General features: G+C 65.0%; 52 protein-coding genes and 1 pseudogene. 32 read left to right on the plus strand and 21 right to left on the minus strand.

Translation table 11 applies throughout. The features are described 5' to 3' along the window. Positions 1-65: 65 nt before the first annotated feature. The 6 genes and pseudogenes from KHN96_RS21210 to KHN96_RS21235 form a co-directional block, all read right to left on the minus strand. Positions 66-206: pseudogene (locus KHN96_RS21210) on the minus strand (IS3 family transposase); the annotation flags it as partial. Between the two features lie 116 nt (positions 207-322). After that, positions 323-3,028 carry an aconitate hydratase AcnA gene (acnA, locus tag KHN96_RS21215; RefSeq protein WP_062738396.1) on the minus strand — a complete coding sequence of 902 codons (2,706 nt, stop codon included), beginning with the start codon at positions 3,026-3,028 and terminating at the stop codon, positions 323-325. Between the two features lie 394 nt (positions 3,029-3,422). Beyond that, positions 3,423-3,980: a hypothetical protein gene (locus KHN96_RS21220; RefSeq protein ID WP_062738397.1), complete on the minus strand. Its 558-nt coding sequence runs from the start codon at positions 3,978-3,980 to the stop codon at positions 3,423-3,425. Between the two features lie 209 nt (positions 3,981-4,189). Further along, the gene (gene prpB / locus KHN96_RS21225; protein WP_062738398.1) at positions 4,190-5,086 is read right to left on the minus strand and encodes a methylisocitrate lyase; all 897 of its coding nucleotides are present in this window, start codon (positions 5,084-5,086) and stop codon (positions 4,190-4,192) included. Between the two features lie 16 nt (positions 5,087-5,102). Further along, entirely contained in the window at positions 5,103-6,083 is a 981-nt protein-coding gene (locus tag KHN96_RS21230) for an HpcH/HpaI aldolase/citrate lyase family protein (protein WP_045787894.1), read from the minus strand. Between the two features lie 109 nt (positions 6,084-6,192). Continuing rightward, positions 6,193-7,182, minus strand: a complete 990-nt coding sequence (locus tag KHN96_RS21235) for a malate dehydrogenase (RefSeq protein WP_062738399.1) — start codon at positions 7,180-7,182, stop codon at positions 6,193-6,195. Positions 7,183-7,534: 352 nt separating this feature from the next. Here KHN96_RS21235 and KHN96_RS21240 point away from each other — a divergent pair, with 352 nt between their 5' ends. The 23 genes from KHN96_RS21240 to purF all read left to right on the plus strand — a co-directional run bounded on the left by KHN96_RS21240 (position 7,535) and on the right by purF (position 31,769). After that, on the plus strand, positions 7,535-8,347 hold the full coding sequence (locus KHN96_RS21240) for a GntR family transcriptional regulator (protein ID WP_045787181.1): 813 nt from the start codon (positions 7,535-7,537) through the stop codon (positions 8,345-8,347). A 264-nt stretch (positions 8,348-8,611) separates the two neighbouring features. Then, on the plus strand, positions 8,612-9,022 hold the full coding sequence (gene sdhC / locus KHN96_RS21245) for a succinate dehydrogenase, cytochrome b556 subunit (RefSeq protein WP_045787180.1): 411 nt from the start codon (positions 8,612-8,614) through the stop codon (positions 9,020-9,022). A 10-nt stretch (positions 9,023-9,032) separates the two neighbouring features. Beyond that, positions 9,033-9,398, plus strand: coding sequence for a succinate dehydrogenase, hydrophobic membrane anchor protein (sdhD, locus tag KHN96_RS21250; protein ID WP_045787179.1), 366 nt, complete (start codon positions 9,033-9,035; stop codon positions 9,396-9,398). A 3-nt stretch (positions 9,399-9,401) separates the two neighbouring features. Continuing rightward, positions 9,402-11,180: a succinate dehydrogenase flavoprotein subunit gene (gene sdhA, locus KHN96_RS21255; RefSeq protein WP_045787178.1), complete on the plus strand. Its 1,779-nt coding sequence runs from the start codon at positions 9,402-9,404 to the stop codon at positions 11,178-11,180. 30 nt (positions 11,181-11,210) lie between these two features. Then, positions 11,211-11,912 carry a succinate dehydrogenase iron-sulfur subunit gene (locus KHN96_RS21260; protein ID WP_009241007.1) on the plus strand — a complete coding sequence of 234 codons (702 nt, stop codon included), beginning with the start codon at positions 11,211-11,213 and terminating at the stop codon, positions 11,910-11,912. 70 nt (positions 11,913-11,982) lie between these two features. Then, positions 11,983-12,270 (plus strand): FAD assembly factor SdhE, encoded by a 288-nt coding sequence (locus KHN96_RS21265; protein ID WP_045787177.1) that lies wholly within the window; start codon positions 11,983-11,985, stop codon positions 12,268-12,270. Positions 12,271-12,392: 122 nt separating this feature from the next. Further along, entirely contained in the window at positions 12,393-13,694 is a 1,302-nt protein-coding gene (gene gltA / locus KHN96_RS21270) for a citrate synthase (RefSeq protein WP_045787176.1), read from the plus strand. 204 nt (positions 13,695-13,898) lie between these two features. Continuing rightward, entirely contained in the window at positions 13,899-15,308 is a 1,410-nt protein-coding gene (gene leuC, locus KHN96_RS21275) for a 3-isopropylmalate dehydratase large subunit (RefSeq protein ID WP_062738527.1), read from the plus strand. Between the two features lie 33 nt (positions 15,309-15,341). Next, a complete protein-coding gene (gene leuD, locus KHN96_RS21280; RefSeq protein WP_062738400.1) occupies positions 15,342-15,992 on the plus strand; it encodes a 3-isopropylmalate dehydratase small subunit in 651 nt (216 codons plus the stop codon). 29 nt (positions 15,993-16,021) lie between these two features. After that, the gene (gene leuB, locus KHN96_RS21285) at positions 16,022-17,092 is read left to right on the plus strand and encodes a 3-isopropylmalate dehydrogenase (protein ID WP_045787174.1); all 1,071 of its coding nucleotides are present in this window, start codon (positions 16,022-16,024) and stop codon (positions 17,090-17,092) included. Between the two features lie 80 nt (positions 17,093-17,172). Continuing rightward, on the plus strand, positions 17,173-17,349 hold the full coding sequence (locus tag KHN96_RS21290) for a hypothetical protein (RefSeq protein ID WP_158656377.1): 177 nt from the start codon (positions 17,173-17,175) through the stop codon (positions 17,347-17,349). A gap of 81 nt (positions 17,350-17,430) precedes the next feature. After that, positions 17,431-18,534 carry an aspartate-semialdehyde dehydrogenase gene (gene asd, locus KHN96_RS21295; RefSeq protein WP_062738401.1) on the plus strand — a complete coding sequence of 368 codons (1,104 nt, stop codon included), beginning with the start codon at positions 17,431-17,433 and terminating at the stop codon, positions 18,532-18,534. A 401-nt stretch (positions 18,535-18,935) separates the two neighbouring features. Beyond that, entirely contained in the window at positions 18,936-21,830 is a 2,895-nt protein-coding gene (gene tapV, locus KHN96_RS21300) for a FimV/HubP family polar landmark-like protein TapV (RefSeq protein ID WP_115043888.1), read from the plus strand. Positions 21,831-21,912: 82 nt separating this feature from the next. Continuing rightward, positions 21,913-22,737 carry a tRNA pseudouridine(38-40) synthase TruA gene (truA, locus tag KHN96_RS21305; protein ID WP_045787172.1) on the plus strand — a complete coding sequence of 275 codons (825 nt, stop codon included), beginning with the start codon at positions 21,913-21,915 and terminating at the stop codon, positions 22,735-22,737. Between the two features lie 7 nt (positions 22,738-22,744). Next, positions 22,745-23,437, plus strand: coding sequence for a phosphoribosylanthranilate isomerase (locus KHN96_RS21310; RefSeq protein ID WP_062738403.1), 693 nt, complete (start codon positions 22,745-22,747; stop codon positions 23,435-23,437). A 96-nt stretch (positions 23,438-23,533) separates the two neighbouring features. Continuing rightward, positions 23,534-24,727: a tryptophan synthase subunit beta gene (gene trpB / locus KHN96_RS21315; protein WP_062738404.1), complete on the plus strand. Its 1,194-nt coding sequence runs from the start codon at positions 23,534-23,536 to the stop codon at positions 24,725-24,727. A 22-nt stretch (positions 24,728-24,749) separates the two neighbouring features. Then, positions 24,750-25,568, plus strand: a complete 819-nt coding sequence (locus tag KHN96_RS21320; protein ID WP_045787169.1) for a DNA-methyltransferase — start codon at positions 24,750-24,752, stop codon at positions 25,566-25,568. 15 nt (positions 25,569-25,583) lie between these two features. Further along, positions 25,584-26,381, plus strand: coding sequence for a tryptophan synthase subunit alpha (trpA, locus tag KHN96_RS21325; protein ID WP_045787168.1), 798 nt, complete (start codon positions 25,584-25,586; stop codon positions 26,379-26,381). 42 nt (positions 26,382-26,423) lie between these two features. Continuing rightward, positions 26,424-27,296: an acetyl-CoA carboxylase, carboxyltransferase subunit beta gene (accD, locus tag KHN96_RS21330; protein ID WP_045787167.1), complete on the plus strand. Its 873-nt coding sequence runs from the start codon at positions 26,424-26,426 to the stop codon at positions 27,294-27,296. A gap of 83 nt (positions 27,297-27,379) precedes the next feature. Beyond that, complete coding sequence (folC, locus tag KHN96_RS21335) at positions 27,380-28,678, plus strand: bifunctional tetrahydrofolate synthase/dihydrofolate synthase (RefSeq protein ID WP_062738405.1); 1,299 nt, start codon at positions 27,380-27,382, stop codon at positions 28,676-28,678. Between the two features lie 13 nt (positions 28,679-28,691). Then, positions 28,692-29,549, plus strand: coding sequence for an SPOR domain-containing protein (locus tag KHN96_RS21340; RefSeq protein WP_062738406.1), 858 nt, complete (start codon positions 28,692-28,694; stop codon positions 29,547-29,549). Positions 29,550-29,642: 93 nt separating this feature from the next. After that, positions 29,643-30,140: a CvpA family protein gene (locus KHN96_RS21345; protein WP_045787164.1), complete on the plus strand. Its 498-nt coding sequence runs from the start codon at positions 29,643-29,645 to the stop codon at positions 30,138-30,140. Positions 30,141-30,236: 96 nt separating this feature from the next. Next, positions 30,237-31,769, plus strand: coding sequence for an amidophosphoribosyltransferase (purF, locus tag KHN96_RS21350; protein WP_062738528.1), 1,533 nt, complete (start codon positions 30,237-30,239; stop codon positions 31,767-31,769). A gap of 70 nt (positions 31,770-31,839) precedes the next feature. Here the strand turns inward: purF and KHN96_RS21355 are convergent, their stop codons facing one another. From KHN96_RS21355 to KHN96_RS21370, 4 genes are all read right to left on the minus strand, one after another. Beyond that, complete coding sequence (locus tag KHN96_RS21355; protein ID WP_045787163.1) at positions 31,840-32,661, minus strand: ABC transporter permease; 822 nt, start codon at positions 32,659-32,661, stop codon at positions 31,840-31,842. A 23-nt stretch (positions 32,662-32,684) separates the two neighbouring features. Continuing rightward, positions 32,685-33,647, minus strand: a complete 963-nt coding sequence (gene nodI / locus KHN96_RS21360) for a nodulation factor ABC transporter ATP-binding protein NodI (RefSeq protein ID WP_045787162.1) — start codon at positions 33,645-33,647, stop codon at positions 32,685-32,687. 156 nt (positions 33,648-33,803) lie between these two features. Continuing rightward, on the minus strand, positions 33,804-34,004 hold the full coding sequence (locus tag KHN96_RS21365; protein WP_045787161.1) for a glycine zipper 2TM domain-containing protein: 201 nt from the start codon (positions 34,002-34,004) through the stop codon (positions 33,804-33,806). 137 nt (positions 34,005-34,141) lie between these two features. Beyond that, positions 34,142-34,555, minus strand: coding sequence for a PRC-barrel domain-containing protein (locus tag KHN96_RS21370; protein ID WP_062738407.1), 414 nt, complete (start codon positions 34,553-34,555; stop codon positions 34,142-34,144). Between the two features lie 190 nt (positions 34,556-34,745). Between KHN96_RS21370 and KHN96_RS21375 the strand changes: the two genes are divergently transcribed. From KHN96_RS21375 to KHN96_RS21395, 5 genes are all read left to right on the plus strand, one after another. Beyond that, entirely contained in the window at positions 34,746-35,246 is a 501-nt protein-coding gene (locus tag KHN96_RS21375) for a phasin family protein (protein WP_045787159.1), read from the plus strand. 254 nt (positions 35,247-35,500) lie between these two features. Next, on the plus strand, positions 35,501-35,740 hold the full coding sequence (locus KHN96_RS21380; protein ID WP_045787158.1) for a hypothetical protein: 240 nt from the start codon (positions 35,501-35,503) through the stop codon (positions 35,738-35,740). Between the two features lie 148 nt (positions 35,741-35,888). Further along, positions 35,889-36,218 (plus strand): hypothetical protein, encoded by a 330-nt coding sequence (locus KHN96_RS21385; protein WP_045787157.1) that lies wholly within the window; start codon positions 35,889-35,891, stop codon positions 36,216-36,218. Positions 36,219-36,462: 244 nt separating this feature from the next. Then, positions 36,463-36,732 carry a hypothetical protein gene (locus tag KHN96_RS21390; RefSeq protein ID WP_062738529.1) on the plus strand — a complete coding sequence of 90 codons (270 nt, stop codon included), beginning with the start codon at positions 36,463-36,465 and terminating at the stop codon, positions 36,730-36,732. Between the two features lie 265 nt (positions 36,733-36,997). Then, positions 36,998-37,411, plus strand: a complete 414-nt coding sequence (locus tag KHN96_RS21395; RefSeq protein WP_045787155.1) for a GlcG/HbpS family heme-binding protein — start codon at positions 36,998-37,000, stop codon at positions 37,409-37,411. Between the two features lie 207 nt (positions 37,412-37,618). Here the strand turns inward: KHN96_RS21395 and hemP are convergent, their stop codons facing one another. From hemP to KHN96_RS21420, 5 genes are all read right to left on the minus strand, one after another. Further along, complete coding sequence (gene hemP / locus KHN96_RS21400) at positions 37,619-37,879, minus strand: hemin uptake protein HemP (RefSeq protein WP_045787154.1); 261 nt, start codon at positions 37,877-37,879, stop codon at positions 37,619-37,621. A 153-nt stretch (positions 37,880-38,032) separates the two neighbouring features. Further along, positions 38,033-40,045 (minus strand): BCCT family transporter, encoded by a 2,013-nt coding sequence (locus KHN96_RS21405; protein WP_062738409.1) that lies wholly within the window; start codon positions 40,043-40,045, stop codon positions 38,033-38,035. Between the two features lie 149 nt (positions 40,046-40,194). Beyond that, the gene (locus KHN96_RS21410) at positions 40,195-40,608 is read right to left on the minus strand and encodes an ExbD/TolR family protein (RefSeq protein ID WP_062738410.1); all 414 of its coding nucleotides are present in this window, start codon (positions 40,606-40,608) and stop codon (positions 40,195-40,197) included. 9 nt (positions 40,609-40,617) lie between these two features. After that, a complete protein-coding gene (locus tag KHN96_RS21415; RefSeq protein WP_045787151.1) occupies positions 40,618-41,346 on the minus strand; it encodes a MotA/TolQ/ExbB proton channel family protein in 729 nt (242 codons plus the stop codon). 45 nt (positions 41,347-41,391) lie between these two features. Then, positions 41,392-42,051 carry an energy transducer TonB gene (locus KHN96_RS21420; protein WP_062738411.1) on the minus strand — a complete coding sequence of 220 codons (660 nt, stop codon included), beginning with the start codon at positions 42,049-42,051 and terminating at the stop codon, positions 41,392-41,394. Positions 42,052-42,576: 525 nt separating this feature from the next. Between KHN96_RS21420 and KHN96_RS21425 the strand changes: the two genes are divergently transcribed. After that, the gene (locus tag KHN96_RS21425; protein WP_062738412.1) at positions 42,577-44,892 is read left to right on the plus strand and encodes an AAA family ATPase; all 2,316 of its coding nucleotides are present in this window, start codon (positions 42,577-42,579) and stop codon (positions 44,890-44,892) included. Here the strand turns inward: KHN96_RS21425 and KHN96_RS21430 are convergent, their stop codons facing one another. Continuing rightward, entirely contained in the window at positions 44,893-45,234 is a 342-nt protein-coding gene (locus KHN96_RS21430; RefSeq protein ID WP_045787148.1) for a DHCW motif cupin fold protein, read from the minus strand. Positions 45,235-45,611: 377 nt separating this feature from the next. On the opposite strand from KHN96_RS21430, the gene KHN96_RS21435 reads away from it, so the two are divergent. Further along, entirely contained in the window at positions 45,612-46,880 is a 1,269-nt protein-coding gene (locus KHN96_RS21435) for a dicarboxylate/amino acid:cation symporter (protein WP_062738413.1), read from the plus strand. 40 nt (positions 46,881-46,920) lie between these two features. Here the strand turns inward: KHN96_RS21435 and murI are convergent, their stop codons facing one another. The 4 genes from murI to KHN96_RS21455 form a co-directional block, all read right to left on the minus strand. Continuing rightward, positions 46,921-47,769: a glutamate racemase gene (gene murI, locus KHN96_RS21440; protein WP_062738414.1), complete on the minus strand. Its 849-nt coding sequence runs from the start codon at positions 47,767-47,769 to the stop codon at positions 46,921-46,923. A 10-nt stretch (positions 47,770-47,779) separates the two neighbouring features. Further along, positions 47,780-49,303 carry a fumarate hydratase gene (locus KHN96_RS21445; protein ID WP_062738415.1) on the minus strand — a complete coding sequence of 508 codons (1,524 nt, stop codon included), beginning with the start codon at positions 49,301-49,303 and terminating at the stop codon, positions 47,780-47,782. A 189-nt stretch (positions 49,304-49,492) separates the two neighbouring features. Then, positions 49,493-50,032 (minus strand): TIGR00645 family protein, encoded by a 540-nt coding sequence (locus KHN96_RS21450; protein ID WP_045787144.1) that lies wholly within the window; start codon positions 50,030-50,032, stop codon positions 49,493-49,495. A gap of 89 nt (positions 50,033-50,121) precedes the next feature. Further along, complete coding sequence (locus KHN96_RS21455) at positions 50,122-51,078, minus strand: DMT family transporter (protein ID WP_099050676.1); 957 nt, start codon at positions 51,076-51,078, stop codon at positions 50,122-50,124. Between the two features lie 203 nt (positions 51,079-51,281). Here KHN96_RS21455 and acs point away from each other — a divergent pair, with 203 nt between their 5' ends. Together acs and KHN96_RS21465 are read left to right on the plus strand one after the other, a co-directional pair. Further along, positions 51,282-53,264, plus strand: a complete 1,983-nt coding sequence (gene acs / locus KHN96_RS21460) for an acetate--CoA ligase (RefSeq protein ID WP_045787143.1) — start codon at positions 51,282-51,284, stop codon at positions 53,262-53,264. A 20-nt stretch (positions 53,265-53,284) separates the two neighbouring features. Then, positions 53,285-55,348: a sodium:solute symporter family protein gene (locus KHN96_RS21465; protein WP_373994652.1), complete on the plus strand. Its 2,064-nt coding sequence runs from the start codon at positions 53,285-53,287 to the stop codon at positions 55,346-55,348. Between the two features lie 68 nt (positions 55,349-55,416). On the opposite strand, the gene KHN96_RS21470 is transcribed toward KHN96_RS21465, so the two are convergent. Then, positions 55,417-56,961, minus strand: a complete 1,545-nt coding sequence (locus KHN96_RS21470; RefSeq protein ID WP_045787142.1) for a methyl-accepting chemotaxis protein — start codon at positions 56,959-56,961, stop codon at positions 55,417-55,419. Positions 56,962-57,407 lie beyond the last annotated feature (446 nt).

The raw sequence follows: 57,407 nt of genomic DNA on the forward strand, positions 1-57,407 counted from the left end.
CTTGTAGTACGCCTGGCGGCTGATGCCGATGTATCGGCAGGCCCGCTCGACACTCAGCCCTTGGACAGCACCGTCGAGCGACCCTGGATTGCGTACCGCTGCTGCGCCTGCCTGTAGCGCAGTTCGCCTCTTTCGACCTGCTCCACGACCGACAGCGTAAAAGCCAGACTGTAGTCCCGCTGCGTTCGCTTCTTTGCCCCTTGCATCTTGACTCTCCTTGCTCCACCAGGAAAAAGTGTCAACCTTATTCAGGACGGGTCACAAGCAATAAAAAAGCCGGCTCCGAAGAGCCGGCTTCGATCTGCGGCAGCGCAGCGTTGGCTCAGGCGGCCAGCAACTGGCGCAGCACGAACGGCAGGATGCCGCCGTGCTTGTAGTAGTCGACCTCGATCGGCGTGTCGATGCGCAGCAGCAGCGGCACACGCTGCGTCTCGCCGTTGGCGCGATGGATCACCAGGGTAACGTCCTGTTGCGGCCTGATTTCGCCTTCCAGGCCTTCGATGTCGAAGGTCTCGTTGCCCACGATGCCCAGCGACTGCGCCGAGTCATTGCCCTTGAACTGCAGCGGCAGCACGCCCATGCCGACCAGGTTGGAGCGGTGGATGCGCTCGAAGCTGCGCGCGATCACGGCCTTCACGCCCAGCAGCTGCGTGCCTTTGGCGGCCCAGTCGCGCGAGCTGCCCGTGCCGTACTCTTCGCCGCCAAACACGACCGTTGGCGTGCCTTCGGCGATGTACTTCATGGCTGCGTCGTAGATCGACATCTGCTCGCCGCTCGGCTGGAACAGCGTCTCGCCGCCTTCCACACGCGAGCCGTCGGCCTTCGGGGGGATCATCAGGTTCTTGATGCGCACGTTGGCAAACGTGCCGCGCATCATCACCTCATGGTTGCCGCGGCGCGAGCCGTAGCTGTTGAAGTCGGCCTTGAGCACGCCGTTGGCCAGCAGGTACTTGCCGGCGGGCGACGTTTCCTTTATCGAACCGGCCGGGGAGATGTGGTCGGTCGTCACCGAGTCGCCGAACACGCCCAGCGCACGTGCGCCCTTGACCGATGCCGATGCGGCGGCCGGCGTCATGTCGAAGCCTTCGAAGAACGGCGGCTCGGCAATGTACGTCGACTTCGGCCAGTCGTAGACCTGGCCCTTCGTGCCCTTGACGTTGGCCCACAGCTTGGACGGCTTCTTGACCTGCTCGTAGTTGGTGCGGAACGTGTCGGCGTTCATCGCGAACTTCATCAGCTTGGCGATCTCGTCCGAGCTCGGCCAGATGTCGCCCAGGTAGACGTCCTGCCCCTTCTTGCCCTTGCCGACCGGCTCGGTCATCAGGTCGCGCGTCACGTTGCCGGCGATCGCGTATGCCACGACCAGCGGCGGCGAAGCGAGGAAGTTGGCGCGGATGTTCGGGTGAATGCGCGCCTCAAAGTTGCGGTTGCCCGACAGCACGGCGGCGGCCACGATGTCGTTCTTCACGATGGCTTCGTTCAGCTCGGGCGTCAGGTCGCCGGCGTTGCCGATGCAGGTGGTGCAGCCGTAGGCCGTCACGCCGAAGCCCAGCTTTTCGAGGTACGGCAGCAGGCCGGCAGCCTCCAGGTACTTCGTCACCACGCGGCTGCCCGGGGCGAGCGAGGTCTTGATGTGCGGCGCGACTTCCAGGCCGGCTTCCACGGCCTTCTTGGCCAGCAGACCGGCTGCCAGCAGCACGCTCGGGTTGGAGGTGTTCGTGCACGACGTGATGGCGGCGATCAGCACGTCGCCGTTCTTCACGTTCACGCCGTTGCTCGTCGTGTAGGTCTTGTCGAGGTCGGCTGCGTCCTTGTTGAAGCCGTTCTCGGCCACCGGCCTCGAGAACAGCGACGAGAACGTCGACTTCACGTTCCCGATTTCGATGCGGTCTTGCGGGCGCTTCGGGCCGGCCAGCGACGGGGCCACCGTGCCGAGGTCCAGCGTGAGCGTCTTGGTATAGTCGATCTCGCCGGCCTTCGGGATGCCGAACAGCTTCTGGGCCTTGAAGTAGGCCTCGAACGCGGCGATTTCTTCTTCAGTGCGGCCGGTGCCCTTGAAGTACTCGACCGTCTTTTCGTCCACCGGGAAGAAGCCCATCGTCGCGCCGTATTCCGGCGCCATGTTGCCGATGGTCGCGCGGTCCGGCAGCGACAGGCTGGCCGTGCCTTCGCCGAAGAACTCGACGAACTTGCCGACGACCTTTTCCTTGCGCAGCATTTCGGTGATGGTGAGCACCAGGTCGGTGGCTGTCACGCCTTCGCGCAGGCGGCCCTTGAGCTCCACGCCGACCACGTCGGGCGTCAGGAAGTACACCGGCTGGCCGAGCATGCCGGCTTCGGCTTCGATGCCGCCCACGCCCCAGCCGACCACGCCGATGCCGTTGATCATGGTGGTGTGGCTGTCGGTGCCGACCAGCGTATCCGGGTAGTACACGCCGTCCTTTTTATGGACGCCGCGCGCCAGGTATTCCAGGTTGACCTGGTGGACGATGCCGAAGCCCGGCTGCACCACGCCGAACGTATCAAACGCCTGCATGCCCCACTTCATGAACTGGTAGCGCTCGTTGTTGCGCTGGAATTCCAGCTGCATGTTCAGGTCGAGCGCCTTCTTCTCGCGGAAGTGGTCGATCTGCACCGAGTGGTCGACCACCAGGTCGACCGGCACGAGCGGCTCGATCTTCTTGGGGTCCTTGCCCATGCGCGAGGCCACGTTGCGCATGGCGGCGAGGTCCGCCAGCAGCGGCACGCCGGTAAAGTCCTGCAGCACCACGCGGGCGACCACGAACGGGATTTCGTCGACGCGCTCGGCGTTCGGCTTCCAGTTCGCCAGTTGTTCGACGTGCTCCTCGGTCACCTTCTTGCCGTCGCAGTTGCGCAGCACGGATTCCAGCACGATCCGGATCGACACCGGCAGGCGCTCGATCGCCACGCCCAGTTCCTTGCCCAGTTGCGGCAGGGAATGGAACTTGCCGGTCTGGCCGCCGTTGATCTTGAATTCCTTGAGTGTTTTATTCAGGTTGTGGGGCATGGCATGACTCCAAGGCTTAGGGATGCGCGGGGCGCTTGAGGGCGTCCGTTGCAGAGACGTCAAATCAACCAGTCAAATCACGTACAAACCAACTCCAGCACGACTGCCGCGAGCGCCTTGCCGTCGTCGGTCGGACGGCGATCGCGCTGGCGATCGGCGCGTGCGGGCGGTCGTGATGTTCGTTGCACTGCATGTCCTCCACGCATGGTCCTCGGCGACACCTCCATGCGTGGGTGACGGCATCTTTGTCATCTCCGGCCGGCTGGCAGCCGAAGATGGGCCGCGGCGGGATTCCGGCCGCGATGTTCCATGCGTCAGAGCCTGGGCGGCAGGTGCGGGACCGACACGGTCGCGCACTGGCCCGTCGCCCATAGCCACTGGCGCAATCCTGCGCTTACTGCTTGGCCGGCTGGGCGCCTTCCGGAGCGGGCGCCGGGGCGGGTGCCGGAGCAGCGCTGTCCTGCATCATCAGCGGCAGGCCCGCCGGAGCGCGCAGGGCGCCGGCTTGCGTCGGTGCCGGAGCACCGGCCGCCATTTCGGCGGTCTGGCACTCGTCCGCCAGGCGGTGGCCTTCATTGCGGTCGAACAGCATCGCCTTGGACGGAATGACCACCAAGTCCATCCCCGTCTTCTGGTCGAAGTAGCGGTCGGCGCCGGTGCGGGTCATCTGGCGCGGCAGCTGGTAGTTCTTGCCCTTCCAGTGCAACGTGATGATCTGGTCGCGGGCCATGTCGCCCTTGATGTACAGGTCATTGCCGAGCTCGCACTTCCACTGCACGCCTTCGGGCTGCTCTGCAGCGGCGACCGGAGCCGCTTTCTTGGCAGCCTTCTTCTTGGTCGGAGCCTTCTTCTTGGCGGCCGGCTTGGCGGTGGTCGAAGTCTGGGCGGTTGCATACTGCGATGCGGCCAGCGACAGAACGCCGGCGCAAGCGCCCACGATGAATTTGTTCATAGGGTTTCCTTCGGTAAGACTGGATCAGGGAGGCGGCTGTCCTGGCCGGGATGGCCCAGGCGTGGCGCGCACCGGCCGGTATTTTGACCGATTTGGACGCCGCGCCCAACGTTCTGTTGCATGCGCGTGCCACGCACCGTTTCCGTCCAGCCTGCCTCGCTGTTTCGTCTTCCGTTCTCCTTGTCTGAGGGGTGGATAGGCTGCCCGGCTCAACCGCGGTTCTGTGCGAACAGCGCGTCGAGCCTGGCCTCGTAATCGTGGTAACCGATGCTTTCGTACAGTTCCATGCGCGTCTGCATGGTGTCGACGACGTTCTTCTGCGTGCCGTCGCGCCGGATGGCGGCGTAGACGTTCTCCGCCGCCTTGTTCATCGCGCGGAAGGCGGACAGCGGGTACAGGATCATCGACACGCCCGCCGAGGCCAGTTCCTCGCGCGTAAACAGCGGCGTCTGGCCAAACTCGGTGATGTTGGCCAGCACCGGCACCTTTACCGCATCGACGAACTTGCGATACATCGACAGTTCCGTCATCGCTTCGGGAAAGATGGCGTCCGCGCCGGCCTCGACGCAAGCCACGGCGCGCTCCAGGGCGCGGTCCAGGCCTTCGACGGCCAGCGCATCGGTGCGGGCCATGACGACGAAGCTGGCGTCCGTGCGCGCGTCGACGGCGGCCTTGATGCGGTCCACCATCTCGTCTTTCGAGACAATCTCCTTGTTCGGGCGATGGCCGCAGCGCTTCGCGCCGACCTGGTCTTCGATATGCATGGCCGCCGCACCGAACTTGATGAGCGACTTGGTCGTGCGGGCGACGTTGAATGCGGAAGCGCCAAAGCCGGTATCGACATCCACGAGCAGCGGCACATCGCACACGTCCGTGATGCGGCGCACGTCGGTCAGCACGTCGTCCAGGCCCGAGATGCCCAGGTCGGGCAAGCCCAGCGAGCCGGCCGCCACGCCGCCGCCCGACAGGTAGATCGCGCGGTAGCCGGCGCGCTTGGCGAGCAGGGCGTGGTTGGCATTGATCGCGCCGACGATCTGCAACGGCGATTCTTCCGCCAGGGCCTGGCGGAAACGCGCGCCTGCGCTGGTTTGCGGGGTGGCAGTCATGTCGGGTCTCCTTTTTCTATCCGAAGAAACGCGCGGCAGCTTCGGCCGGCATGTCGACGCCCGTCGCGTGAGCGCGTTGCAGCACGGCCCACCAGTACCGATAGCTTGCGCGGTCGTGCAGGCGGCCGTCATGCTGGATCGGTCCCCACGACGCGTCCTGCGCTGCGGCAAGAATGGCGGCCGCGTGTGTCACTTCTTCGTGCGACGGGCGGAATGCGGACACGATCGGCGCAATCTGGTCCGGATGGATACTCCATTTGCGCAGGTAGCCGAATTCGCTGCGGGCGCGCGCAGCGTCGCTGCCGGCGCGTTCCGGATGCTTGATGTCGGTGCTGACGTTGTGCGATGGCACCTTGCCGTGCGCGTGGCACGCGGCGGAAATCTCGGCCAGCGCGCGGCGGATCAGCGGATGCTCGAACTGTTCCGGCGAGCCCATCGCCGCGCCCGGGATCGCGCCGTTGTGCGCCGAGACGAAATCCATCAGCCCGAAGCTCAGGCATTCCACCTGCACCAGCGACGCAATGTCGAACACCTGCGCGAGCGCGCCATGCGTTTCGATCAGCACGTGGATGGGCAGGTGCCGCGCAATGCCGGCTGCCCTGGCGGCCTGGTTCACGCGATCGGTCACGCGCGCGACTTCCACCACGTCGCGCACCTTCGGCACGGTCACGTAAGCAAGACGGCTGCCTGCCTGGCCCACGAGGATGTCGACGTCCTGCGTCCACGCGTCGTGGTTCGGGTCGTGAATGCGGACGCCGACGCGGTTGAAGTGGTTGTCGTCGCTGTTGATGAGCGCGGCGGCGAGTTCGGCATGCGCGCGCTCCTGGCCGACGGCGGCGCCGTCCTCGCAATCGAACGTGATGTCGAACACCGGGCCAAGGGCTTGTTGCAGGGCGAGCGACTTGCGCATCAGCCTTTCCGCGCCCGCGTAGTGGTCGCAGACAGGCAGTTGCGCCGGCATGGCATCGTCCTGGAACAAAACCTCGGTGGGATGCACTGCGTTGTAAGGGTTGGGTGGCATGTCCTGCGTGGCGCCAGGGTTCGGATGTGAAAAAACCGGAGGGTTCGCTGGCGACCGCCTCCGGTTTCTTCGTCAGATCATGCGATCAGCCCAGCAGGTGCTTCACGCCATCCTGCTCTTCCTGCAGTTCCTTGAGCGTGATGTTGATCTTGCCTTGGCTGTACTCGTCGATCTCCAGGCCTTCGACGATCTTGTATTTGCCGTTCTCGGTCGTGACCGGGAAGCCGAACATCACGTCCTTCGGAATGCCGTATTCGCCGTTGGACGGCACGCCCATCGTCACGATCCTGCCGTTGGAGCCGAGCACCCAGTCGCGCACGTGGTCGATGGCGGCGTTGGCAGCCGATGCAGCCGAGGACAGGCCGCGCGCCTCGATGATGGCGGCGCCGCGCTTGCCGACGGTCGGCAGGAACACGTCGTTGTTCCATACCGGGTCGTTGATCATGTCCTTGACGCTCTTGCCCTCGATGGTGGCGTAGCGGTAGTCGGCGTACATGGTCGGGCTGTGGTTGCCCCACACGAACAGCTTTTCGATCGAGGACACCGGCTTGCCGGTCTTGGCGGCGATCTGCGACAGGGCGCGGTTGTGGTCCAGGCGCAGCATGGCGGTGAAGTTCTCGCGCGGCAGGTCCGGCGCCGACTTCATGGCGATGTAGGCGTTCGTGTTGGCCGGGTTGCCGACCACCAGCACCTTGACGTCGCGCTTGGCAACGGCGTTCAGGGCCTTGCCCTGTGCCGTGAAGATCTGCGCGTTGGCGGAGAGCAGGTCCTTGCGCTCCATGCCCGGGCCGCGGGGGCGGGCGCCCACCAGCAGGGCCACGTCGACGTCCTTGAACGCGGTCATCGGGTCGGAGTGGGCTTCCATACCGGCCAGCAGCGGGAAGGCGCAGTCTTCGATCTCCATCATCACGCCCTTGAGTGCCTTCTGGGCCTTCTCATCGGGGATTTCCAGCAGTTGCAGGATGACGGGCTGATCCTTGCCCAGCATTTCGCCGGCGGCGATGCGGAACAGCAGGGCGTAACCGATCTGTCCAGCAGCGCCGGTCACTGCGACGCGCATGGGTGCTTTTGCCATGAGAACTCTCCAAACGGTAGTGAAAGCGGATCGCACTGCGCGCGGCGGGCATCCTGGCGGGATGCGAGTGCAGCCTCGCAGGCATTGCCGGCAACGGTCGGCGCCTCATGGGCGGACGGCTCGGAATCGGCAAGAGCCTCGCAGTTTACTGCGTCCGCATGGCGATGTGGAAACACACTTGCGATTGACCTTGGGGCCGTCGTGGCATGGGTGCGCCTCGTCGCCCGGAACAGGCGCGAGTGTAGGCCCGGCCTCAATTCAAAGTCAATCAATCTTCTGTCTTATATAAGACATAAGACATTCTATAAACGGGCTGGACGCCTTTGTCGCTTTTGTGGTGAAATCGGCGGTTATGTCGAGCACATCAAGCCCTCAATCCGCTGCCATGCCGCCGTCTTCGGGCGGTGAGGCGGGCGCGTCGCCTGCACCTGCGGGCACAGGGGGCGGCTCACCCACGTTCAGTCCGCTGTACCAGCAGATCAAGACGCTGATCCTGCAAAGCCTGCAAGCCGGCGAGTGGAAGCCCGGCGAGATGATCCCCAGCGAAATGGAATTGGCGGCCCGCTACAAGGTCAGCCAGGGGACGGTGCGCAAGGCGATCGACGAGTTGGCAGCCGAAAACCTGGTGGCACGGCGGCAGGGCAAGGGCACGTTCGTCACCACGCATTACGAAGAGGGCGTCCAGTTCCGATTCTTGCGCCTGATGCCGGAGCAGGGCGAGCAGCACTATCCGAGCAGTCGTGTGCTCGAGTGCAAGCGCCTGCGCGCACCGGCCGAGATCGCGCGCCTGCTCGAGCTCAAGGCCGGCGACAGCGTCGTGCAGATCCGTCGCGTGCTGTTCTTTTCCGGCGAGCCCACCGTGTTTGAAGAGATCTGGCTGCCCGGCGCGAGCTTCAAGGGACTGACGGCCGAGAAGCTGACCGAGTGGAAGGGCCCGATGTACGCGTTCTTCGAGGCGGAATTCGGCGTGCGCATGCTGCGTGCCACGGAGCGGATCCGCGCGGTCGCGGCCGATGCGGCCACCGCCGAGCTGCTGTCGGTGACAGCCGGCTCGCCGTTGCTGTCGGTGGAGCGCGTCTCGCACACGTTCGGCGACAAACCGGTGGAATTGCGCCGTGGTCTCTACGTCACGACGCGGCATTACTACCAGAACGAATTGAATTGACGACGCGGTGGAGTCGGGGCCGGCTTCCGCGGCCCCGACAGCGTCGTGATTTGTGTGGCGCGCAACAGCGCATTGCGCGTCGTGAAGGCGGTGTAGAGAGGACAATCGCCCCCGTGTCACGCCACTGGCAGGCGAGGGCAGGAAGCACAAAAGTGGAGCGCGGCGGATGGAATTATTGGTGCGCTGCGCAACAAAAGCGCGCTAGAATCTCGCGGATTTGTGCAAAGCAGTTTTGTTTGTTGATTAGCCAATTGGGGTCTGACCATGGCAGAAGCCATCAAGAAAGCCAGGCCGGAATTCAGGAACATCGGTTTGGGCGACATCGCCCGCTACCGCTTGCCCTGGGCCGGTAAGGTGTCCATCCTGCATCGTGCCAGCGGTGCGCTGATGTTCCTTCTTCTTCCGTTCGTGCTGTATCTGTTCGAGCAGAGCATCACCTCGGAAATCAGTTTCGCCAAGTTCTCGGCGCTTCTGTCCAACGGCTTCGCCAAGGTCGTCGTCCTCGCACTCATCTGGGCGTATCTGCACCATTTCTGCGCCGGCATCCGCTACCTGATCCTTGATCTGCATATCGGCATCGACAAGACGTCGGCTTCCAAGTCGGCTGTCAGCGTGCTCATCGTGAGCCTGCTGCTGACCGTCGTGTTCGGCGCCAAGCTGTTCGGCCTGTTCTGAGGAGCGTCTGATGGCAAATAACAATATCGGTCCCAAGCGCCTCGTCGTCGGCGCGCACTACGGCCTGAAGGATTTCCTCGCGCAGCGTGTCACCGCCGTGATCATGGCGGTCTACACCATCGTGCTGCTGGCCGCCTTCCTGCTCTCGAAAGACACGTCCTATCAAAGCTGGGCTGGGCTCTTCGCCAACCAGTGGATGAAGCTGCTGACGTTCCTGGCGCTCCTGTCGCTTGCGTATCACGCCTGGATCGGTGTGCGCGATATCTGGATGGACTACGTGAAGCCCGTGGCAGTGCGTTTGACGCTGCAAGTGTTGACGATTCTGTGGCTCGTCGGTTGTGCGGGCTACGCAGCTCAGATTCTCTGGAGGGTTTAAGACATGGTCGCAGTCAAGACTGGGCTGCCGCGCCGCAAATTCGACGTCGTGATCGTCGGTGCGGGCGGTTCGGGCATGCGTGCATCGCTGCAGCTGGCAGAAGCCGGCCTTTCCGTGGCCGTGCTGTCCAAGGTGTTCCCCACCCGCTCGCACACCGTGGCGGCGCAGGGTGGCATCGGGGCGTCGCTCGGCAACATGAGCGAAGACAACTGGCACTATCACTTCTACGACACCGTCAAAGGTTCCGACTGGCTCGGCGACCAGGACGCGATCGAATTCATGTGCCGCCAGGCACCGAACGTGGTCTATGAGCTGGAACACTTCGGCATGCCGTTCGACCGCAACGCCGACGGCACCATCTACCAGCGTCCGTTCGGCGGCCACACGTCGAACTACGGCGAGAAGCCCGTGCAGCGTGCCTGCGCTGCGGCTGACCGCACCGGCCACGCGCTGCTGCACACGCTGTATCAGCGCAACGTGCGCGCCAAGACCCACTTCTTCGTCGAATGGATGGCGCTGGATCTGATCCGCGACCAGGAAGGCGATGTGCTGGGCGTGACCGCGCTCGAAATGGAAACCGGCGAGGTCTACATCCTCGAAGCCAAGGCGACGCTGTTCGCCACGGGCGGTGCCGGCCGTATCTACGCGGCCTCCACCAACGCCTTCATCAACACGGGCGATGGCCTGGGCATGGCCGCGCGCGCCGGCATCCCGCTGGAAGACATGGAGTTCTGGCAGTTCCACCCGACCGGCGTGGCCGGCGCGGGTGTGCTGATCACGGAAGGCGTGCGCGGGGAAGGCGGCATCCTGCGCAACAAGGACGGCGAGCGCTTCATGGAGCGCTATGCCCCGACGCTGAAGGATCTGGCGCCGCGTGACTTCGTGTCGCGCTCGATGGACCAGGAAATCAAGGAAGGCCGCGGCTGCGGCCCGAACGGCGACTACGTGCTGCTCGACCTGACCCACGTCGGCGCCGAGACCATCATGAAGCGTCTGCCGTCCATCCGGGAGATCGGCCTCAAGTTCGCCAACGTGGACGCGATCAAGGAGCCGATTCCGGTGGTGCCGACCATCCACTACCAGATGGGCGGTATTCCGACGAACTATCACGGCCAGGTCGTGGTGCCGAAGAACGGCAACCCGAACGAAGTCGTCAACGGTTTCTACGCCATCGGCGAATGCTCGTGCGTGTCGGTGCACGGCGCCAACCGCCTGGGCACGAACTCGCTGCTGGACCTTGTGGTCTTCGGCCGTTCGGCGGGCAACCACATCATTGCGCAGAACCTGAAGAACCGCGAGCACAAGCCGCTGCCGGCCGACGCTGCCGACCGTGCGCTGGAGCGTCTGGCGAAGCTGGATTCGTCCACGTCGGGCGAGTACGCGCAGGACGTGGCCAACGATATCCGCCGCAACATGCAGTCGCACGCGGGCGTGTTCCGCACGCAGGCGCTCATGGACGAAGGCGTGCAGCGCATCATGGAAGTGGCCGAGCGCGGCGCCAACATCCACCTAAAGGACAAGTCCAAGGTGTTCAACACCGCGCGCGTCGAAGCGCTGGAAGTCGCCAACCTGGTGGAAGTGGCCAAGGCGACGATGGTGTCGGCGGCTGCCCGCAAGGAATCGCGCGGTGCGCACGCCCACAGCGACTTCCCGAACCGCGACGATGACAACTGGCTCAAGCACACGCTGTGGTACAGCGAAGGCAATCGTCTCGATTACAAGCCCGTGCAGATGAAGCCGCTGACGGTGGAAACCGTGCCGCCGAAGGCGCGTACGTTCTAACCGGCCGGCTCAGATAAGGGACCCGCAAAAATGAAGCGAATTTTTGAAGTCTATCGCTACGATCCGGACAAGGACGCAGCCCCCCGCATGCAGACCTACGAGGTAGAACTCGACGGCCACGAGCGCATGCTGCTCGACGCGCTGGTCAAGCTGAAGAAGCTGGACGAGTCGATCGCGTTCCGTCGCTCGTGCCGCGAAGGCGTGTGCGGCTCCGACGCCATGAACATCAACGGCAAGAATGGTCTCGCCTGCCTCACCAACATGCGGGAGCTGCCGGAGAAGATCGTGCTGCGTCCGCTGCCGGGCCTGCCCGTGGTGCGCGACCTGATCGTCGACATGACGCAGTTCTTCAACCAGTACCACTCGATCAAGCCGTACCTGATCAACGACGAGCCGCCGCCCGAGAAAGAGCGTCTGCAGTCGCCGGAGGAGCGTGAAGAACTGGACGGCCTGTACGAGTGCATTCTGTGCGCGAGCTGCTCGACGTCATGCCCGTCGTTCTGGTGGAACCCGGACAAGTTCGTCGGCCCGGCCGGTCTGCTGCAGGCGTATCGATTCATCGCCGACAGCCGCGACCAGGCGACCAGCGAGCGTCTGGACAACCTGGAAGATCCGTACCGCCTGTTCCGCTGCCACACCATCATGAACTGCGTCGATGTGTGCCCGAAGGGCCTGAACCCGACCAAGGCCATCGGCAAGATCAAGGAATTGATGGTGCGCCGCGCGGTGTAAGCCGCGAGTCAGCGCCGTTTGGCATCGTGTGTCGCCGGAGCCGGTTTCCGGCGACACACTCTTCAGAAGCATGATTGCTGTGAATACTCCGACGTTCTCGCACCAGTCCGATCCGCACAAGCGCGCGCGTCTGCGCTGGCGTGCCCGGCGCGGTCTGCTGGAGAACGATATCATCGTCGAGCGCTTCTTCAACCGCTACGAGACGGAACTGTCGGATGACGACGTTGCCGCACTTTCGCAGTTGTTCGACCTGCCCGACAACGACCTGATGGATCTCCTGCTTGCACGCAAGGAGCCTGAAGGTGCACTCGACGTGCCGCAGGTTCAGCACGTCCTGACCTTGCTGCGCTCGGTCTGAGTCCGGCGCGCGAGAGGTTGCCGCAAGACGAATCGGTTGTGCCGCCCCCTGCAGGCATCCGTGATCCGTCTGGCGGGAGTCTCCCGACTTCATTTTCATAAACAGCAGAGAAGGAAACCGACATGACGCCGTCCGATGTGAAAGCCACCCTATCGTTTTCCGATGGCTCGCCCAGCGTTGAGCTGCCGATCTACAAGGGCACGGTTGGCCCGGACGTGATCGACATCCGCAAGCTGTATGGCCAGACCGGGAAGTTTACGTACGACCCCGGCTTCATGTCGACCGCGTCGTGCAACTCCAAGATCACCTACATCGATGGCGACAAGGGCGAACTGCTCTATCGCGGCTATGCCATCGACGATCTGGCCAGCAAGTGCGACTTTTTGGAAATCTGCTACCTGCTGCTCAAGGGCGAACTGCCGAACGCCAAGCAGAAGCAGGAGTTCAATGACACCGTCATGCATCACACCATGGTGCATGAACAGATGCAGTACTTCATGCGCGGTTTCCGCCGCGACGCGCACCCGATGGCTGTCCTGACCGGTCTGGTGGGCGCGATGAGCGCGTTCTACCCGGATGCCGCCAACATCAACGATCCGCGCGAGCGCGAGATCTCGCAGATCCGCCTGATCGCCAAGCTGCCGACGCTGGTGGCCATGGCATACAAGTACAACATCGGGCAGCCGAACATCTACCCGCAGAACGACCTCTCCTACACGGGCAACTTCATGCGCATGATGTTCGCCACGCCGTGCGAGGAGTACAAGGTCAATCCGGTGCTGGAGCGTGCGCTGGACCGCATCTTCATCCTCCACGCAGACCACGAGCAGAACGCCTCCACGTCGACCGTGCGTCTGGCAGGTTCCTCGGGCACGAACCCGATCGCCGCGATCGCTGCCGGCATTGCCTGCCTGTGGGGCCCGGCGCACGGCGGTGCGAACGAAGCCGCACTGAACATGCTGGAAGAGATCGGCACCGTCGACAAGGTTCCGGAGTTCATCAAGCAGGTCAAGGACAAGAACAGCGGCGTGCGCCTGATGGGCTTCGGTCACCGGGTGTACAAGAATTATGATCCGCGCGCCAAGCTGATGCGCGAGACGTGCCACGAAGTGCTGCAAGAACTGGGTCTGCAGAACGACCCGCTGTTCAAGCTCGCCATGGAACTGGAAAAGATCGCGCTGGAAGACGAGTACTTCGTCAGCCGCAAGCTGTATCCGAACGTCGACTTCTACTCCGGGATCGTGCAGCGCGCCCTGGGCATCCCGACCTCGATGTTCACGTGTATCTTCGCGCTGGCCCGCTCGGTGGGCTGGATTGCGCAGTGGGAAGAGATGATCACCGATCCGGAGTACAAGATCGGCCGCCCGCGCCAGCTGTTCAACGGCGCCGCTCTGCGCGAAGTCCCGGCGCTGGACAAGCGCTAAGCCAGCGTGTCCTGGCAAAAACCCCGCCCGGGAAACCGGCGGGGTTTTTTGTTGTCTGCGCGCAGCCAGGGCTTTCGCGAAATGGCGAAACCCCCTTTCGCCAGTCACGTCCTGCGCCCGATGCACCGGGTGGCATAATCGGTCACTCCCCACGAAACTGCTCGCGCAGCCGCCAGGCATGGCGCGTTGTGCACGGATCGCATCATGGCCAAGACGCTCTACGACAAACTCTGGGACGATCACGTCGTTCATACCGAGGAAGACGGCACGACCGTCCTCTACATCGATCGCCAACTGCTGCACGAAGTGACGAGCCCGCAGGCGTTCGAGGGCCTGAAGCTGGCGAACCGCCCCGTATGGCGCATCAGTGCCAATCTGGCCGTGTCGGATCACAACGTGCCGACCACCGACCGCTCGCACGGCATCGCCGATCCGGTCTCGAAGCTGCAGGTCGATACGCTTGATGCGAACTGCGACGCCTACGGCATCACGCAGTTCAAGATGAACGACAAGCGCCAGGGCATCGTGCACGTGATCGGGCCGGAGCAGGGCGCGACGCTGCCGGGCATGACGGTGGTCTGCGGCGATTCGCACACCAGCACGCACGGCGCATTCGGCGCGCTGGCCCACGGCATCGGCACGTCGGAAGTCGAACACGTGTTGGCCACGCAGACGCTGCTCGCCAAGAAGAGCAAGAACATGCTCGTGAAGGTGGAGGGCACGTTGCCGAGCGGCTGTACCGCCAAGGACATCGTGCTCGCCATCATCGGCAAGATCGGTACGGCCGGCGGCACGGGCTACGCCATGGAGTTCGGCGGCTCTGCCATTCGCGCGCTCTCGATGGAAGGCCGCATGACGGTGTGCAACATGGCGATCGAGGCTGGCGCCCGCGCCGGCATGGTCGCCGTGGACGACGTGACGCTGGAGTACATCAAGGGGCGCCCGTTCGCGCCGCAGGGCGTGGAGTGGGAGCAGGCCGTCCAGTACTGGCGCACACTGCATTCCGATGAAGGTGCTCACTTTGACCGCGTGGTCGAGCTGCGTGCTGAAGAGATCCGCCCGCAGGTGAGCTGGGGCACGTCGCCTGAAATGGTGGTCAGCATTGAAGACCGCGTGCCGGATCCCGAGAAGGAAAAAGACCCGAACAAGCGCAACGCCATGGAGCGTGCGCTCGAATACATGGGCCTGCAGCCGAACGTTGCCATCAGTGATATCAACATCGACAAGGTGTTCATTGGATCGTGCACCAACAGCCGCATCGAAGACATGCGCGCCGCGGCCTGGGTCGTGCAGAAGCTGGGCAAGCGCATCGCTTCCAACGTGAAGCTGGCGATGGTCGTGCCGGGCTCAGGCCTCGTGAAGGAACAGGCCGAACGCGAGGGGCTCGACAAAATCTTCAAGGCGGCGGGCTTTGAATGGCGCGAGCCGGGCTGCTCGATGTGCCTGGCGATGAACGCTGACCGCCTCGAGCCGGGCGAGCGTTGTGCATCGACGTCCAACCGCAACTTCGAAGGCCGTCAGGGCGCTGGCGGCCGCACGCACCTGGTGAGCCCGGCGATGGCCGCCGCGGCCGCGCTGGAAGGGCACTTCGTCGACGTGCGCAAGCTCGCCTGAGTCGCAGCAGGAAGGAATAGGAAAGAAGCGATCATGGAAAAATTCATCGTTCACACCGGCCTCGTGGCGCCGCTTGACCGCGAGAACGTCGACACCGACGCCATCATCCCGAAGCAATTCCTCAAGTCGATCAAGCGCACGGGCTTTGGCCCGAACCTGTTCGACGAATGGCGCTACAAGGACGTCGGCGAACCCGGTCAGGACAACAGCAAGCGCCCGCTGAACCCGGATTTCGTGCTGAACCAGCCGCGCTATCAAGGCGCGTCGATCCTTCTGACGCGCAAGAACTTCGGTTGCGGCAGCTCGCGCGAGCACGCACCGTGGGCACTGCAGCAGTACGGCTTCCGCGCCATCATCGCGCCGAGCTTTGCCGACATCTTCTTCAACAACTGCTTCAAGAACGGTCTGCTGCCGATCGTGCTGACGGAGTCGCAAGTCGACCACCTGTTCAACGAGACGCAGGCTTTCACCGGCTATCAGCTGACCGTCGATCTGGACAAGCAGGTCGTCGTCACACCGGGCGGTACGGCATATCCGTTCGACATCACGGCGTTCCGCAAATACTGCCTGCTCAACGGCTTTGATGACATCGGCCTGACCCTGCGCTATGCAGACAAGATCAAGGCGTTCGAGGCGCAGCGTCTGGCCAAGATGCCGTGGCTCGCACACAGGCTCGTCGGTTGAGCTGACGATAGAACAACAAGGAAATACGCATGACCAAGATTGCAGTGTTGCCGGGTGACGGCATTGGCAAGGAAATCGTCGCCGAGGCAGTGAAGGTGCTCAAGGCGCTGGGCGAGTCGTTCGAGATGGAAACCGCCCCGGTAGGCGGTGCGGGCTACGAGGCCCAGGGCCACCCGCTGCCCGAAGACACGCTCAAGCTGGCCAAGGAGGCCGATGCCATCCTGTTCGGCGCCGTGGGCGACTGGAAGTACGACACGCTGCCGCGCGAGCTGCGCCCGGAGCAGGCGATCCTTGGCCTGCGCAAGCATCTGCAGCTGTTCGCCAACTTCCGCCCGGCCATCTGCTATCCGGAGCTGACCGGTGCCTCGAGCCTGAAGCCCGAGATCGTGGCCGGCCTCGACATCCTGATCGTGCGGGAGCTCAATGGCGACATCTACTTCGGCCAGCCGCGCGGCGTGCGGGCCGCGCCGGACGGCCTGTTCGCCGGCGCGCGCGAAGGCTTCGACACCATGCGCTACGCCGAGCCGGAAATCCGCCGCATCGCGCACGTCGCCTTCCAGGCTGCCGCCAAGCGTGGCAAGAAGCTGTGCTCCGTCGATAAGGCCAACGTGCTCGAGACGTTCCAGTTCTGGAAGGACATCGTCACCGACGTGCACAAGGAGTACCCCGAGGTCGAGCTGTCGCACATGTACGTCGACAACGCGGCCATGCAGCTCGTCAAGGCGCCGAAGAACTTCGACGTGATCGTCACCGGCAACATGTTCGGCGACATCCTCTCGGACGAGGCGGCCATGCTGACGGGCTCGATTGGCATGCTGCCGTCGGCGTCGCTCGATGCCAACAACAAAGGCTTGTATGAGCCGTCGCACGGTTCTGCGCCGGACATCGCGGGCAAGGGGATCGCCAACCCGCTGGCGACGATCCTGTCCGCCGCGATGATGCTGCGCTATTCGCTGAACAAGGCCGAGCAGGCCGATCGCATCGAAAACGCCGTCAAGAAGGTGCTCGCCCAGGGCTATCGCACGGGCGACATCCTGACGCCGGGCTGCAAGCAGGTCGGTACGGTGGAGATGGGCGACGCGGTGGTCGCAGCCCTGTAAATGAAACGCGCGTTGCGGTGCCGTCACATCCGGTCCCGCAATCGTCGTTTTTTCGGTGGACACATGTTGCAGTGCATTGTGTGGCCGCCAAATCGTGTATATTTTTGCAGATGATCTCGATCGCGCTTCCCGTCCTCGTACTGGGCATTCTGGGCACCCTGGCTATCTCCGCCAAGGGCACCGCCGCGCGCGCTCGCATGACGCCTGTCGAGATTCGCACGACCACCAAAATCATTACCAAAAAAACGATCTTCTGATCGTCCGTCGTGCCCGTTCGCCTTCCCCGCGCGGTCACGCCGGGCGACTGAGGCGGGGAAAATCACTAGAGGTTCACAATCATGAAGGTAGGTCTCGTCGGTTGGCGCGGCATGGTCGGCAGCGTGCTGATGCAGCGCATGCAGGAAGAGAAGGATTTCGACCTGATCGACACGGTGTTCTTCAGCACCAGTAATGCCGGCGGCAAGGCGCCCGCATTCGCCAGGACGAGTGCGCCCCTGGCCGACGCCAACGACATCGAAGCACTGAAGGCCTGCGACACGATCATTACGTGCCAGGGCGGCGACTACACGACCGAAGTCTTCCCGAAGCTGCGCGCTGCCGGCTGGAACGGTTACTGGATCGACGCCGCCTCGACGCTGCGCATGGAAGACGATGCCGTGATCGTGCTGGACCCGGTCAACCTGTCGCTCATCAAGAACGCGGTGGCGGCTGGCACCAAGAACTTCATCGGCGGCAACTGCACCAACTCCATCCTGCTGATGGGCGTGGGCGGCCTGTTCCGCGAAGGGCTGGTCGAATGGGTCAGCTCGATGACCTACCAAGCAGCCTCGGGCGGGGGTGCAAACCACATGCGCGAGCTGCTCAAGGGCATGGGCGTGATCCACGGCGCCGTGGCTGATGAGCTGGCCAACCCGGCGTCCGCCATTCTCGATATCGACCGCAAGGTTGCCAAGACGATTCGCGAATACGTGCCGACGGAGTTCTTCCCGGCGCCGCTGGCCGGTGGCCTGATCCCGTGGATCGACAAGCAGCTCGACAACGGCCAGTCGAAGGAAGAGTGGAAGGGCCAGGCCGAGGTCAACAAGATCCTGGGCACGGCGCAGACCATTCCTGTAGACGGCCTCTGCGTGCGCATCGGCGCAATGCGCTGCCACAGTCTGGGCCTGACACTCAAGCTCAAGCGCGATCTGCCGCTCGAAGAGATCGAACAGATCATCCGCTCGGGCAACCCCTGGGTGAAGTGGGTGCCGAACGACCGCAGCATCACCGAAAAGGAACTGACGCCGGCTTCCATCACGGGCAGCCTGCAGGTCGGTGTGGGCCGTGTGCGCAAGCTGAACATGGGACCGGAGTACGTGAGCGCTTTCGTGATCGGCGACCAGCTCCTGTGGGGGGCGGCTGAACCGCTGCGCCGTACCTTGCGCATCCTGCTGGGCAAGTGATCGGCCCTTTACTTTTATTGCCAGACCAGGCTGCGGCATGTGTCGTTGCGGCCTGACAACAGAATGTGCGTTTTTTCCTCCAACGCCGCGCGGCCTGCGCGGCGTTGTGCCATCTGGATGCCCACTGCTTGTAACGTTGGTACACAATAGCGGCCAGCATTGCGGCAAGACAGCCGTCCCCCCGTGTGTGGGGTGGACGAGGCCGGGGGAGGGGTTGGCGCCGCATCGGAGCACACGCATTCCGGGGGGTACGTCGGGTGCTTCAGAATCGTGCCAATCCTGTCGATTGAACAAAAATTGACGGCGATTCTTATCCACGCATTTCACCTGTTGGGTGAACTTGCTGCGCTAACTCGTTGATGTTAAGTTCGTTTGCACATTACAAAATAACGGAGTCGAAGGTGAGGGTGAGCCAATACCGCCGGAGAGAATCGTCCCATCGCAGTCCTCGTTGGTCGGCCGTCGCATTTGCCGCCGCGACCCTGCTGCTGATCCAACCGACGGCGCAGGCGGCGGGCTTTGGTGCGCTGCATGTGCGTTCCAGCCTCGGGCAGCCGCTGCAGGCAGAAATCGATCTGACCGGTGTGACGCCCGAAGAGGCGCAAAACTTGGTCGCCAAGTTGGCTGCTCCTGACGCCTATGCCCGGGCCGGCCTGACATACAACCCAATCGTCTCGTCGCTGCGCGCGTCGCTCGTGCGCCTGCCAGATGGCAATTACGTCGTGCGCCTGCGTTCGACGCAGCCTGTGGCGGAGCCGTTTGTTGACGTGCTGATGGATCTGAACTGGGCAAGCGGCCACGTGTCGCGCGCCTACACCTTCCTGCTCGATCCGGCGGGCTCCAGCAATAGCACCCAGAATTTTGCGCCGACGCCTGTCGTGCAGGCCACGACACCCGGCGCGGCAGAGCCGGCCCCGGCGACCCCGCCGCAGGCAGCGGCGCCTGCCGCATCCACGGCGGCTCCGGCACGTCAGAACCGCCCGGCTCGCCAGGCCGCACGTCCGCAGCAGGGCGCACCCGCCGCCACGGCCCCAGACGCTGCGTCCGGCGGCGCGTACACCGTGCAGCGGGGCGACAGCCTGTACGACATTGCGTCGACAGCGGCCCAGGGCCAGGACGCCGTGTCGCTCGACCAGATGTTGCTCGCACTGTATCGCAACAATCCGAACGCGTTCATCGGCGGCAATATCAACCGGCTGCGTACCGGTTCGGTGCTGAAGGTGCCGTCGCAGGCCGAAGCCCAGAAGGTTTCGCCGCGTGAAGCGCGCCGCGAGGTCGTTGCCCGCACGTCGGGCTTTGCCGGTTACCGTAACCGGCTGGCCACGGCTGCCGAGGCCAACGCCGCCACGGATACCGATTCGGCCCGCCAGCAGAGCGGCAGCGTGTCGGCTCGCGTGCAGGATCAAGCCACGCCTGCAGCCAGCGGGCGCGACGAGCTGCGCCTGTCGAAGGCAGAGCGTTCAGGCAAGGCGGGCGCTGCCGCGGCCCGCGACGAGGAACTCGTCGCCAAGGAGCGTGCGCTCAAGGAAATGGAATCGCGCGTTGCACAGTTGGAGAAGAATCTCGCCGACATGCAACGCCTGGTGGAGTTGAAGAACGCCGAGCTGGCCAAGGCGGCCGCCAATGCCGCCAAGCCGGCCTCAGCGGCGCCGTCCGTGGCGGCCGCCCCTGCGGTGACGGCAGGCAATGCGCCTGCGCCGGCTACGGCAGCTGCAGCATCCACGCCGGCGCAGGAGCAGCCGGCCGCGGCAGCGCAGGCCGACACGCCGGCCGCTTCGTCCGTAACGGCGGCGGCTTCGGCACCGGCGGCAGCCTCGGCGCCGGTTGCAGCCGCGTCCGCGCCGACCGCTGCTGCAAGCGCACCGGCAGCAGCTGCGTCCGCGCCTGCCGCCGCACCGAAGAAGGCACCGGTGGTCGTTGCGCCGCCGCCCGTTGAGGAAGAATCGTTCTTCTCGACCCTCCTGGGCAACCCGATGGCACTGGGCCTGGGCGGACTCGTGATCGCGCTGCTGGGTGGCCTGGTGGTGTATCGCCGCCGCCAGCAGAAGCCCGACCAGGCACACGGCTTCCAGGACAGCCTGCTGTCGCAGGAAAGCACGGTCATGGCCGGCGCCAATTCGCTGTTCGGTGCAGCCGGCGGCCAGAGCGTCGACACGTCGCAGCACAGCGTGTTCGGCGCGGATTTCCGGATCGGCGGCAGCAACGAGAGCAATGAAGTCGACCCGATTGCCGAGGCCGACGTCTATATCGCCTACGGCCGCGATGTGCAGGCCGAGGAGATCCTGCGTGAGGCGCTGGAGCAGCATCCTGACCGCCAGGCCATCCGCCTGAAGCTGATGGAGATCTACGCCAATCGCCAGGACGCACATGGCTTCCAGACCATTGCCGAAGAGATGCTGGCGCAGGTCGGTGCCGGCTCGCCGGAGTGGGCGGAGGCGGCTGCGATGGGTCGCAAGTTCGACCCGGCCAACCCGCTGTACCTCACGGTGCAGGGCGACGGGCAGCATCCCGCCGCAGAAGCCCAGCCGGCGCCCATCCACAGCGGTGCGGCCGTAGCGGGCGCTGCCGCGCTGGCCGGCGTGGGTGCCGCGGTTGCCGCCGAAGCGTTCAGCCCGACGGTGACCGGACAGACTACCCGCCGCGGCGACGACTGGACGACATTGTCGCCGGATCTGGACCCGTCGGCTCCGTCGACCAAGGCGCCGCAGCTGGCGGACCTGGAGCTGCCGCTGGACTCGTTCCCGGCCCCCGCGGCTGGTGAGCCCATCACCGCGCCCGCCGAGGCCTCGGACATCTTCAAGACGCATGCCGAGCCCGAAGCCGATCTGCCGCAGTTCAACGCGCATGCCGGCGAGGCCTATCAGCCCATCGCAACGCCGCCGCTGCACATGGATCTGTCGGACCTCTCGCTCGATCTGAACCCGACGCCGCCGGCTGAGGAAGCCGCCGCTCCCGCCGCATCCGCTGACACTGGCCTGCCGAGCTGGGCGCAGCCGACCGATCTGTCGCAGGCGCCGATGCATTTCGAAGCCGAGCCGCATCACGCCCAGCCCGCAGACGTGGCCAACGACGAACCGCAATCGGCGATCCGCCTCGACACCAACCTGCCGCATACCCTGTCCGGCGAAGGCGGTACCGACGGCGTGCGCGATCTGCAGATCAAGTTCGACCTGGCCAAGGCCTACATCGAGATCGGTGATAAGGAGGGCGCACGTGAACTGCTGCAGGAAGTGCTGGACCTGGGCGATCCGTCGTTCCACGCCGAGGCCCAGGCCCTGATGCGCCAGATCGGCTGACGCACCGCCTGTACGCCATCGACGGCGCCGGCAGGGTGGTATCCTGCCGGCGTTTTTCTTTCCGCATGAGGATTCACAGGGCATGACGCGCATCGCGCTCGGCATCCAGTACGACGGTGCCGCGTTCTCGGGTTGGCAGTCGCAGCCGCACGGCAACACCGTGCAGGACGTGCTCGAAGCCGCCTTGCGCCAATTTGCGGGCGTGCCTTTGCAGACGACCGTGGCCGGCCGCACCGATGCCGGCGTGCATGCACTGGGGCAGGTGGTGCATCTCGACACCGACCTCGTGCGCGACCCGTTCTCGTGGGTGCGCGGCACGAACGCCTTCCTCCCGCCGACCGTTGCCGTGCGCTGGGCGCAGCCGATGCCGGACGATTTCCATGCGCGCTTCTCCGCGCATCGCCGCACGTATTACTACGCGCTCACGTTCGGGCCGACGCGTGCGCCGCTGCTCGACGGCAAAGCCGGCTATGTGACATTGCCGCCTGGGCAGTCACTCAATGTGGCCGCGATGAACGAAGCCGCGCAGGTGCTGGTCGGCGAGCACGATTTTTCATCCTTCCGCGCGGCGGAATGCCAGGCCAAATCGCCCGTCAAGACGATGTATTCGGCGGAAGTGCGCGGTGAGGGCGAATGGGTGTTCGTGCGCATTCGCGGCAGCGCCTTCCTGCACCACATGGTGCGCAACATCATGGGCTGCCTGGTGGCGATCGGGCGCGGCCGCCAGCCGGCATCGTGGATGGCCGATGTGCTTGCAGCCCGCAGCCGTGTGGCGGCAGCCCCGACGTTCATGCCGGACGGGCTGTACCTGGCCGAGGTGGGCTATCCTGATGCGTTCCAGCTGCCGGCGTCTCCGGCATCGGCCAGCCTGTTCCGCGGCGTGTTCGACGAGCACGCCGGGCTCTGAATCCGCCATGTCTCTCCACCGAACCCGCATCAAACTGTGTGGCCTCACCCAGCCGGCCGACGTCGACCACGCCGTTGCGCTCGGTGCCGACGCCATCGGGCTGGTGTTCTATCCGCCCAGCCCGCGCTACGTCGCCACCGACCGCGCGGCTGAACTGGCCCGCCGTGCCGGGCCGTTCGTGACCGTCACCGGCCTGTTCGTCAACGCCAGCGCGGACGACGTGGCCCGCGTGCTCGACCAGGTGCCGCTCACGCTGCTCCAGTTCCACGGCGACGAAACGCCCGAGCAATGTGCCGAGATTGCGGGCAAGGTCGGGCTGCCCTGGCTGCGCGCCCTGCGTGTTCAGCCAGGGGCTGATTTGGTAGAATTCGCCGATCGGTTTGCCGCTGCCCAAGGCCTGCTGCTCGACGCATTTGTCGAGGGGTACGGCGGTGGCGGCCACGTCTTCGACTGGACCCTGATTCCCCCGCAATGGCTCTCGCACTCCGCACTGCCAAGCGCCGCTCCTCGGCTCGTTTTGAGTGGTGGGTTGAGCGCGCAAAACGTCGCTGGCGCGATTGAGCGCGTGCGGCCCTACGCTGTCGATGTCAGCAGCGGAATCGAGGCCGCACGGGGCGTGAAGGACCACGCCCGCATGACTGCATTCGTGCGTGCGGTCCGCGAGGCCGATGCTGCCCTGGGCGCGTCGGCGCAGGCCTGAGCCAGGTCGGCCGGTCTCTCGCGGTTCGCGCTTCCTGAATTCTTCCGCCGATGCGCCCTTGTTTGGTGGCTGCGGCGGACGCCTCGAGAGATTGCCATGTACAACCTGCCCGACGCCCACGGCCATTTCGGCCCCTACGGCGGCACCTTCGTTGCGGAAACGCTGTCCCACGCGCTCGATGAACTGCGCGACGCCTATGCGCGTTACCAGCACGATCCCGAGTTCATCAAGGAATACGAGTACGAGCTGAAGCATTTCGTCGGCCGTCCGTCGCCGATCTATCACGCGCGCCGCCTGACCGAGCACTGCGGCGGCGCGCAGATCTACCTCAAGCGCGAAGACCTGAACCACACCGGCGCGCACAAGGTGAACAACGTCATCGGCCAGGCGCTGCTGGCACGGCGCATGGGCAAGCCGCGCGTGATTGCGGAAACGGGCGCCGGCCAGCACGGTGTTGCCACCGCCACGATTGCCGCGCGCTACGGCATGGAATGCGTCGTCTACATGGGCAGCGAAGACGTGCGCCGCCAAGCTGCGAACGTCTACCGCATGAAGTTGCTGGGCGCGACCGTGGTGCCGGTGGAATCGGGGTCGCGCACGCTCAAGGACGCGCTGAACGAAGCGATGCGCGACTGGGTGACCAACGTGGCCGACACCTTCTACATCATCGGCACGGTGGCGGGCCCGCACCCGTATCCGATGATGGTGCGCGACTTCCAGGCCGTCATCGGCGAGGAGTGCAAGGTGCAGATGCCCGAGATGACGGGCCGCCAGCCGGACGCCGTGATCGCCTGCGTGGGCGGCGGCTCCAACGCCATGGGAATCTTCTATCCGTACATCGACCACGCCGGCGTGAAGCTGATCGGCGTGGAGGCGGCGGGCGAGGGCATCGAGACGGGCCGCCACGCGGCATCGCTCACGGGCGGGTCGCCGGGCGTGCTGCACGGCAATCGCACGTACCTGCTGCAGGATGAGGACGGCCAGATCATCGAGACGCATTCCATTTCGGCGGGTCTGGACTACCCCGGTGTCGGCCCCGAGCACGCCTGGCTGAAGGATGCGGGCCGCGCCGAGTACGTCCCCGTCACCGACAAGGAAGCGTTGCAGGCCTTCCACGACCTGTGCCGCATGGAGGGCATCATCCCGGCGCTGGAATCGAGCCATGCGCTCGCGTATGCCTGCAAGCTGGCGCCGACGCTGCCGAAGGACAAGATCCTTCTGGTCAACCTCTCGGGCCGCGGCGACAAGGACATGCACACCGTCGCCGAGCTCTCCGGCATCAAGCTCTGAACCTGAAGGCATTGGCACCCGCATGACCGAGCGCGCCATCGACGGCATCTTCAACGAGGACTGCATTGCCGGGGTCCGGCACCTGGCTGACGGCAGTGTGGACCTCGTCATCGCCGATCCGCCGTACGGGCTGGGCAAGGACTACGGCAACGATTCCGACAAGCTGTCGGGCGATGCGTACCTCGCCTGGTCCGAGCGCTGGATCGACGCGGTCTTGCCGAAGCTGGCGCGCAACGGATCGCTCTACCTGTTCTGCACGTGGCAATACGCGCCGGAACTGTTCGTGATGCTCAAGCGGCGCCTCACGATGATCAACGAGATCATCTGGGACCGCCGCGTGCCAAGCATGGGCGGCAGCACGCGCAAGTTCTCGTCGGTGCATGACAACATCGGCTTCTTTGTCGCTTCGCGCGATTACTACTTCGATGTCGACGCCGTGCGCATCCCGTACGACGCCGAAACCAAGAAGGCGCGCAGCCGCAAGCGTTTCGAGGGCAAGAAGTGGCTGGAGGTCGGCTACAACCCGAAAGACGTGTGGAGCGTGTCGCGCCTGCATCGGCAAGACCCGGAGCGCGCGGAGCACCCCACGCAGAAGCCGCTGGAACTGGTCGAGCGCATGATCCTGGCAAGCTGCCCGCCCGGCGGTCTGGTGCTCGACCCGTTCCTGGGCAGCGGCACGACGGCCGCGGCGTGCGCGCGCCTCGGCCGCCGCTTTGCCGGCTTCGAGATCAACGCCGAGTACTGCCGTGTGGCGCGCCACCGCGTCGCCGCGGTGCATGCTGCTGCCGCCAACGCCCAACCGACTGATTCGCAGGCGCCCGACACCGTCAAGGTTGCCTGACCCACTGATCCTGCCATGTCCCGCATTGCTCAAACCTTCACGCAGTTGTCCGCGCAGGGCCGCAAGGGCCTGATTCCGTTCATCACGGCGGGCGACCCGTACCCGGAGATGACCGTCGACCTGATGCATGCGCTGGTCAAGGGCGGCGCCAATGTCATCGAACTGGGGGTGCCGTTCTCCGACCCGATGGCCGACGGCCCGGTGATCCAGCGTGCGTCCGAGCGCGCATTGGCCAGGAAGATCGGCCTGCGCACCGTGCTCGAATACGTACGTGCGTTCCGCGCCACCGACGCGACGACGCCCGTGGTGCTGATGGGCTACGCCAATCCGATCGAGCGCATGGGCGCAGACGCGTTCGCCAAGGCGGCATCGGAAGCCGGCGTCGACGGGGTGCTCGTGGTCGACTACCCGCCCGAGGAGTGCGAGGGCTTTGCCAAGACCATGCGCGATGCCGGCATCGACCCGATCTTCCTGCTGGCGCCCACCTCCACCGAGGCACGCATTGCGCAGATCGCCCGGGTGGCGAGCGGCTACATCTACTACGTGTCGCTCAAGGGCGTGACCGGCGCTGCCACCATCGATCTGGACGCCGTGGCCGCGCGCATTCCGCAGATCCGCCAGCACGCGCGCCTGCCGGTGGGTGTCGGCTTCGGCATCCGCGATGCGGCAACGGCACGCGCGATCGGCGGTGTGGCCGACGCGGTGGTCATCGGATCCCGCATTGTGCAATTGCTGGAAGAGGCTCCGCGCGAACAAGCGGTACAATGTCTGACTGATTTCATCGCAGAGATCCGGCAGGCCCTCGATGCTTGACCGCCGCCCCGATCTTCGCGACCCCGTATTCAAGGAGCACGCATGAGCTGGCTGGACAAACTGCTTCCGCCCAAGATCCAACAGACCGATCCGTCGCAGCGCAAGGGCATCCCGGAAGGCCTCTGGATCAAATGCCCCGCTTGCGAGTCGGTGCTGTACCGCACTGACGTCGAAGCCAACCTGCACGTCTGCCCGAAGTGCGATCACCACATGCGCATCGGCGCGCGCGCGCGGCTGGATGCGTTGCTCGACGCAGAGGGCCGGTACGAACTCGGCCAGGAGATCCTGCCGGTCGACGCGCTGAAGTTCAAGGACACCAAGAAGTACCCCGACCGCATCAAGGCGGCCATGGACGATACCGGCGAAACCGACGCCATGGTCGTGATGGGCGGCGCCATCCATGCGCTGCCGGTGGTCGTGGCCTGCTTCGAGTTCGAATTCATGGGCGGCTCGATGGGTTCCGTGGTGGGCGAGCGCTTCACGCGCGGCGCGCAGACGGCGCTGGAGCAGAAGGTGCCGTTCATCTGCGTGTCGGCCACGGGCGGCGCGCGTATGCAGGAAAGCCTGCTGTCGCTGATGCAGATGGCCAAGACCACGGCGATGATCCAGAAGCTGGCCGAGGCCAAGCTGCCGTTCATCAGCGTGCTCACCGATCCGACCATGGGCGGTGTGTCCGCCAGCTTCGCCTTCATGGGCGACGTGGTGATCGCCGAGCCGAAGGCGCTCATCGGCTTTGCCGGCCCGCGCGTGATCGAGCAGACCGTGCGCGAGAAGCTGCCGGAAGGCTTCCAGCGCGCCGAGTTCCTGCTGCAGAAGGGCGCCATCGACATGATCGTCGACCGCCGTAACATGCGCCGTGAGATCGCCGAACTCCTGGCCCTCCTGCAGAAGCAACCAGCCGACGCGCTGGCCTGATGCGCGACATCCGTTCATCGAAGCGCGGGCGATGAGTCCGCGCTTCTTGTTTTTGCGCGGCCGGTTCCGCGCGCATTCATCGCATGCAGACTTTCGACACTCTGTCTGACTGGCTTGCCCATCTCGAAACGGCGCACCCGGTCGGCATCGACATGGGCCTGGCTCGCATCAGCCGCGTGCGCGACGCACTTGGACTGCAGCTCAAGTCCGTCGTCTTCACCGTGGGCGGTACCAACGGCAAGGGCTCGACCTGCGCGATGCTCGAGTCGATCCTGCTGGCGGCGGGCTACAAGGTCGGGTGCCACACGTCGCCGCACCTCATCGACTTCAACGAGCGCGCCCGCGTGAACGGCGAAATCGCCACCGACGCAATGCTGCTGCCGCATTTCGAGGCGGTGGAGCGCGCGCGCTGCAGTTTCGAGACACCTGTCAGCCTGACGTACTTCGAATTCACCACGCTGGCGATCATGCATCTGTTCGCCAATGCGGGGCTGGATGCGGTGATTCTGGAGGTGGGGCTCGGCGGCCGGCTCGACGCGGTCAACATCATCGACACCGATTGCGCCGTCGTCACCAGCGTCGACCTGGACCACATGGCCTATCTGGGCGATACGCGCGAGGCGATCGGTTTCGAGAAGGCGGGAATTTTCCGCCCGGGCAAGCCGGCCATCTGCTCTGATCCGGTGCCGCCGATTTCGCTGGTCAAGCACGCCGAGGCCGTTGCCGCAGACCTCTGGCTGATCGGCCGCGACTTCAACTTCCAGGGCGACAAGCAACAATGGGGCTTCAGCGCCCGAGGCCGGCGGTGGTCAAGCCTGGGGTACCCGGCGCTACGCGGGGCGAATCAGCTTCTGAACGCGTCGGCCGCGCTGGCTGCGCTCGAATCGGTACGTGACCGGCTGCCGATCTCGGCGCAGGACGTGCGCCTGGGGCTGTCGCAAGTGGCGCTGCCCGGCCGGTTCCAGGTGCTGCCGGGCCGCCCCGCCGTGATTCTCGACGTCGCGCACAATCCGCATGCCGCCGCGGCGCTTGGCCAGAATCTCGAAAACATGGGGTTCTTCCGCTACACCTACGCGGTGTTTGGTGCAATGCAGGACAAGGACATCGCCGGTGTGCTGGGTCACATGCTGGACAAGGTCGACCATTGGTGCCTGACCGACCTGCCGACCCCCCGTGCGGCGTCCGCCCAAAGCCTAGCGGCGGCCCTGGCCGACGCCGGCTTCCGTGCCGGCAAGGATACGAGCGTCAGCACGTTCAGCGATCCCGCCACGGCCTATCGCAACGCCATGGAGCGCGCAACCGAGGATGATAGAATCGTGGTCTTCGGATCGTTCTACACCGTTGCCGGCGTGCTGGCGGAGCGCAAGAGTCGCGCGCACTAAACCCGGGTGCCCCATGGGACTGCTTTCCATCTTTTCCTCCCGCAGGAACGCTGAAGGCGAACGCTCGCGCGGCGTATCAGCGAATGCCGCCGGCAGTGCCGCGGATGTGGCGCGTGACGCGGTCCGCGAGTCCCGTGCGTCGTCCAAGGCCCGCAGCCGGGCATCGCGTCGCGATGACGACGATGACGGCCTCGACCCTCAGCTCCCGCAGAAGCAACGTGCCCGCCGCCGCCTGATCGGTGCAGTGGTGCTGGTGGGCGCAGCGGTGATCGTCTTGCCGCTGGTGTTCGACGCCAAGCCGCGTCCGGTGACGGATGCCGTGGCGGTGCAGATCCAGGACCAGCCCGTGGACCGCGGCGCCAACGCTTCGAGCGATGAGCCGAAGGTCGCCAGCCGGCGCTCCAGGCCGCGCGCAACGCAGGATCAGGCGCAGGCGCTGGACCAGGGCGAAGAGGTCGTGGCCTCCACCGATGCCCCCGCTCCCAGCACCAACGCCGGGGCCCCGCAGGCCCAACCCGACGCCAAGCCGACGCCACCCAAGACCGTGGCAAGCACGACGCCGGTGCCGGAACCCAAGCCCGCCGCGAAGCCGCCCCAGCAGGCACAACAGGCCGCCGCGCCGGCTGCCGATCCAAAGGACGGCAAGTTCATCCTGTTGATCGGCGCCTTCGCCTCGGAGGAGCGTGCCCACAACTGGCTCAGCAAGCTCAAGGCCGACAAGATTCCGGGATACATCGAACACAGGAAGGTGCCCGAGAAGGGCGATCTGGCGCTACTGCGTGCCGGCCCGTTCAAGGACCGCGCCTCGGCCGAAGCCGCGCAAAAGCGCGCCGAACAGATCGGCCTGACGCCCAAACTCGTTCAGCAATAACGCCATCGCCATGCGGCCAAGCGCGCACTCGCCAGACGCAATGACCCGCTGCGCCATCCGGACCACGTACGTGCCGATGCAGGCCGCTGTCTGATGCAACCGACTTTCTTTGACTACGGCGTGCTGTTCATTGTCGTCACGTCGGCTTTGGTGGGGCTCTTCCGCGGGCTGATTCGCGAGGTGCTGGCCTTGCTCGGCTGGTTGTTTGCCGCATGGGTCGCGTATTCGTTTTCGGGGGTGGCGGCAGGGTGGATGCCCGAGTCGCTGCCGGGCGGGCCGGTCGCACGCACCGTGCTTGGTTTCGTCCTACTGTTTATCGTGACGGTGATTGCGACGTCGCTGGTGGGCGCGCTGCTGTCGGCAGTGCTCACGAGCGCGGGGCTCAAGCCGGCAGACCGCGGCCTGGGCATGGTTTTCGGGCTGGCGCGCGGCGGGGTGATCATCCTCGTGCTGATGACGGTGGCGGGCTTCACGAGCCTGCCGGAGCAGCCGTTCTGGCGCGATGCCATCACGCGGCCGTATGCGGAGCAGGCGGTGCAGGCGGCCAAGCCGCTGTTGCCGCCGGACGTCGCGAAATACGTCCACTATTGATTCGGGCGGCTTGGCCACAAGCTGGTCGTCCGGCAGGTTTTTTCGGCGCCTGCAACGGGTGTGGGCGCCACCAATACGTTCTCGCTGGAGATCGACATGTGCGGTATCGTTGGCGTGGTTTCGTCCACGCCTGTCAATCAGCTGATCTATGACAGCCTGCTGCTGCTGCAGCACCGGGGGCAGGACGCGGCCGGCATTGCCACCGCCTCAGGCAGCACCTTCTACATGCACAAGGCCAACGGCATGGTGCGCGACGTGTTCCGCACGCGCAACATGCGCGGGCTGCCCGGCACGAGCGGTATCGGCCAGGTGCGCTATCCGACGGCCGGTTCTTCCAGCGAAGAAGAGGCCCAGCCGTTCTACGTCAATGCGCCGTTCGGCATCGTGCTCGCCCACAACGGCAACCTGACGAACTCCGATCAGCTGCGCGAAGAGATGTTCCGGCGCGACCGCCGCCACATCAACACGCAGTCCGATTCCGAAGTGCTGCTCAACGTGCTGGCCGATGAGCTGCAGCGCGCGAGCAACGACATTCCGCTCGACCGCGATTCCATCTTCACCGCCGTGGCAGGGCTGCACCGGCGTGTGCGCGGCTCGTACGCCATCGCCGCGGAGATTTCCGGCTACGGCGTGCTGGCTGTGCGCGACCCGTTCGGCATCCGCCCGCTGGCGCTGGGCAGTCAGGAGACGCCGGACGGCAAGATCGAGTACATGGTGGCGTCCGAATCGGTGGCGCTGGAGGGCATCGGGTTCAAGTTCGAGCGCGACGTGGCGCCCGGCGAGGCGATCTTCATCGACCTCGAAGGCAACCTGCACACCAAGCAGTGCGCCGAGAACCCGCAGCTCACGCCGTGCATTTTCGAGTATGTCTACCTGGCGCGTCCGGACTCCCGCATAGACGGTGTCTCGGTGTACGACGCGCGCCTGCGCATGGGCGATTACCTGGCCGAGAAGATCAAGCGCGAGGTGACCGAACGCATCGACGTGGTGATGCCGATTCCCGATTCGTCGCGTCCGGCTGCCATGCAGGTCGCCAACCGGCTCGGCGTGCCGTATCGCGAGGGTTTCTTCAAGAACCGCTACGTCGGCCGCACGTTCATCATGCCGGGCCAGGCCGTGCGCAAGAAGTCGGTGCGCCAGAAGCTCAATGCGATGGCGATCGAGTTCAAGGACAAGAACGTGCTGATCGTGGACGACTCCATCGTGCGCGGTACCACGTCCTCCGAGATCGTGCAGATGGCGCGCGATGCGGGCGCCAGGAAGGTGATTTTTGCCTCGGCCGCGCCGCCCGTGAAGTACCCGAACGTGTACGGAATCGACATGCCCACGCGCGGCGAGCTGGTGGCGCATGGCCGCACGCACGAAGAGATCGCCAGGATCATCGGTGCCGACCAGCTCGTGTACCAGGACGTGGAAGACATGAAGCGCGCCGTGCGCGACGTCAACCCGGCGCTCAAGGAGTTCGATGCGTCCTGCTTTGACGGCAAGTATGTGACCGGTGACATCGACGAGGCGTACCTCGACCGCCTGGAAGCGTCGCGCAACAGCTCGGCGGCGCGCGGCGACCAGGCGCAGAACGATGATCCGCGCACGCAACTGCACCTGCAGCGCTCGGCCGTGAACGAATAGGCCGTCTGCGCAGCCCAACAAAAAGCCCGTCTTCGAGACGGGCTTTTTGTTGGGCGTGCGCCGGCGCGCTTCACTTCAGCATGCGACGGCGCAGCAGCCACAGGCACAGCCACAGCGCTCCCACGGCGTACAGGAGCAGCACCCCCAGATGCACGAGGATGTGGTCGGGCGTGCGGCCGAGCATCAATGGGCGGATCAGTTCGACGGCGTGCGGCAGCGGCAGGACATTCGTGACGGCGCGCACGGGCGCGGGCAACTGCGAGAGCGGAAAGAACACGCCCGAAAGCAGCATCATCGGCGTGATCACGAGCGTCTGGTAGAACATGAAGAAGTCGTAGTTGGGCGCCAGCGCCGTCATGTTCATCGCCAGGCAGGCGAAGGTGAACCCCGTGAGGACGACAACCGGCAGCGCGAGCAGCGCCGCCGGCATCGATGCATAACCGAGTGCGCCCGCCACCAGCATGATCGCCAGGCCAGAGAGGACCGACTTGCTTGCCGCCCAGATCAGCTCGCCGAGCACCACATCGCCGAGCGTGAGGGGCGCGTACAGGATGGCCTCCCACGTGCGCTGGACGTGCATGCGCGAGAACGCCGAATACATCGCCTCGAAGCTGGCCGACATCATCGTGCTCGAGGCCACCGTGCCGGCCGCCAGGAAGGCAATGTACGAGACGCCGTCGACATGCCCGACCAGCAATCCGAGGCCCAGGCCCAGGCCGAACAGATAGATCATCGGATCGGCAAGGTTGCCCGCCATCGACGGGATGGCCAGCTTGCGCCAGACCATGAAGTTGCGCAGCCAGACGGTCTGCCAGTTACGGAAGTTCAGCGGCAGCAGCGGCTGCGGGTATGCGCTCTGCTGTGCGACGCGGGGAGCGGTTTCGGTCGACATGGGGAAGTTCGTTCGGTCAGGCGTCAATCACGCATTTCGCGGCCGGTCAGGCGCAGGAAGACGTCTTCGAGATTGGCAGGGCGGTGCAGGTAGCGCAGGCCTGGCAGCGTGTGCGTCTCGGCCTGGGTGCGCAGCGCGGCGACTAGCGGTTGCGGATCGCGTGCGTAACAGAAGAGCGTTTCGCCGCTGGTCTCGACACGCTCGGCCAGCGGTGCGAGCAGCGCGCGCAAGGTGTTGAGGTCATCGCCGTAGACCTCCACCACATCGCAGCCGATTTCGCGGGCGATCAGCTCGTGCGGCTTGCCTTGAGCGATCTTGCGGCCGTTGTCGATCACGCAGAGCTCGTCGCACAGGCGCTCGGCTTCTTCCATGAAATGCGTGGTCAGCAGGATGGTCTTGCCGGCGGCAAGCAGCGAGCGCAGCCGCTCCCAGATCAGGTGCCGCGCCTGTGGATCGAGCCCCGTGGTGGGCTCGTCCATGACGAGGATGTCCGGATCATTGATGAGCGCGCGTGCCACGGTCAGCCGGCGCTTCATGCCGCCCGACAGCGCCCGCACTGGCGCGTCGGCCTTCTGTTCGAGCCGCGCGAACTCGAGCAGGGCCGGGATGCGTTCGCGGATCACGGCGCCGGACAGCCCGAAGTAGCGTCCAAAAATGCGCAGGTTTTCCGAGACGGAGAAGTCCGGATCCAGGTTGTCGAACTGGGGGACAACGCCCACGCGCATGCGTGCGCGGTGGGCAAACTCCGGGACGCGCTCGTTGCACAGGAGCACGGTGCCCGCGTCGGGCATCGTCATGCCGAGCAGCATGCGCAACGAGGTGGTCTTGCCCGCGCCGTTCGGCCCCAACAGCCCGAAGCACTGGCCGCGCCGGACGCTGAAGCCGAGGTCATCGACGACGGTCTGGTCGCCGTAACGCTTGCGCAAGCCATCAACGCTCAGGATCGGTGTGCTGGCCACGCCAGAACCCGGTTGCTCGTATCGCACGTCGCCTCCGTCGGAAAACGCTGATTATGCGCCGGCCGGTGTCGATGCGTACGCGCAAGCGCACCATGGGATGGGGACTCTCAGGCAACAAAAAGGCCAGGCGGATCGCCTGGCCCCAGTTCGCAGCACACGCTCGAGGGCGCGACGGATGGCGGGTTACTTGGTGGCGGCGTTACCGATCACGCCACCCAGCGCAGCACCGCCCAGTGTGGCGCCTGGACCGCCCCAGATGGCCGCCCCGGCGACACCACCTGCGGCCGCGCCCAGCGCCGTATTGCGCTGCTTTGGCGTCATGTCCGCGCATCCGCTGACGGATGCCATTGCGGCCGCCAGGATCAAGGATACGAAGGCACGCATGACGAACTCCTTCTGTCGTTTGTGTACCTGTATTGAAGGGCACGTTCGGGCGAATGTGCAGCCATCGTTGCCTGAAAACCGTGTCAGCCGATTCCGACGTGGCGAGCACGGCGCCGTGCGCAAGAGTTCCCGGTATGTCAGCGCGCCTTGGCGGGCTTCTCCTGGCGTTCGTACTGGAATTCGGGCATCGACTTGATGGCGTCCTTGGTGGCGCCCGGCAACACGATGCGGCCCTGGTCGTATTTGAACTGGTTCACAGGGATGGCGACGTCATGGCGGCCGAGGCCGACAAAGCCGCCCGCTCCGACCACCGCAAACGACACCGCGTTCTCTGGCGTCACGATCAGGTCGCGCACGCTGCCGACCTTCTCGTTGGCTTCGTTGTAGACCGGCTTGCCGAGCACCTGCTTCTTCACGCTCACGCCCTTGATGACGGCATCCAGTTCAGTGACCGAGACCCCGAGCGTAGCGTGGCCCGCGACTTGCGCAGAGACCTGCGGTGCAGCAGCAACGAACGCGGTAGCGAGCAGGACAGCGGTGAGACGTTTCATCATGACTCCACGGTCGGTTGAAGAACGCCTGTCACTGTATGCCGCTGCGGCTGTCCGACCCAGGCGAAGCGGTCCGAAACCTCTGTAGGACAAACGGGGGATGCCAAAGAAATCGGCATCGCAGGCGGCTACACTGAAACGCCCGGCCCTTGCCGGATGTATGGATCGATCTCACGACGGAGAACCCGACATGATGACTCTGGAGCAACTCGGCATCCTGCAACGATCGCAGCTCGAGGCTTGGATGGCCGTCACAGAAGAGACCTTTGGTGGGGTCAATCGCCTGATCGCGCTGAACCTCCAGGCCTTCAAGGCCGGCTTGGGCGAGACCGAGCAATGCGTGCAGGAGGCCGTGGGTGCGCAGGATGCCGCGCAGTGGTGGAACGCGCAGGCGCGCTATCTCCAGCCGGCCGGAGAACGGGTTTCCGGCTATACCCGCAACGTGGTGGAGATCGGCATGGAGACGCAGAATGGCATCGCCCGCGCGCTGCAGCGTCATGGCGATGAAGTGCGCCGCCAGTGGGGCCATGTCGCAGAGAACCTCGCCGATGCCGTGCCCCCGGGCGCGGAGGCTGCCGTGAAGTTCTTGAAGGCGTCGGTGGGCCTCGAGGTGGCGGCCGCTGAAGCCGCTGAAGGGGCGGCCTCGCAAGCCGCAAGTGACGCTGTCGCCAAGACGGGCGCTGCACCTTAGGCGCCCAACACAGGCGACACCCGTCGGCACTGGGCCGACATCGATTTCGGCACTGTCCTACAAGACGGTGCGGGCGGGTTTGGACAGCCGGCCCGTGCGCCTGTTTCTACACTTCCTACATGTCCATCAACATGTAGGAGGTCATCATGTCCTATCTCGTTGCGTGGCTCTTGGGTGTCCCCGCGGTCGTGTTGCTGTTGATCTGGCTGTTCGTGCATTGACAGCCGGCTTCCTCAATGCGAACCGGAGGACACATGACTTTCCGAGACGACTGCAAAATCGAAGTATCCGCGTATGAACTCTCGCCCGATGCATGGCGAGCCGAAGTCAGCATCGTGCACATGAGCAGCGGCGAAGTGCTGTTGCCGCGAACCACCGTGCGCGAATCGTCGAACACCTACCCGAGCGCCGGGATCGCGCTGGAGGCAGCGCGGGCCTATGCCGAGGCGATGATCGCCTGCGGGCAGTTCGACTGCAGCCCCGCGCTAGACTGATCGGCAGGGGTGCCCGCAGCGCCCGCGCCGTTACGTTCTGTTACCAAATCGCGGGCGCCGTATCACCTGTGTGCGCGGCCCTGAATAGAATACAGATACCGTATTCCGCGCCGGCTACGGAACTTGCCCGGCGCACCAGCAGCAGGTGATGGAAATGATTCGACGCAATGTGCTGTGGATTGCAGGTGCGGCCGCACTCGCAGTGCTGGCCGTGCCGGGAGTGGCGTCGGCGCACGTGAGCGTCGGCATCGGGTTTGGCGTGCCGGTTGCGCCGGCTCCTGTGTATGTGGCTCCGGCTCCGGTGTACTACCCGCCGCCTCCGCCGGCCTACTACGCGCCGCCGCCCCCGCCGCCTGTGTACTACGCGCCGGCGCCCGTCTATTACGGTCCGGCTCCCGTCGTGGTGGGTGCGGGCTGGTACCGCTGGGGCCCGCACTATCGCTGGTACGACGGGCGCCATTGGGGGCGCTGGCGCTGAACGGCGCGATGATGCAAGGCCAAAGGCTCCTTCGGGAGCCTTTCGTTTTGGCCGTGCGCGATGGCATGGCATCTGCGTGGAGATGGAAGGACGATGCACGATCGCCGCCTCGCGACAAAGCAGCGCGGGGCAGAACCGATGGCGCGTCTGTCCGCTCGATATGGCATCCGCATGAAACGGTGCGGAAGGTGTGTGCCGGACGCCGGCGCACGGCATGTTTGCAGTACTCGTCGAAGGAGTCTTCATGCAAGTCAACACGCAACGCTTTGCAACCCGTACGCTGCTCGCAGTCGCAAGCGGCCTGGCCATGGCTGCAGGTGCGGCAGTCGCGCACGCTGGCTCGGTCGATCCATACCGGCCCGCACAGAAGGTCAGCCGTGCTGATCCCTACACGGATGGCGCCAAGGTGAACCGCGCAGACCCGTACACCGACGGCGCCAGGGTGGGCCAACGCGACCCGTACACGGAGGGCGCACGGGTGGACCGCCGCGATGCCTTTACGGACGGCGCGTGACGCGTCCTTCTGCAATGCAACATCAGGCCCGGGGCATACCCGGGCTTTTTGTTTGCACATCTGCATTGGCGGTGGCGCGTGTTAACGTCCACCCCAAGGAGGGCTGGCGCACGGCCCATCTGCGACGATACTGAAAGCACACCAGGTATCGGCTCAGTTGCGTCGGAGGCCGCGATCCTGCCGTGGAACCGACGCATGCCGGTGGCATACTTTTGCTTCGCGCGAAGTGTCGCGCATGTGCACTACGACAACCAAGGAGAACGTCATGAAAACCAAGCCCTGCCTGTGCCAGGACGATGTCACGAAGATCCTGGATGCCGCCGAGAAGGAAGCGCGGGCGCATCAATGGGCCGTGACGATCGCAGTGGTGGACGATGGCGGCCATCTCATGGGCTTGCGCCGCATGGACGGCTGTGCGGTCATCTCGTCGTATATCGCGCCGGAGAAGGCCAAGACGGCTGCGCTCGGCCGCCGCGAATCGAAGATCTACGAAGACATCATCAACAACGGCCGCGTATCGTTCCTGTCGGCGCCGCATCTGCAGGGCATGCTAGAGGGCGGGGTGCCGATTCTTGTCGAGGGCGTGTGCGCCGGCGCCGTTGGCGTGTCGGGCGTGAAGTCCGCCGAAGACGTACAGATCGCCAAGGCGGGTATTGCGGCTGTGCACGTGATCTGCTGACGCGCGTCGGCAGCGCATCGAGCGAAGGCAAGAGAGGGCGCGGCGCAGGTCGCGCCCTGTTTGTTTGAGGCAGGGAATCCGGGGCAAAGAACGGCTTGGCTGGCGTCGTCCGGCAGATGGGTCTGGAATCTGCCAACGCGAATTGACGATGGCTGGCTACGGCCGAATGTCTCCTGAGAGAGACGTCCCCACAAAAGTCGTTGCGTGCTACTTGGTCAGGATCAGCTTGCCGAAGCGCGTGACGCGCAGCGTGTACACCGCGCCGTTGTGCTGGATGGCGACGGCGCTCTGGCCGGCAAACAGCTGCTCCGACGTCATGACACGCGTGTCGCCGACGAGGGAAGCCGCCGGTGCGGCCGCCGGCGCTGCGGGTGCCGTGTTGGCGCTGGCTTGGCGCGTGCGGGCCACGATGACGTGGCGACGGCGCGTCACGGTGCGTCCTGCATCCTGGTGTTCAGCGGCGTTCATGGCGGTGTCCTGATGAAAAAGCGTTGGCTGGCAAGGCGCTGCAGTGAATGCGGAGCAGTCTAAATGAGAATCGTTATCATTACAAGTCGAATTCTTACGTGGCTGCTCGCGGCCAGCGCCAAAAAGAAAACCGGGCGTGAAGCCCGGTTCTGCTCAGGTGTGGCCCGGTGCCTCGCGTAGCAGGCGCGTACGCTCATCGGCCAGTTGCGCGCGGTAACGCTCGTAGTGGCGAAGGATGTCGGCGATGATCTCGTTGTCCCGCAGATATTCGATGTCGTAGCCTTCGCGGCCGTCTTCGAAGAACGTCACCGGTTCGTGCACGATCGCGGTTTCCGCCTCGGCCGCCTGCCGCGGTGTGGTCGCCGGCAGCAGCTTGGCAACGACGCGTACGCCGTAGACGAAATCGCGGTGCGATGCGTCCGGAATGACCAGGCGCACGCTGTCTTCCGCTTCGCGCACATGTGCCTCGATGCCGCGGGCGCGCAGTTCATCCACCACGTCGTTCATGGCGGGCCGTACGTGTCCGGCGAGGAAGGCGCGGACGTCGGCCTCGGTGGCGGGGTGGACCATCTGCGCGAGGCGCCGCCGCCAGTGCTGGCCGCTCCAGAACGACGTCGCCGGGCCAAGCTCGCGGGAATAGTGCGCGCGGTCGGCCAACATGCCGCGCCACAGCCCGTAGCACAGCAACACCATGATGATGGCCACGGGCAGCGCGGCCACGAGCGTCATCGCCTGCAATGCCTTGAGCCCGCCGGCGAGCATCAGGATGGCAGCCGTCGCACCCAGCACGGCCGCCCAGAACAACCGTTGCCACACGGGCGAATGCGCGGCACCGCGTGAAGCGATGGTGTCGATCACGAAGGCGCCCGAATCGGCCGACGTGATGAAGAACACCGCAATCAGCACGATGGCCAGCCACGACAGCGCTGTGCTGCCCGGGAAGAAGTCGAAGAAGCGGAAGAGCAGCGCATCGACATTGGTGGCCGTTTGGGCGAGCTTGCCCATGGCGGCATGCGTGTCGAGCCAGATGGCGGTGTTGCCGAAGGCCGTCATCCACAGCAGGTTGAATAGCGTGGGGGCGATGAGCACGCCAATCACGAACTGACGCACCGTGCGCCCGCGCGAGATGCGCGCAATGAACATTCCGACGAACGGCGACCACGACATCCACCACGCCCAGTACTGGATCGTCCAGTTGCCGAACCAATCGCTGGCATTGGGCGGCGTGTACGCGAACGTGCGGAAGGACAGGCTGACCAGGTTCGACAGGTAGTCGCCGACGTTCTCGCTGAAGGCCTGCAGCAGAAACACCGTGGGGCCGGCGATGATGACGAACGCCAGCAGCAGGAACGCCAGCGCGAGGTTGAGTTCGGACAGCCGGCGTACACCGTTGCCGAGCCCCGATGCCGCCGACGCGCCGGCAAGCGCAACGACGCCACAGACCAGCACGACGCGGAACGTATCGGAGTCGGTCTGCCAGCCGCCCACCAGGTGCAGGCCCGCGCCCAGCTGCAACACGCCGTAGCCGAGCGTCGTCGCAATGCCGGCGACGGTGCCGATGAGCGCGAACGCATCCACGCCATGGCCGAGCGCACCGTTGATGCGCTCGCGCAACAGCGGATACAGCCCGGAGCGCATCGTCAGCGGCAGGTTGTAGCGGAAGGCGAAGTACGCCAGTGCCAGGCCCATCACGCCGTAAATCGCCCAGGCGTGAAAGCCCCAGTGGAAGAACGTGGTGAGCATGGCCTCGCGTGCGGCGAGTGCGGTCTGCGGGTTCGCGCTCGGCGGCTGCAGGTAGTGCTGCATCGGCTCGCCGACGCCGAAGTACATCAGGCCGATGCCCATGCCCGCTGCAAAGAGCATGGCCGCCCAGGAGACGAAGCTGAATTCGGGTTCGGCCTCATCGGGGCCCAGGCGGATATCGCCGAAGCGGCTCGCCGCCACGATGATGAGAAAGGCCAGAAAGCCCGTGACGGCCAGCGTGTAGAACCAGTCGAAGCGTCCGGTCACCCACCGTTGTGCGGTGCCGAACACGACGTCGGCCAGTTCGGGGCGAACGGCGCAGAGCACGAGCAGCAGCACCAGGGCAGCGAGGGCCGGCACGACAACTTGGGGGACGAGGGTGATACGTGGGGAGGTGGCGGGGGATTCTGAAGCGTGGGACATGCGTGCGTTGAACGATCCTGTCGACGAACTGAGGAGGGGTCACAAGTACAGCCCGCATCGTGTTGTTGCAAATATGCGGGCCCTGAAATGACGAACCCCCGTGCGGGGACGGGGGTTCTGTCGCATGCGGTGCGGCTATGCGAGCGCAATCAGTTGCGCTGCGGCTCCGTCACGAAGCCGATGCGCGCGAGGCCGCCTCGCTGGATGGCGGCCATCACCTGGGCGACGCGCTCGTAGCGCACGTTGCGGTCGGCGCGCAGGTGCATCTCGGGCTGCGGCTGCTGCTGCGCGGCTTTTTCAATGTCAGCCTGCAGCGTGGCCTCGTCGACCGGCTGGTTGTTCCAGAACACCTGGCCCTGCGCGTCGATCTCGACATTCACGCTTTGCGGCTTGGCATCGTCGGGTTTGTTGGACGCGCGCGGCAGGTCGATCTTGACCGCGTGGTTGATCACGGGAATGGTGATGATGAAGATGATCAGCAGCACCAGCATGACGTCGACCAGCGGCGTCATGTTGATCTCGCTCATCACCTCGTCATCGCTGTCGAAGGATCCGAAGGCCATGATGACTCCTTACTGCTGCTTGACCGCGGCCAGCCGCACGCTGGCGTCGTCGCGCGAAGCGCCCGGACGCAGGCGCGCGCCGGTCACGAAATACGCGTGCAGGTCGTGCGCAAAGCGGTTCAGCTTGGCGATGATCGCCTTGTTGCCGCGCGTGAGCGCGTTGTAGCCGAGCACCGCAGGAATCGCCACCGCCAGGCCGAACGCCGTCATGATCAGCGATTCGCCCACGGGGCCGGCCACCTTGTCGATGGTCGGCACGCCTACGGCGCCAATGCCGAGCAGCGCGTGATAGATGCCCCACACCGTGCCGAACAGGCCGACGAACGGCGCGGTCGAGCCCACCGACGCGAGCACCGCCAAGCCCGACTGCATCTGGCCGACCGATTCGTCGATGGCGCTCTTGAGCGAACGCGTGATCCAGTCGGAGATGTCCATCACGTCGTGCAACTGCGGCTGGCTGGCGCGGTGGTGCTGAGCGGCTTCGCGGCCCGTCTGCGCAAGCACGTAGAACGGGTTGTCCTTGGGCGAGCCCAGCGTCTGCATGGCGTGGTCGAAGTCGTCGGAGTGCCAGAAGCGCTTTTCAGCGCCCTGCGCCATCGACTTCAGGCGCACGATGTCCCACGCCTTGGTGAGGATGACGATCCACGAGGCGAGCGACATGAGCAGCAGCAGAATTGCCGTGGCGCGGGTGACGACGTCGCCTTGTGTCCAGAGGTGGGAGAGACCGAGTTCCTGCATGATGAATGTCCTGAATGAGCGAAAGGCAGATCCGGTGGGATCGGATTAGTTGTCGAGCTTGAAGACAAACGGCTTGTTGGCGACCACGGTCATGGCGCGGCCGTTCTGCTTGTACGGGCTGCAGCGCAGGTTGCGCGCGGCATCCAGTGCGGCGCGGTCCAGGCGCGGCGAGCCGCTGGACGTGATGACGGCCGTATTGGTGACCACGCCGTCCGGCCCAATGGTGACCTTGACCACCGCGCGGCCTTCCTCACCCATCTTCTGCGACATGGTGGGGTAGGTCAGCGGCGGATCGTTGCACTGGATGTCGTTGATCCCGACGCTGATGGGGCCGGCGGGGGCCGGGGCTGGCGCCGGTGCCGCTTCCACGGGCGGCGGCGGAGGCGCGGGCGGTGCGGCGGGGACAACGGGCGCGTTGTCCGATGGCGGCAGCGTGGGCGCTGGCATGGGAGCGGGCTTGGGCCGCGCCACGGGCTTGACGATGTTCACCGGCTTCGGAGGCGTCGGCTTGGCCGGCTCGGGCTTGGGCGGCTCCGGCGCACGCACCGGCTGCGGCGGCGTGGCCGGGATGAGGTTGACCTGCAGCTCCGGCGGTTCTTCCTTGTGCGGCGGCGGCTGGATCAGGCCGAGCTGAATCAGCATCAGCACGCCCGCGTGCAGCAACAGCACGACCACCAGAATCTTGAGAGTACGAGGGTGAATCATCAACGACCGGGAATCGAAAGCAGAAAAAGGGGTGCGATGCGACGGTGGCGGGATGGACGCCGAAAACGGCCAGCAACGTCAGCGCTTGCCGAAGACGATCAGTGAAACCCCAATGCTGATGAGCAGACTCAGGAGCAGTTCCATGGCGCCTTGCGTTGAGCCGGCGGGATCGCCGTCGGCATGACAGGCATTTTAGGCCTACAAGTTGCAACAGTGTTGCGATAAGTGGCAACGTTCTGTTCAAACGCAATCGCAACGACAGGTAAGAGTATAAACGATAATGATTCCTATTTGAGATCATTTCCTCGCCGCCCGTGGGGTGAGGCGCACATCCAGACGGCTGATAGCCCGGTGGCGCGCACGCAGGCGGTGCGGCCCGGATGGCGCCGCGGGCTCGCAACTTGCAAACACAGGGGTCGATCCGGGCTCCGCCGTGTGCGCAAACGCGCTAGGATGAAACCCATCCAAACACGGTGGCGAACCGGCCAACCGTGACCGACGCAAACGGGGAAGAAGGGGGCGACCATGGACGAAGCCAACCTCAGCATGGACGACGCCGATGACGACGGCACGTTCGTCCCCACGGGCGGGCGGCAGCCGTCGCTGCTGTCGTCGCTCGATTCCATGTGCGCGCAATTTGCGCTGCGCACCGTCTGCGCGATGGGGTTGCGGTTCAACCTGCGCACGAACATCAACGACATCCTGACCGTCTGTGCACCGGAGCTGATCTGGCCGGTGACGGTCATCCACCGCCTGCAGCGCTTCCTGGCGGCCCGCTGCGCCGACATGCCAGGCTGGCGGGCCGTCGGCAAGCTGGATCTGCCCACCTTCATGGATCGCCACGGCCAGTGGAGCAGCGCCTTCGACGAAAGCTCGCTGTTCTACTACCTCGATGAATACGTCAAGCACCACGCGAAGGACATGTTCACGGTCTTCGGCGCCTCCTGCCAGGCGCTGGGCGAGCGGCTGTCCGGCGAGCGCGTGCTGCTGGTCGGCAACATCGACATGCTGGCGCGCGTGCTCGGCCTGCCGCCGCATGAGCGCGCGCTGCTGCTGTTCGCCTCGCTGGTGAAATACAAGCGCGATCTGCGTGCGGTGATGGTCGACTGCAAGGTCGCGCACAGCCAGGAAGCCTTCCAGTTGCTGGCCAGCCTTGCCGGGGCGAGTACGGCGGAGGTGGCGGCGTCGTTGCGGCCGGGGTCACGGCTCGAGACGCTTGGTCTGATCGAGCCGCCGCTGCCGGAGAACAGCGTCACCGATCTGGGCGACCTGATGCGCATCTCCGACCGCCTGCTGCATGTGCTGCTGGGCGATTACGCCAGCGAGGCGGAGATGATGGCCGTCTTTACGCGCCCCGCGCCGCCGACCACGCTGTCGCAAGCCGATTACCCGCATGTCGAGACCGATGCGCGCTACCTGACCGCATTGCTCGAGAACGCCTCGCGACAGCGCGCGACCGGCGTGAACATCCTGCTCTACGGCGCGCCCGGCACCGGCAAGACCGAGCTTGCGCGCGTGCTCGCGCGTGATGCCGGCTGCGACCTGTACGAGGTGGATTGTCTGGACAAGGACGGCAACAGCCTCACCGGGAAAGACCGCTATCGCTCCCTGCAGGTGTCGCAGGCGTTCCTGCGCGGGCGGCCCGGCGCGGTGCTGCTGTTTGACGAAGTGGAAGACGTGTTTCCCGGCCCCACGCGCGAGCTGATGAGCCTGTTTGGCCACGAAGAGCCGCGCGGCTCGGTCAACGGCAAGGCGTGGGTCAACCAGACACTCGAGCAGAACCCCGTACCGGTGATCTGGGTATCGAATTCCATCCGGCAGATCGACCCGGCGTATCTGCGCCGCTTCCAGTTCCACCTGGAGCTGAAGGTGCCGCCGCCGACCGTGCGCGAGAGCATTATCCGCAAGCATCTGGAAGGGCTCGATGTGTCGGATGCGTTCATGGCGAAACTGGCCGCGCGCAAGACGCTCACGCCCGCGCAGATTGATTCCGCCGCGCGTTTTGCGCGCCTGACGCAGCCGGCCATGGAGGAATCCGCAGAATCGCTGATCCTGCGCCAGCTTGATCACGCCGACCAGGCCATGGGGCTGCGGCCGGACGTGCAGGCGCATCGCGTCGTCACCGAATACAAGCTGGACTATCTGAACCTGGAGACGCGCTTTTCGGTCGAGCGCATCATTGACGCGCTGCGGGCGCGCAAGCGCGGCACGCTGTGCTTCTACGGGCCGCCCGGCACCGGCAAGACGGTGCTGGCCGAACACATTGCCGGCGAGCTCGATGTGCCGCTGATGATCAAGCGCGCGTCCGACCTGATGAGCAAGTACGTGGGCGAGACCGAGCAGCAGATTGCGGCAATGTTCGCCCGGGCGGAAGAAGAGCGCGCGCTGCTGCTGCTGGACGAGGCCGACAGCTTCATGCAGAGCCGCCAGGCCGCCGTGCGCAACTACGAGGTCTCCGAGGTCAACGAGATGCTGCAGGGCATGGAGCGCTTTGACGGCATCTTCATCTGCACGACCAACCTGTTTGATCGCATCGATGAAGCGGCGCTGCGGCGCTTTGCCTTCAAGATCCGCTTCAAGCCGCTGATGCGGCAGCAGCGTGAGCAGATGTTCATTGCCGAAGCGCTGGGAGGAAAGGCCGAGGCGCTCAAGCCGGTGTGGCGCGAGATTCTTGCCTCGCTCGACATGCTCACGCCCGGGGATTTTGCGGTGGTGAAGCAGCAATCGGTGCTGCTCGGCGAGGCGCTGGAGCCGGAGGCCTTCCTCGCACAGCTGCGCCAGGAGCACTCCATCAAGCCCGAGCTGCGCGAACGCCGGTCGATCGGCTTCACGCAGCGCTGATCAATCGACGATAAACAGCTTCGCGCCGATCTTCGTGGACGACCGGTGCGCCTCGGCATCGTCGCCGACCTGGTAGCTCATGCCGGGTCTGAGGGTGAACTTGCGGCCGTCCTGCAGCGTGGTTTCCAGCTCCCCCTCCAGGCAGAACAGGACGTGCCCCTTCTTGCACCAGTGGTCGGCCAGGTAGCCCGGTGTGTATTCCACCATGCGCACGCGAATCCGGTTGCGTTCGTCGCCAAAGTCGCGCGTGCGCCAGATGGCGAGACCGGTTTCTCCGCGATGTTCGGTCGGTTCGACGGTAGACCAGTCCGTCGTGCCGAAGGGGAAGGGGGCCATTTTCATCGCAATGTTCCGGTGTGTGACGAGAGGCCTTGATGGTAGCAGTGGCTCGAGTGCTCATCACGTCTCAATCGAGGTGATCTACGCGCGGCTTCTGGGCACGCCCCGACGGCATTGCGCGGCCGTCAATAATGGGGACGCCGGCTCGCCATTCCAATGTTGATGCGGCGTTGCAGCACGCCGCCGATGACCGCCCAGCAATGTATGCAGAAATTGCATGGTGCTATGCAACATCGACATAACGATGGCCATGCGCTTCTCTAATATCGTCGCTTTTTACAAAGCGTGACGAACGTGGGCCGCCTTGAACGCTTGGCCGCCCCATGAGATCCGCGTCCTGCGCGCAGCCTGTGCGGCCCGCGCCATCCTTGGAGAAAGTCTTGAACACCAAACGTCTGACCTCGCACATCGGGGTCGCCATGCTGCTGGGCATCGCCGTGGGCTGGGGCTGCCACGAATACGCCAAGGACGCCGCGGCGGCCAAGGACATCGCTTCGTACTTCAGCATCATCACCGACATCTTCCTGCGCATGATCAAGATGATCATTGCGCCGCTGGTGTTTTCGACGCTGGTGACTGGGCTGGCGAGCATGAGCGGCGGCAACGCGGTCGGCCGCGTGGGCCTGCGCGCGATGATCTGGTTTGTGTGCGCTTCGGCGACCTCGCTGGCGCTGGGCATGGTGCTGGTCAACTTCTTCCAGCCCGGCGTGCACATGAACTTGCCGCTGCCGGAGGTGACTGCCACGTCGGGCCTGAAGACCGGCGACTTCACGCTCAAGGCCTTCATCACCCACGTGTTCCCGCGCAGTATCGTGGAGGCCATGGCCACCAACGAGATCCTGCAGATCCTGGTGTTCTCACTGTTCTTCGGCGCTGCGCTCTCGACGATGAAGAACCCGATGGAAACCGTGATCGGCCGCGGCCTGGAAGAGCTGACCAAGCTGATGTTCCGCATTACCGACTACGTGATGCGGTTTGCACCGCTGGGCGTGTTTGCCGCCATGGCCGCTGCCATCACGGTGGAAGGCGTGGGCGTGCTGTGGACGTACGGCAAGCTGATCGGCGAGTTCTACCTGGGCCTGGCGCTGCTGTGGGCGATCCTGTTCTTCGTCGGCTATGTGCTGCTGGGCCGTTCGCTCGGGCGCCTGCTGGGGCTGATTCGCGAGCCGACCATGCTGGCGTTTGCCACGGCGAGCAGCGAATCGGCGTATCCGAAGACGATGGAAGCGCTGGAGAAGTTTGGCGTGCCCAAGCGCGTGGCCAGCTTCGTGCTGCCGCTGGGCTACTCGTTCAACCTCGATGGCTCGATGATGTATCAGGCGTTCGCGGTGCTGTTCATCGCGCAGGCGTACAACATCCAGATGAGCTTTACGCAGCAGGTCACGCTGCTGCTCGTGCTGATGCTCACGAGCAAGGGCATGGCCGGCGTGGCGCGCGCCTCACTGGTGGTGGTGGCGGCCACGCTGCCGATGTTCCATCTGCCGGAAGCCGGTCTGCTGCTGATCATCGGCATCGACCAGTTCTTCGACATGGGCCGCACGGCCACCAACGTGATCGGCAACAGCCTGGCCACGGCCGTGGTGGCGAAGTACGAACCGGCTGAAGAAGAAGGCGAGGGCGAAGTCGCCGCGCAGCCGAACCTCGGCTAAGGCCCAAAGTAAAAACGCCACCTACCCAGGTGGCGTTTTTTTATTCAGCTTGCGAAGCGAGGGAGGTCGCTGCAGGGGTGAGCGGCGCATCGCCAATGTCGACGCGCTGCGCCATGGGCGCCTCTCCCAGCAATGCAGCCACCATGGCTTGCAGCGGAAGCACGTCGCCGGTGCTCATGAAGCGCGGCGAAGCAGCCCGGCCTGACGCGTGCAATCCCGCCGCCGCCAGCGTGCGGCCGAGATGGCGCGCGACGGCATGTCCTGTGTCGATCAATGTCAGCCGGTCGCCCGCAATCTCGCGGATGGCATCTTCCAGGAATGGGTAGTGCGTGCAGCCGAGCACCAGCGTGTCGGCATTCGCATCGAGCATCGGTTGCAGATAGGCCTGCAGCAGTTCGAGCACGGCCGGCGAATGGGTATCGCCGCGTTCAATCAGCGGGACGAGGCCGTAGCCGGGTTGGCTCAGCACTTGGCAATCGCCGGAGGCAGCGGCCAGCAGGCGTGCGAATTTCTCGCTGCGCAGGGTGCTTTCAGTCGCCAGAACGCCGACCACACGGCTCTTCGACGTGGCAACCGCCGGCTTCAAGCCCGGCTCGACGCCGATCACCGGCACCGCGAGTTTTTCGCGCAGCACGTGCACGGCCTGCGCCGTGGCGGTGTTGCAGGCGATCACCAGTGCCTTGCAGCCTTGATCGACGAGCCATTCGCACACACGCAGCGTGCGATCGGCAATGTATTCGGGTGATTTTTCCCCGTACGGGGCATGGCGGGAATCCGCCAGGTAGAGAAGCGATTCGGCCGGCAGTTCGGCGCGAATCGCGCGCAGGACGGAGAGCCCTCCGAGGCCGGAATCAAAGACTCCGACCGGTGCCTGCGCGCGTGTGGTCATGTTGCAGCGATCAGGCTGCGGCGACGGGGATCTTGCCGATCTTCGCCTGCCATTCCGCCGGGCCGGTCTTGTGGACCGACGTGCCGGAGCTGTCCACGGCCACAGTGACCGGCATGTCCTTCACGTCGAACTCGTAGATGGCTTCCATGCCGAGGTCTTCAAACGCCAGCACCTTGGCGGCGCGGATGGCCTTCGACACGAGGTAGGCCGCGCCGCCCACGGCCATCAGGTAGGCCGACTTGTGCTTCTGGATGGCCTCGATGGCCGCCGGGCCGCGCTCGGCCTTGCCCACCATGGCGATCAGGCCCGTCTGGGCGAGCATCGTCTCGGTGAACTTGTCCATGCGTGTGGCCGTGGTCGGGCCTGCCGGGCCGACGACTTCATCGCGCACGGGGTCGACCGGGCCGACGTAGTAGATCACGCGGTTGGTGAAGTCGATCGGCAGCTTCTCGCCCTTGGCGAGCATGTCGGCGATGCGCTTGTGCGCGGCGTCGCGGCCGGTCAGCATCTTGCCGTTGAGCAGCAGCGTCTGGCCCGGCTTCCACGAGGCGACTTCTTCCGGCGTGAGCGTGTTCAGGTCGACGCGCTTGGACGTTTCCGTGTTGGGCGCCCACTCGACCTTCGGCCATTGCGACAGGTCCGGCGCTTCCAGCTTGGCGACGCCGCTGCCGTCCAGCGTGAAGTGCGCGTGACGCGTGGCGGCGCAGTTCGGGATCATCGCCACGGGCAGGTTGGCTGCGTGGGTCGGGTAGTCGAGGATCTTCACGTCCAGCACGGTGGCCAGGCCGCCCAGGCCCTGCGCGCCGATGCCCAGCGCGTTGACCTTCTCGTACAGCTCGATGCGCAGTTCTTCCACGCGGTTGCGCGGGCCGCGGGCGATCAGGTCCTGGATGTCGATCGGCTCCATCAGCGCTTCCTTGGCCAGCAGCATGGCCTTTTCAGCCGTGCCGCCAATGCCGATGCCCAGTATGCCCGGCGGGCACCAGCCGGCGCCCATGGTCGGCACGGTCTTGAGCACCCAGTCGACGATCGAGTCGGACGGATTCAGCATCACGAACTTCGACTTGGCTTCGGAGCCGCCGCCCTTGGCTGCGACGATCACGTCCACCGTGTCGCCCGGCACGATCGACATGTTGATCACGGCCGGGGTGTTGTCCTTCGTGTTGGTGCGCTTGCCGGCCGGATCGGCCAGCACGCTTGCGCGCAGCTTGTTGTCGACGTCGTTGTACGCACGGCGCACGCCTTCGTTGACCATGTCTTCCAGGCTCATCGTGGCGCCGTCCCAGCGCACGTTCATGCCCACCTTCAGGAACACGGTGACGATGCCGGTGTCCTGGCAGATCGGGCGCTTGCCTTCGGCGCACATGCGGCTGTTGGTCAGGATCTGCGCGATGGCATCCTTGGCCGCCGGGCTCTGCTCCTGCTCATAGGCGCGGCCCAGAGCAGTGATGTAGTCCATCGGGTGGTAATAGCTGATGTACTGCAGCGCGTCGGCAACGCTCTGGATGAGGTCTTCTTGACGAATGACGGTCATGGTGGGGGACCAACGTATAGGAATGAAAAGCCGGTGCGGCAGCGCAGTGGTCGGTGGCCGTCACTGCCTGCCTGTGACCTGGACGGCGGGCGCCGCAGGCTCAGAACAGCCTGAGATCATACACCCAATGTCGGGCACGGATTGTCCGAGCGCGTTCGTCGGAATCGCCGCGCCGACAAGGGCGCGGCGTCAATGTGCGTCGGCAGCCTCGCCGTGCGGATGCGCGTGCGAAACGATGCGGTCCACCCAGGCCATCACCAGCGCAGAGACCAGGAACGCTACGTGAATCACGACCTGCCACAGGATCGTGTGGGTGTCCTTCTGGGGTGCATCGATGAAGGTCTTGAGCAGGTGGATCGACGAGATGCTGATCAGCGCCATCGACAGCTTGACCTTCAGCACGCCGGCGTTCACGTGGTCGAGCCACTCCGGTTCATCCTCATGGCCCTCGATGCCGAGCTTGGACACGAAGATGTCGTACCCGCCGATGATCACCATGATCAGCAGGTTGGAGATCATCACCACGTCGATCAGCCCCAGCACGGCGAGCATGATCTTGGTTTCGTCGAGCTCGTTCATGTGCGAGACCAGGTGCCAAACCTCGATCACGAACAGATAGACGTAGGCCGCCTGGGCAACGATCAGCCCCAGGTACAGCGGCAGTTGCAGCCAGCGGGAGAAGAAGATCAGGCGCGGGATCGGGCGCAGCGGAGCAATGGGCGACTTCATGAGGCAAGCGGGCAGTTGGACGAAAAACTGCGCGATTGTAGCGTTTCGCGATGGCGAAATCGCTTACACGGCAACGCTCGCGATGTGCTTCACTCGCGGTCGAGCGACGGATCGAGCGGATCCAGTGGATCGACCACCCGCCGCCGCACCGGGCGGCGCGGCCGTGCCGGCCAGCTTGCGATCAGGATGCCCGCCACCACGCATGCCAGCGCCACACCGTGCGCCCAGCCCGGGGTTTCGCCCAGCGCGACGATGCCGTACGTGGCCGCCGCAATCGGCAGCACGGAGGTGAACACGCCGGCCAGGTGCGCCGGCACGTGGCGGATGCCCTTCATCCACAGCCAGAACGAGAAGATGCTGGCCGACAGCGCATACCAGAGCACCAGCCCCCAGATCGGCAGCGGCACACTCGACGCGTCGAACGTCAGCAGCGGCACCAGCCCGAGCGGCAGCATCAGCAGGCCGCCGATCAAGTGCGTGTACGCGCAGATCTCGATGGCGGGCAACGTTTGCGTCAGGCGGCGCGACAGGATCACGTAGATGGACTCGCACAGCACCGCACCCATCACCAGCGCATTGCCCAGCAGCGCCTGCGTGGCATCGGCCGGCGCGGCGGCGGACGATTCGCCGCCACGATAGGCGTTCAGGATCGCCACGCCGGCCACCGCCAGCACCACCGAAACGAACGTCCGCCGCGATGGCCGCTCGCGCAGCACCAGCCACGACAGCAGCGCCACCGTGGCCGGAATCGTGCTGGTGATGATGCCCGCGGCCAGCGCCGACGTGAGCTTCACCCCGTTGAGCATCAGGAGCGTAAAGCCGAACGTGCCGAAGAACGCCTGCAGGAAGAGGTTCGTCCACTCGCCGCGCGTGACGCGCCGCATGCGCGACGGCCTGTACCACGGCGCCATGCAGACAATGGCGATCAGGAATCGCAGCAACGCAAACAGCATGACCGGCATGACGGCGACGATCGATTTTCCGAAGCCGACGTTGCTGCCGACCAATGCCATGGCAGCGATGAGAAAAAGGGCGTGAATGGGCACGATGGTGGTTCGGTGGAAACCGGCACGGGACGCGGCTTTCGGGCCGGCCATGTTGCGTTGCGGTGGGTGCCGTAACGCGGGGTGACGCATTATAGTAATGGCCTTCACATCGGTTTGCGCCGCGCAAATGCGTAAGGCTGGAGTCAGGTCCGGCGCTTAGATTCGCCGCAAAACGATTACAGACATCGCTATCAGGAGACATCATGGCTGGCATTGAATCTGTCCTGCAGGAAACGCGCGTGTTCAACCCGCCCGAGTCCTTTGTCAAACAGGCCAACATCGCCGGCATGGATGCATACCGTGCCCTGTGCGCCGAGGCCGAGCGCGACTACGAAGGCTTCTGGGCGCGCCTGGCGCACGAGCACCTGCTGTGGCACAAGCCCTTCACCAAGGTGCTGGATGAATCCAACGCACCGTTCTACAAGTGGTTTGAAGACGGCGAGCTCAACGCCTCGTACAACTGCCTCGAGCGCAACCTGGAAAACGGCAACGCCGACAAGGTCGCCATCATTTTCGAAAGCGACGACGCCAAGGTCACGCGCATCACGTATCGCGAGCTGCACGCGCGCGTCTGCCGCTTCGCCAACGGCCTCAAGGCCCTGGGCATCAAGAAGGGCGACCGCGTGGTGATCTACATGCCGATGTCGGTGGAGGGCATCGTCGCCATGCAGGCGTGCGCGCGCATCGGGGCGACGCACTCGGTCGTGTTCGGCGGGTTTTCGGCCAAGTCGCTGCAGGAGCGCATCGTCGACGTGGGCGCCGTGGCCCTCATCACGGCCGATGAACAGATGCGCGGCGGCAAGGCGCTGCCGCTCAAGGCCATCGCCGACGAAGCCCTGGCCATGGAAGGCACTGAGGCCGTCAAGCACGTGATCGTCTATCGCCGCACCAACGGCAACGTGAACTGGGTCGAAGGGCGCGACCGCGCGATGGATGAAGTCGAGGCGGGCCAGCCCGACACGTGCGAAGTGACGCCCGTGGGCGCCGAGCATCCGCTCTTCATCCTCTACACCTCCGGCTCGACCGGCAAGCCGAAGGGCGTGCAGCACAGCACGGGCGGCTACCTGCTGTGGGCGCTGCTGACCATGCAGTGGACGTTCGACCTCAAGCCGGACGACATCTTCTGGTGCACCGCCGACATCGGCTGGGTCACGGGCCACACCTACATCACCTACGGCCCGCTGGCAGCCGGCGCCACGCAGGTCGTGTTCGAAGGCGTGCCGACGTATCCGAACGCCGGCCGCTTCTGGGACATGATCCAGCGCCACAAGGTCAACACGTTCTACACCGCGCCGACGGCGATCCGCTCGCTCATCAAGGCCGCCGAGGCCGACGAGACGATCCACCCGAAGCAGTACGACCTCTCCAGCCTGCGCCTGCTGGGCACCGTGGGCGAGCCGATCAACCCCGAAGCCTGGATGTGGTACCACACGAACGTCGGCGGCGGCCGCTGCCCGATCGTCGATACGTTCTGGCAGACCGAGACCGGCGGCCACATGATCACGCCGCTGCCGGGCGCCACGCCGCTGGTGCCGGGCTCGTGCACGCTGCCGCTGCCCGGCATCTTGGCGGCCATCGTTGATGAAACCGGCGGCGACGTGCCGAACGGGCAGGGTGGCATCCTCGTCGTCAAGCGTCCGTGGCCTTCGATGATCCGCACCATCTGGGGCGACCCGGAGCGCTTCAAGAAGAGCTACTTCCCGGAAGAGCTGGGCGGCAAGCTGTATCTGGCCGGCGATGGTTCGATCCGCGACAAGGACACCGGCTATTTCACCATCATGGGCCGCATCGACGACGTGCTGAACGTCTCGGGCCACCGCATGGGCACGATGGAGATCGAATCGGCGCTCGTGGCGAACCCGCTGGTGGCGGAGGCCGCCGTGGTCGGCCGCCCCGACGACATGACCGGTGAAGCCATCTGCGCGTTCGTGGTGCTCAAGCGCTCGCGCCCCGCCGGCGACGAGGCCAAGCAGATCGCCACCGAACTGCGCAACTGGGTGGGCAAGGAGATCGGCCCGATCGCCAAGCCGAAGGACATCCGCTTTGGCGACAACCTGCCCAAGACGCGTTCGGGCAAGATCATGCGCCGACTGCTGCGCTCGCTGGCCAAGGGCGAGGACATCACGCAGGACACGTCCACGCTGGAGAATCCGGCCATCCTCGACCAGCTCAAGGAAGCCCGCTAACCCGCAGCGCGGCCCCGATCTTGGCCAGCGACTCGCAGCACGACAGCCGCTTTCGCAAGCGGCTGTTTCTGTATTACGGGCTCTACACCGTAGGGTTGCTCGTCTTCATCCTGATGATGGCGGCGATCGAACACGCGCGGGGACCCGGCGTGTGGCTCGGCTATGTGTTCCTGTTCGTCACGATTGCCATCTATGCGTGCATCGGGCTGATCTGCCGCACGGCAGACCTCACCGAATACTACGTGGCGGGCCGACGCGTGCCCGCCTTCTTCAACGGCATGGCCACCGCGGCGGACTGGATGAGCGCCGCGTCGTTCATCGGCCTGGCCGGCATCGTCTTTGCCTCCGGCTATGAGGGGCTCGCCTATGTGATGGGGTGGACGGGCGGTTATTGCCTCGTTGCCTTCCTGCTGGCGCCGTACCTGCGCAAGTTTGGCGGCTACACGGTCCCCGATTTCCTCGCCACGCGCTACGGCAACGGCGAGCGCGGCGGCAGCCCGGTGGTGCGCGGCATTGCGGTACTGGGCGCGACGCTGTGTTCGTTCGTCTACCTCGTCGCGCAGATCCAGGGGGTCGGGCTGGTCGTCACGCGCTTCATCGGTGTGGAGTTTTCGGTGGGCGTATTCTTCGGGCTGGCGGGCATCCTGGTGTGCTCGTTCCTGGGTGGCATGCGCGCGGTCACGTGGACCCAGGTGGCGCAGTACATCATCATGATCGTGTCGTTCCTGGGCGTTGTCGCGCTGATGGGCTGGCACCAGCATCACGACCCGGTGCCGCAGCTTTCCACCGGCCGCCTGTTGCAGCAGATCGACAAGGAAGAGCGCCGCATCGTCCACGACGCCGCCGAGCAGGGCGTGCGGGAGCACTTCCTGGGCGAGGCCCAGGCGCTGCAAGACCGCATCGCTGCATTGCCGCAGTCGTTCGACGACACCCGTGAAGCGTTGAACGCAGAATTGAAGCTTGCCCGCGAGCGTAACGCCCCGCTGCGCGAGATCAAGGCGCTCGAACGCGAGCGCGAGGCATTCCCCGCAGATGCCGCGGCCGCCGCGATCCTGTGGAATCAGAGGCGTGAAGAGGCGTTGGCACGCAGCCGCGTCCCGCCGCCATCGACGGAGCCGTTTCCATCGGCGTCGGAAGCCGAGCGCGGGACACAGCGATTGAACTTCGTGCTGCTGGTGTTCTGCCTGATGGTGGGAACGGCGAGCCTGCCGCACATACTCACGCGCTTTCACACCACACCGTCGGTGCGCGGGACGCGCAACTCGGTCGGGTGGACGCTGTTCTTCATCGTGCTGCTGTACATCTCTGCGCCTGCGCTGGCGGCGCTGGTGAAGCTCGACCTGCTGCAGCATCTGGTGGGGGCGTCGTTCGGCGATCTGCCGCAGTGGGTCGTGCCTTGGCGCAAGGTCGATCCGCCTGTCTTCGCGTTGCGCGACATCAATGGCGACGGCATCGTGCAGTGGGCCGAGGTGATGATGCAGCCGGACATGGTCGTGCTGGCCGCGCCGGAAATCGCGGGGCTGCCGTATGTGCTGTCGGGCCTGATTGCCGCAGGCGCGCTGGCGGCCGCGCTGTCCACCGCGGACGGCCTCCTGCTGACGATTGCGAATGCGCTGTCGCACGATGTGTACTTCCACATGATCGACAACACCGCCAGCCACCAGAGGCGCGTGACCGGCGCGAAAGTCGTGCTCCTGGGCGTGGCATTGCTCGCCGCCTACGTGACGTCGCTCAAGCCGGGCAACATTCTCTTTCTGGTGGGTGCCGCGTTCTCGCTGGCCGCTTCGTGCTTCTTTCCGGTGCTCGTGCTGGGTGTGTTCTGGAAGCGCACGAATCGGGCCGGCGCGATTGCCGGCATGCTCACCGGCCTGGCCGTGAGCGTGTACTACATCTTCGTCAACTACCCGTTCTTTACGCGCATGACCGGCATCCTCGGCCACCCGTGGTTCGGTGTGGACCCGATCGCCTCGGGTGCGTTTGGGGTGCCCGCCGGCTTTGCCGCCGCCATCGTCGTGAGCCTGCTGACGCGGCCGAACCGGCCGGTGGTCGACAAGCTGGTGGGCTATCTGCGCGATCCGCTGTAGACGCAGCCGTAACGGCCCGCCGCCTGTCAGCGCGGGCCGCATGACGACGAGCGCTGCGCCGTGCCGCCTCAGGCGACGCGGAAGAACGATACCGCCGCGCTGAGTTCCTGCCCTTGGTCCTGCAGCGACTGCGAAGCGGCGGCCGCTTCCTCCACGAGCGCGGCGTTGCGCTGCGTCACTTCATCCATCTGCGAGATGGCCTGGTTGACCTGCTCGATGCCTCGCCGCTGCTCCAGCGAGGCCGCGGCGATCTCTTCCATGATGTGCGTGACCCGTGCCACGGCCTGCGTGACCTCCGACATCGTCGCGCCAGCCTCGCACGCCAGCGTGGAGCCGTCCTGAATGCGTTCCACCGACGAGGCGATCAGTTCCTTGATCTCCTTGGCCGCCGTTGACGAACGCTGCGCCAGGCTGCGCACTTCGCTGGCGACGACCGCAAAGCCTCGGCCTTGCTCGCCTGCGCGTGCGGCCTCCACGGCGGCGTTCAACGCGAGGATGTTCGTCTGAAATGCAATGCCTTCGATGATGCCGGTGATGTCGGCAATCTTGCTCGAGCGCTCGCTGATGTCCTGCATGGTCGATACGACTTGGCCAACGACCGTGCTGCCCTTGAGTGCCACTTCCGACGCGGTGGAAGCGAGCGCGGTGGCGTGCTGCGCATTCTCGGCGTTCTGCTTCACGGTGGACGTCAGCTCTTCCATGCTGGCCGCCGTTTCCTGCAGCGACGACGCCTGCGCTTCCGTGCGCTGGCTCAGGTCGGCGTTGCCGGCGGCAATCTGTTTGGCGGCGCCCGCGACGCTGCTGCTGCTGTCGCGCACCTTGTCGACGATCTCGGTCAGGCGGCCGTTCATGTCGCGCAGGGCGGAAAGCAGGTGGCTTGTCTCATCCTTGCCGCGCACATCGATGCGGCTGCTCAGGTCACCGCGCGCCACCGTCCGGGCGACATCGACCGCCGTGCGGATCGGCTGCGTGATCGACCGCGTGATGACCAGGCCGGCAATCACGGCCAGCAGCACCGCGCCGATCGACAGGCCGGTCAGTAGATTGCGCTGGGCGACGTACTGCGCCTCATACGCCTGCACGAGCTGCTCCTGACGTTCGTGCGTGTAGGTGGCATAAGCGTCGGTGGTCTTGATGAGCGCAGCCAGCAGCGGGCGGCATTCGTTGTCCATCTTCTGGACGGCCTCATCGCGTTTGCCGGCCAGCACCAACCCGAGGATGTCGGTGGCCACGGGGCCGTACTGCGCTTCCACGCGATTGATGTCTTGTACCAGCGAGCGCCCGCGGTCGGTCGCGTCCTTGGCGCTCGCGATCATGTCGTTGAGTTGCTTGAGCTTGTTCTTCACGTCGTCGTGCGCGCGCAGGACTTCTGCCTTTTCCAGGTCCAGGTCTTGTTGCGTCACCACGAGAACCAGGTTGCGCGCGGCAATGGCGCGGCGGTCGACCGCCGTACGCACGTCGTTGGCGACATCTGCGCGGGCGCTGATGCCGTGCACATAGCTCGAGAATCCTTCGGTCGACTCGGACAGCGCCCGTAACGACATGCCCGATACCACGACAACAATGGCTGCCAGCACGCCAAAGCCCGTGGTGAGCTTGGCCTTGATGGTCATCTGGGAAAGGTTCACAGCGTCCTCCGGCTTGCTGAATGAATGGAGATGCGGTCGCGCACCGGAGCGGCTCGAAAAGGACGGTCGACGACCACGTTTGTTATCTGCAGGGTCTTGCGTACTCGTGGAAGATGCAGGTTATGTCACGGTGAGACCGAATCGTCTTTGTCCGACTTTTCGGTCTACCCGGGGTTATCGGCATTCAAAAGAAAATCCTGAATAGCTTTCTCATGCGCGTTTTTGCTTAATGCATGTGAGGGGATTGTGTTGCCGGTGAAACCTTATGTGGCAAGGGCTGGGCTTGCCGTCATTCCGAATCGTGCGATGGATTATGCGGCTTGGGCGGCGCCAACGTTTTCCTACCGTATTTGAGTTATTTAATGTCAGTTATCCTTCTTTTTATCCGCATCACTTGCTGTGCGTAGTTTTACGTATGGATTTAGTCCGTT

The sequence above is a fragment of the Ralstonia mannitolilytica genome (assembly GCF_905397375.1).
In the GTDB taxonomy this organism is placed as follows: Bacteria; Pseudomonadota; Gammaproteobacteria; order Burkholderiales; family Burkholderiaceae; genus Ralstonia; species Ralstonia mannitolilytica.

Excerpts from the sequence above, each read along its gene's own strand:
- prpB (WP_062738398.1), bottom strand. The coding sequence starts at position 5,086 with ATGACTGCCACCCCGCAAACCAGCGCAGGCGCGCGTTTCCGCCAGGCC.
- leuB (WP_045787174.1), top strand. The coding sequence starts at position 16,022 with ATGACCAAGATTGCAGTGTTGCCGGGTGACGGCATTGGCAAGGAAATC.
- KHN96_RS21420 (WP_062738411.1), bottom strand. The coding sequence starts at position 42,051 with ATGATTCACCCTCGTACTCTCAAGATTCTGGTGGTCGTGCTGTTGCTG.
- KHN96_RS21235 (WP_062738399.1), bottom strand. The coding sequence starts at position 7,182 with ATGGCAAAAGCACCCATGCGCGTCGCAGTGACCGGCGCTGCTGGACAG.
- KHN96_RS21375 (WP_045787159.1), top strand. The coding sequence starts at position 34,746 with ATGATGACTCTGGAGCAACTCGGCATCCTGCAACGATCGCAGCTCGAG.
- acnA (WP_062738396.1), bottom strand. The coding sequence starts at position 3,028 with ATGCCCCACAACCTGAATAAAACACTCAAGGAATTCAAGATCAACGGC.
- KHN96_RS21410 (WP_062738410.1), bottom strand. The coding sequence starts at position 40,608 with ATGGCCTTCGGATCCTTCGACAGCGATGACGAGGTGATGAGCGAGATC.
- KHN96_RS21365 (WP_045787161.1), bottom strand. The coding sequence starts at position 34,004 with ATGCGTGCCTTCGTATCCTTGATCCTGGCGGCCGCAATGGCATCCGTC.
- KHN96_RS21385 (WP_045787157.1), top strand. The coding sequence starts at position 35,889 with ATGGAAATGATTCGACGCAATGTGCTGTGGATTGCAGGTGCGGCCGCA.
- acs (WP_045787143.1), top strand. The coding sequence starts at position 51,282 with ATGGCTGGCATTGAATCTGTCCTGCAGGAAACGCGCGTGTTCAACCCG.
- KHN96_RS21240 (WP_045787181.1), top strand. The coding sequence starts at position 7,535 with ATGTCGAGCACATCAAGCCCTCAATCCGCTGCCATGCCGCCGTCTTCG.
- sdhA (WP_045787178.1), top strand. The coding sequence starts at position 9,402 with ATGGTCGCAGTCAAGACTGGGCTGCCGCGCCGCAAATTCGACGTCGTG.
- hemP (WP_045787154.1), bottom strand. The coding sequence starts at position 37,879 with ATGAACGCCGCTGAACACCAGGATGCAGGACGCACCGTGACGCGCCGT.
- KHN96_RS21425 (WP_062738412.1), top strand. The coding sequence starts at position 42,577 with ATGGACGAAGCCAACCTCAGCATGGACGACGCCGATGACGACGGCACG.
- sdhD (WP_045787179.1), top strand. The coding sequence starts at position 9,033 with ATGGCAAATAACAATATCGGTCCCAAGCGCCTCGTCGTCGGCGCGCAC.
- gltA (WP_045787176.1), top strand. The coding sequence starts at position 12,393 with ATGACGCCGTCCGATGTGAAAGCCACCCTATCGTTTTCCGATGGCTCG.
- KHN96_RS21310 (WP_062738403.1), top strand. The coding sequence starts at position 22,745 with ATGTCTCTCCACCGAACCCGCATCAAACTGTGTGGCCTCACCCAGCCG.
- KHN96_RS21380 (WP_045787158.1), top strand. The coding sequence starts at position 35,501 with ATGACTTTCCGAGACGACTGCAAAATCGAAGTATCCGCGTATGAACTC.
- leuD (WP_062738400.1), top strand. The coding sequence starts at position 15,342 with ATGGAAAAATTCATCGTTCACACCGGCCTCGTGGCGCCGCTTGACCGC.
- KHN96_RS21220 (WP_062738397.1), bottom strand. The coding sequence starts at position 3,980 with ATGAACAAATTCATCGTGGGCGCTTGCGCCGGCGTTCTGTCGCTGGCC.
- KHN96_RS21430 (WP_045787148.1), bottom strand. The coding sequence starts at position 45,234 with ATGAAAATGGCCCCCTTCCCCTTCGGCACGACGGACTGGTCTACCGTC.
- leuC (WP_062738527.1), top strand. The coding sequence starts at position 13,899 with ATGGCCAAGACGCTCTACGACAAACTCTGGGACGATCACGTCGTTCAT.
- asd (WP_062738401.1), top strand. The coding sequence starts at position 17,431 with ATGAAGGTAGGTCTCGTCGGTTGGCGCGGCATGGTCGGCAGCGTGCTG.
- KHN96_RS21320 (WP_045787169.1), top strand. The coding sequence starts at position 24,750 with ATGACCGAGCGCGCCATCGACGGCATCTTCAACGAGGACTGCATTGCC.
- KHN96_RS21390 (WP_062738529.1), top strand. The coding sequence starts at position 36,463 with ATGCAAGTCAACACGCAACGCTTTGCAACCCGTACGCTGCTCGCAGTC.
- truA (WP_045787172.1), top strand. The coding sequence starts at position 21,913 with ATGACGCGCATCGCGCTCGGCATCCAGTACGACGGTGCCGCGTTCTCG.
- KHN96_RS21370 (WP_062738407.1), bottom strand. The coding sequence starts at position 34,555 with ATGAAACGTCTCACCGCTGTCCTGCTCGCTACCGCGTTCGTTGCTGCT.
- KHN96_RS21355 (WP_045787163.1), bottom strand. The coding sequence starts at position 32,661 with ATGTCGACCGAAACCGCTCCCCGCGTCGCACAGCAGAGCGCATACCCG.
- KHN96_RS21340 (WP_062738406.1), top strand. The coding sequence starts at position 28,692 with ATGGGACTGCTTTCCATCTTTTCCTCCCGCAGGAACGCTGAAGGCGAA.
- KHN96_RS21415 (WP_045787151.1), bottom strand. The coding sequence starts at position 41,346 with ATGCAGGAACTCGGTCTCTCCCACCTCTGGACACAAGGCGACGTCGTC.
- sdhC (WP_045787180.1), top strand. The coding sequence starts at position 8,612 with ATGGCAGAAGCCATCAAGAAAGCCAGGCCGGAATTCAGGAACATCGGT.
- trpA (WP_045787168.1), top strand. The coding sequence starts at position 25,584 with ATGTCCCGCATTGCTCAAACCTTCACGCAGTTGTCCGCGCAGGGCCGC.
- KHN96_RS21260 (WP_009241007.1), top strand. The coding sequence starts at position 11,211 with ATGAAGCGAATTTTTGAAGTCTATCGCTACGATCCGGACAAGGACGCA.
- purF (WP_062738528.1), top strand. The coding sequence starts at position 30,237 with ATGTGCGGTATCGTTGGCGTGGTTTCGTCCACGCCTGTCAATCAGCTG.
- accD (WP_045787167.1), top strand. The coding sequence starts at position 26,424 with ATGAGCTGGCTGGACAAACTGCTTCCGCCCAAGATCCAACAGACCGAT.
- KHN96_RS21395 (WP_045787155.1), top strand. The coding sequence starts at position 36,998 with ATGAAAACCAAGCCCTGCCTGTGCCAGGACGATGTCACGAAGATCCTG.
- KHN96_RS21450 (WP_045787144.1), bottom strand. The coding sequence starts at position 50,032 with ATGAAGTCGCCCATTGCTCCGCTGCGCCCGATCCCGCGCCTGATCTTC.
- trpB (WP_062738404.1), top strand. The coding sequence starts at position 23,534 with ATGTACAACCTGCCCGACGCCCACGGCCATTTCGGCCCCTACGGCGGC.
- KHN96_RS21405 (WP_062738409.1), bottom strand. The coding sequence starts at position 40,045 with ATGTCCCACGCTTCAGAATCCCCCGCCACCTCCCCACGTATCACCCTC.
- KHN96_RS21445 (WP_062738415.1), bottom strand. The coding sequence starts at position 49,303 with ATGACCGTCATTCGTCAAGAAGACCTCATCCAGAGCGTTGCCGACGCG.
- folC (WP_062738405.1), top strand. The coding sequence starts at position 27,380 with ATGCAGACTTTCGACACTCTGTCTGACTGGCTTGCCCATCTCGAAACG.
- KHN96_RS21470 (WP_045787142.1), bottom strand. The coding sequence starts at position 56,961 with ATGACCATCAAGGCCAAGCTCACCACGGGCTTTGGCGTGCTGGCAGCC.
- KHN96_RS21345 (WP_045787164.1), top strand. The coding sequence starts at position 29,643 with ATGCAACCGACTTTCTTTGACTACGGCGTGCTGTTCATTGTCGTCACG.
- KHN96_RS21265 (WP_045787177.1), top strand. The coding sequence starts at position 11,983 with ATGATTGCTGTGAATACTCCGACGTTCTCGCACCAGTCCGATCCGCAC.
- murI (WP_062738414.1), bottom strand. The coding sequence starts at position 47,769 with ATGACCACACGCGCGCAGGCACCGGTCGGAGTCTTTGATTCCGGCCTC.